This window comes from Secundilactobacillus oryzae JCM 18671, from assembly GCF_000740055.1.
In the GTDB taxonomy this organism is placed as follows: Bacteria; Bacillota; Bacilli; order Lactobacillales; family Lactobacillaceae; genus Secundilactobacillus; species Secundilactobacillus oryzae.
The window spans coordinates 1-40,643 of the sequence record NZ_BBJM01000019.1 but is presented as its reverse complement, the minus strand read 5'-3'; the positions used below and the strand labels follow the sequence as shown (position 1 = coordinate 40,643).

Genomic DNA, 40,643 nt, shown 5'->3' with positions numbered 1-40,643 from the left:
AGGAGCTAAGCTCCTTAATCTTGACTAAAAAAGTGGAATCTAAATCGAATTATCCGATTTAGATTCCACTTTTTAGAGACTTATGTCACAGCCTCTTTTAATTTGCTTTCAAATGTTTTAGTCATCAAGTCGGTACATCATTTTGCGGTGACGAATCCCCGCTTCCAAAAATGGTTCACTGACAACCTCAAAGCCCATCTTTTCATAGAAGCCAATCGCTGTCTCTTGCGCATCCAGCACGGCCTCATAAAAATCCTCTGCTCTGGCATCTGCTAATACCCGTTTAATGACCTGGGTGTTATAACCATTTCGCCGATGTTGTTTCAACGTCGCTACCCGTTGAATACGAACTCGTTTATTGAACAGCGGTTTCAAGCGGGCAGTTGCGACCGCTTCCCCACCGACATAGGCAACGTAATGCTTCGTATCCTCATCTTGATGATCGAGTTCCAAATCTGCATCGACACCTTGTTCTTCAATAAAAACAGTCTTGCGAATCGCAAGCGCATCTGGGTAAACGGTATTTTCGGTTCCAATTACTTGTTTAATTTCCATTGCCAACACACCCTTAACTAAATTATGACTACTTGAGCGCATCGGCCTCGTTCTGTCATTTTTTATTTTTCATTGTACGAAATAACCTTAATCCCATCATCACTTAATTCGAGACGGGTCAAGCTACCATTTTCTGGCCGCTTGGATAGGTCATATTTGCCTTCACCATAACGCTCCATCAAGCTTAGTAGCGTATTACCGTGACTAATCAATAGGACGTTGGCGTCATCTGCTAATTCTTGATTTTCACGAATCAGTTCAAAGCCCTGATCCACCCGTTGCCAGTACTCATCGTTATTTTCAGCTAAGTGAAACGGATCGGCTTCCTTCAAGAAATCCTTCGCCTTGCCAATTGAATAGGTTGATTGAATGTCTTTAAAGGTTGGGACACCATGAGGCGCTCCGGCTAAATACCACGCCTGATCCATGTCATTGCCCTCGTAGTAACCGTAAAATTCTTCGCGGAAGAACGGACTGGTAACTGGCTCCTTCACCTTAGACGTTTGATTAGCGGCTAATATCAACCGAGCCGTCTCCATGGCCCGTGTGGTGTCACTGCAATAAGCCGCATCAAAGTGGATATTGGCTAATTTAGCCCCGGTCTCCTTCGCGCCATCGATGCCCTTTTGGGTTAAAGGTGAATTACTCCACCCTTGAAGCTTGTTGAAGATGTTGAAATAGGTTTGTCCGTGCCGAACCACGTACAGGTTTAATTTTGCCATGCTAAATCACTCCTTCACTACTCCAAGTATACAGCATAATATTTTCATAAATCACGCAAGATTTGAGATTTAGTACTCGAAAATCTGGTACGATACTCTCAATAAGTGTCAATTATCGAAGTATGTTAAAATTTATAAGTTAAACTTCATTACATAAGTAAAAAGGGGTACCATCTTGAAAGCAATTAAAACTTTTTGGGAACAGCGTAACACGCGCCTCGGATTCTTTAGCTGGCTAGTTTTTCTGTTTTGGCTAAAGACCTTGTTGACGTATTTTGTCGACTTCCGACTTGGCGTCACAAGTATCTTCCAATGGTTCATCTTAGTCATTAATCCGTTTGCGACAACCATCTTACTATTTGGTATCGCACTTTATTTAAAAAAATCGCGACTCTTCTACCCCATTATCATTATTATCGATATTGCCAATACCGTGCTCCTGTACCTGAACGTCATCTACTTTAGGGAATTCACCGACTTCATGACCATTTCAACTATGACCGGTTACTCTAAGGTCAATCAGGGACTGAGCGGTAGTTCACTCGCCCTCACGAACGTCCACGATTTATTTTACTGGTTGGATATCGTCCTCATTGTCGGTTTCTTACTATTCCGGAAAGTCAAAATTGATCACCGCCCACTCAATAAACGAATTGGTTGGGCAGTTACCTCAATTGCGTTTCTCTTATTCAGCGTCAACTTAACACTTGGAGAAATGGATCGTCCACAGTTGTTAACTCGGACCTTTGACCGCACCTATCTGGTTAAATACCTCGGTATTGACGCCTTTACCGTTTATGACGGTGTCAATACGCAACATACGGATTCCATTCGCGCAACGGCCAAGAAATCAGAATTGACCAGTATTAAAAAGTACACACGCGAACATTTTGCAGCACCAAACCAGGTTACCTTTGGTAAGGCCAAAGGTAAAAATGTCATTGTCATTCACTTGGAAAGCTTCCAGCAATTCTTGATTGATCGTAAGGTTAACGGCAAGGAAGTCACGCCATTCTTGAATCAGCTCTACCACAGTAAATCGACTTATGCGTTTGATAACTTCTTCCACCAAGTCGGTCAAGGCAAGACAAGTGATGCTGAGAATTTACTTGAAACCAGTACCTATGGGCTACCTCAAGGATCGTTATTTGCTCAACTCGGTAGTGAAAACACCTTCCAGGCAGCGCCCGCCATCTTGAATCAACGGGCAGGCTACTCGAGTGCCGTCTTCCATGGTAATGTTGCTAGTTTCTGGAATCGAAATAGTACGTACAAAAACATGGGCTATCAATACTTCTTTGACGCTAGCTATTACAACACTTCCGGCGACCGGGCAACCGGTTATGGCCTCAAGGATAAGCTATTGTTCCGCGATTCTGTACCATTCCTAGAGAACCTTCAACAACCGTTTTATGTGAAATACATTACCGTGACGAACCATTTCCCTTACACTCTTGATTCTGAAGATACTAAGTTCAAGGGAACGGATACCGGCTCAAAAACGGTTGATAATTACTTTGTTACCGCCCATTATTTGGATCAATCCATCAAAGAATTCTATGCTTATCTTAACAAAGCCGGCCTCGCCAAAAAGTCACTCATTATGATTTACGGTGACCATTATGGTATTTCCAATTCTGAAAATCGCCAACTTGCTAAGGTGCTAACCAAGAATCCTGACGACTGGGATGATTTTGACAATGCTCAACTGCAACGAGTGCCGCTGATGTTTAACATGCCTGGTACTTCCGGCGGTGGTATTCAGCACCAATATGGTGGTGAGGTGGATGTTTTACCTACCCTCTTACACCTACTAGGGCTCAACTCTAAACGTTACATTCAGTTTGGGACTGACTTACTCTCCAAGCAACACGATCAAATTGTGGCATTCCGAAATCGCGATTGGGTGAGTCCAAAATACACGTCTGTATCTGGTACCCTCTATCTCAACGCAACTGGTAGTGAAATCAAAAATCCTTCCAAGGCGCTGCAGAAGAAAGTCGACAAGATTAATGATCATGTTCGTAAGGAACTGGATTTATCCGATTCGTTAAATGAAAAGAACCTACTCCGTTTCTACACGCCTAAAGGCTTCACCGCTGTTAAAGCTAAAGCCTTTGACTACTCTGATGGTCTTGACAAAGAAAAGGCGATCGAAGAAAAATTAGGGCTCAAATCAACCAGTGTCTTTAGTAAGCATAATGATAAATCAACCTTATCCCTGTACGAAACAAATGCACCTGAAGTGAACCACAAATCAACTGAATCAAACCGAATTAAAATTACCAATCCGGATAACGGTAGGTAAATCAAAGGCGCCGTGCAAGTCTGCACGACGCCTCTTTTACTATTTCAGTTTCAACGAGGTACTGTGAACCGGTCCTCGACGATCTGGATAAATCTCTTGCATCATCGCATTGATGGCTGTGGGGCCTTCGCCGTACCCAGTTGCAATCAACTGTTGCTTACCAGGATACAAGACCCCATCTCCAATCGCATAGATGCCAGGCTCACTGGTCTGCATAAACGAGTTCACCTTAATCATCCGATGATCTTCTTCAAAATCCACATGCCAACCGCTTACAGCCTTATTATCAGACACAAAGCCATAACTGACCAAAATATCATCCACCTGCACGTGCTCGATGTCATCATCCGTTTTAACTCGTTTGAGTGCGATGTCTAGCTTGCCATCTAGCTGTTCTTGAATATCATGAACTAAAAACGGGGTCTTAATATTAACTGATGAATCCTCCAACTTTTGAACCATATATTCTAAAGCTCGGAAAGAATCACGGCGGTGCACAATCGTCACCTGATGTGCAACAGGTTCTAACATTAACGCTTGATCAATCGCGGCATCCCCACCGCCGGCAATCAGGACATCTCGGTTGCGGAAATGGTCCAGGTGAGCCGCGTTGTAAAATAACGACTGACCTTCCAAATGATCAATCCCCTCAACAGCAAGTTTACGAGGGGTAAATGCGCCATTTCCAATGGCTAACAAGATCTTTTTGGTCCGCGTCGTTCGACGATTAGTTGTAACTTGAAACCCATCCGCTTCTCGAACAATATCCGTCACCGTTTCGTTTTTAAAAACATCAATAGGAAAGTCATTGAATTGTTCAGTCTGTTGGGCGATTAAGTCGCTCCCCTTGATTGCCGGAAATCCAGCAATATCAAGAATCACTTTTTCAGGGTATAGGGCTTGCACTTGTCCTCCCAACTCAGATAGGCTCTCAATAAGTTGGGTTCTAGCCGTTCGCAATCCGGCATAAAATCCAGCGAACATGCCAACCGGACCACCACCAATAATCGTAATATCGTAAATTTCATCTGTTACCGTCATTTTGTCACCCTCGCTTAAAGTAGATATGTTGATTCAATATGTTGCCCTTGCAACGTTCTGACTTCTCGTAATCCCGCATTGATTAAGACGAAAATTGCAATCCACCCCACAACAATCAACAAGATTTGTTGTAGATCAAACATTTCGAGCCAATTTCCAGGGAAATTCCAATCCCAGGCAGCATGAAGCAGCACTGCTAGAACATAAAATCGCAAAAACTTCATATCTCGCAAGTTAACACTCTTGATAGGAACATGGCGTTCCTTTGCAATCACAATCGCCGCTCCAATAATGGCGGACCAAATTGTATGTGTCCCCAGAGCCTGCCAACTGCGGATAAAAACCGTAATCAGACCATATTCGCCAGTATAACCAGCCGTCTCAAACACTGCAAATCCAGCGCCTACTGCCGCCCCAATCAACAGACCATTAAAGATATAGTTTAATTTAAACCGATTGATGAAATAGAAAATAATCAGCATTTTTGCTGTTTCTTCAACGAAGCCAATCGCCAAAGCTGACTGAAGACCGACGCCATCACCAGTCGGGATAATGGTGTAAAGCACCATCGTCATCACTAGCGACGCAATACCGCCAATCAAAAACACCAGTGTCGTCTGAAACACGGATAGATTTTTAAATACATTAATTTCAAAGAACATAATAAGGAGCGAGAACGGCACCATCAATGATCCGATGAAGATGAGGCCTGGTACCGCCTTTATGCTGTGAAAGACCAGAAAGAGCATTGTCAATAACGCAAAACTAGAGGCTAACAGCGCAAATACCCGTGAAAAGAGCCAGGGCTTAACCGGTGCCGAAGAAACGGTGCATAAGGCTGGTGTCGTTGATTTTGTCCCCACGATGAACAAGGCATCTCCCTCATCTTTACCGTGACGTTTAAAAATTTCCGAGAACATCTGAAACAAATGAATTTCAACGGCTTCATCATCGCCCGTCCAATCATTTAGTTCCTTCGTTGCCTCATTTAGTAGATAATTATACCGTTGTCTGGCTTTCGCCGCCTTTTCAGCATCCCCGTGATTAGGCTGCTTTGTCTCTTCTGGCACGCTTAGTCGCCTCCCTTGCGTTCGAATTCGTTAATTTCATTATAAAGCAAAATTCAGGATAATCGCCTAAAATTCATTTGTTTTTGTCGGAGGACTCCCTTATCATTAAATTAGAGAAGTAATTCTCAAAAAAAGCGTTGGAGGTTTTCACTCATGGCTATAAAAAAGCTCATTTTGGACTTAGATACTGGTATTGACGATGCGATGGCGATTGCTTATGCAGTTGGTGCACCTGATGTCGATTTGATTGGCATCATTGGCTCCTATGGTAACGTGGTTGTTGAAGAAGGTGGCAAAAACAGCCTCAAGATTCTGGAACTTTTAGGCGCAACTGACGTGCCGGTTTACTTAGGTGAATCACACGCCTCACATGCGGATCACTTCGACCGCCTCCCTATCAGTGCCTCGATTCATGGTGAAAACGGAATTGGTGGCGTTACACTACCTGAAGCTAAACGCCCACTAGAAACCACTTCTGGAGTCGACTTTCTGATTGATGCCGTCAACCAATATGGTAAGGATTTAATTTTAGTCCCAACTGGCCCAATGACTAACCTGGCTGCAGCTATTGAAAAAGACCCTGAATTGCCAAACAAAATTGGAAACGTGACCTTCATGGGCGGTGCATTAACCGTACCAGGAAACGTCACACCTTATGCAGAAGCCAACATTCACCAAGATGCTGAAGCTGCCAACGCGGTTTTGACGAGTTCACTGCGTTCAACCATGATTGGGTTGGATGTGACGCTCAGAAACATCCTGACTAAGAAGGAAACGCAACAGTGGCGTGATCTTGGTACCAAAGCCGGAACAGCATTCGCGGACATCGTAGATTACTACATTGACGCCTACGCCGATTTCGATGCCACCCTTCATGGTTGTGTTCTCCATGATCCACTGGCCGTTGGTGTGGCACTCGATCCAAGCTTAATCACCTCGTTTGACTTGAACATGATCGTCTCTACCGATGCCGAGAGCTACGGCCGAACGATTGGGGATACGACTCGTATCAACGAACCTAATCCTAACGTGACGGTTGGCTTAACCTCCGACAGTGCGCGGTACTTGAAACTCTTCATGACCTACCTCACTGACCTTTTCAAACAACACTAATTCAACAAATAAAGCTCATGAACTAACCAATTGGTTGGCTCATGAGCTTTTTAATTAGGCAAAATAATTTTCAGTGAACGCCGCCACACCATCTTCTTCATTAGACAGTGTAACTTCATTCGCCACCGCTTTAACGGCATCTGTCCCATTAGCCATCGAAACACCCACTTGGGCGGCCTTCAGCATCCCCAGGTCATTTTCAGCATCCCCGAACGTCATCAAATTTTCAAACGTCCAGCCAAAATGGCCCAATAACGTTTTCAAGCCAACCGCTTTATCCATGTCGTGATCTAGGAACTCGAGAATATGTGGTTGTGACCGAACAATATGGTAGTGGTCCAGTAGTGACTGATCAACGACTGATTGGACCTTATCCACAACTTCTCGTGGTTGCGCAATGACCGCCTTACTGTAAAGCTGATCCGCTAAGCCGGCAAATGGTGTTGCAGTGTACTTAAGTGTGTTACCCAGTTTATCTGCATAAATTGACGGTGCTAAATCGCTAATTTGGTAATCTTGCTCAAAGTCTAAAACGTCGAGTGAATAGCCATGACTTTTGGAGAAGTCGTACAAAGGCGCCAAACCATCGCGTTTCATGCCCTGTTTTGCCAGAACCGCTTTGTCATTATTATGGACAACCAACGCACCGTTAAACGTAATGGTGTAATCATCAGCCCCGGTTAGCCCAAGTTGATCAATATAGTTCCAAATCGCATTAATCGGGCGGCCGGTACAGAGGACAACTCGCATCCCTTCATCGTGCAATTTTTTGAGTGCTAATTCGTTTCGTTGACTAATCCGCTTATCATTAGTCAAAAGTGTATTATCTAAATCTAGCGCAATCATGTTAATCAAATGACTCGTCCCCTATCTTTTTAGAAAGGCCGCCATCGTATTCAAGACGCCCTCTTCATTGTTGTTCCATTCGGTGACAAACGGTGCGGCTTTGAGTACTTCAGGTGCCGCATTCTTCATCGCGTATCCATACTTGGCAAACTGTAGCATTTCAATATCATTGCCATTATCGCCAAACGCCAAGGTTTCCTCGGGCGTAATTTGCCATTGCTTTTGCAAAAATTCAAGGCCATAAGCCTTGTGTACATGGGGCATGATCACATCCATACCACCCAAGCCACTAGAAGTTGCCCGGAGCTGACCATCGAAATGATTATTAAAATAATCCGCCTTTTCATAGATGTTTACGTGTTCCCATGAAAGGTCCATCTTAAAAATGGTGTCTTGGACGTCAAGTAAATCAGGCACTAACTGAAAATGACTATAAAAATAATTAGACGCCGCAAACCGAGATGAATCTGCACTCATCTCCGTATAGGCACCATTTTGACCAGAAATGATGACATGAACGCCATCAAACATTGGCTGTTCACGAACAAGTTTGATGACCTCATGCCACAATACTGATGGGATTTCGTCGGCATGCAGCGTTTGACCATTCGCCACAATAACCGCACCATTTTCAGCTACGTAGGTAATTTCCCCTTCTAAACCGGAAAAGACCTCCTGAAGGTGCCAGAGTTGGTTCCCACTAGCAGCCACAAAGTGAACTCCCTGGCGTTCCATCTCCGTTAGCATCGTTTGAAAACGGGGGCGATTAAACTTCTTCTCGTCCGATAAAAAAGTCCCATCCATATCCGTTGCAATCATCTTGATCATTGTCAGTGTCCTCCTAGTTAAGCGTCTTTAGTTGATAAATGAGCTTCGTTGATAAGGCATGTTCGTTATCTTGGTTCTGCTTGGCTAAGTTAATCACCGTCGTTGGCACATTCACCTTGCTGGCGGCTTTCATCAGCTTGGTCGTATCATCAAAAACCTTTTTGTCTTTAATAATAACGGTAATAATCCGATTGTTATTCGGCGTTCCAGTTCCCACAAAAGAAGTGCCTGCTCGTGGCGTGTACCCGATTTTTAAGCCATCGACTTTTAATTTTTGATCGTAAGATTCAGCTCCCTTTAACAAGGGCGTGTAGTTATACAGTGTTTCACCTGCCACTTTTTTCACTCGTTGGCGACTAACTGACAGGATCTCTGGATACTTGGTAATAAGTTTTCGCGCAATAGTCGCTAGATTAGCCGCCGACAGCTGATTAGCCGCCTTTGCCGAGGTTCCAGGGACCGTTAAGTCAAACGATTTTAAATCATCATTTTCTAAACCAGATGACGAAACGAAATGCGTTTGACGTAGCCCCCACGCCTTGGCGGTTTGGTTCATTAAGCGAATGAATTTGGTGTTAGATCCAGCAACCCACTCTCCTAGTGCGATGGCGGCGTTATTAGACGACTGAATCATCGCTGCATCCACTAAATCATGGACAGTGTAGGTTCGATTCTTTTTGAATTCAAAACCACCATGAGCCGGATCCTGGCTCATCTTTACCAGTTGTTTGTCCTTCATGACATCGACTTTTTGATGCCAACCCGCTTTCGTTTTCTGAACTTTTTGCATTGCCAGATAAATGGTCATAAGCTTCGCTGTTGAGGCAACCAATTGCGGGCTATTCGCATTTTGCTGTGTTAAAACTTGTCCAGTAGTTGCGTTAATGGCGATAGCCGCCTTTGCTTTTTTGAGCTTGTAGTTGAGTGGCAGCACCTTTTTCAAATGATTGGCTGCAATCCAGCCTTGGTGTGCGTTATCCAGGTAAACATATTTAAACGTTTCATGACGATTCCCCTCAGTCAACTTGGCTGACTTCAGCACATACCAAGTTTGCTTAGACTGATTACTTACCCTTAGCTTTTGGTGCGTCTGGGGATTATAAATCTGTACCCGAGAATCGCTAATTGTGTAAGCGCGGGGCTGCTTACTGGTGGTAATGGCAGACGGAATAGCTTCACGGCTATTAATGGTTACCGCAAACCAGGTTGCCAACAAAATCCCGACCGGTACGCCTATCCAGAGTTTCTTATACCTCACACTTTCGTCCCCTTTCTCAATTAACTATCCCAATTTTATCAAAGATTGGACAAAATAAAAGCTGGGATTGGGCCTTAACTTGCAACCCCTTTCAAAATCTGGTACGCTACTTGTGTAATTTAGTTAAATATATCTGGGGTGCCATTTGGCTGAGATAACACCCATTGAACCTGCTCTGGTTAAGACCAGCGAAGGGAGATAATGACCGGTTTACCATTATTTGACGCATGGAGACCCTCGACTCAGCTGAGTCGGGGGTTTTTTCTTTCCCTAATCCATTTAACTAAATGCAAACTTTCAAGGGGGCGTTTTTATGAACTTTTTCAAAGCATGGCATTTACGCGATATCATCACGTTAGCCTTAATTTCAATCTTTTTCGGGGTTATCTACTGGGTCATTATTCCACTTTATAACATTTTGACTGTTGCACTGACCCCAATCGGATTGGGACCGGCAGCCAACGATATTCTAATGGGCGTTTGGGTTATGGCGGGACCACTAGCCGGTTACCTGTTTAAAATCGCCGGTTCTGCAACTTTGGGCGAACTGCTTGGCTCGGTTGTCGAAATGTTCCTGGGTGGTCAATGGGGCGCTAGCACGCTCATTTCTGGCATCGTTCAAGGCATTGGATCTGAACTCGGTTATACAGTCACTGGCTACAAGGTCTACAACTGGTTTAGCTTGTCTTTAAGCGTTATCACTACCACTATTGTCACATTTGGCTGGGACATGATTCGTAATGGCTATAACCAGTACCACTTAAGTCTATTGCTTTCACTATTTATCATCCGACTCGTGTCCACCTTCTTCTTTGGGGGCGTACTCGTTAAACTCATTATGAACTTACTTGAGAAAAGCCGGGTGCTGTCTGCACGTTAAAATGGAGGGATTTCAGTGGCCAACGTTTCGGTCAATCATTTAACATTTTCATATTCCACTGCGCAAGAAAAACTGCCACCCGTCCTGAACGATGTGACACTGACTTTTTCAGACCGCCACTTTTCCTTACTCATCGGACCATCAGGGACCGGAAAGTCAACTTTATTGAAACTGTTGGCACGACTCTACCCTAGTTTTCGTGGAACATTACAGTCCGGCACAATCGCATACGACGACCAATCGCTTACCGACATGCCAGCAGACACCGTCAGTAAACGGGTTGCTCTCCTATTTCAGGATCCAGATCAGCAATTTACAATGGATACGGTCACCAATGAATTAATTTTTGTGCTAGAAAACCTGCAAGTCGATCCTGCAAAAATGGATGCCATTATCGCTAATGCACTAGCGTTTGTTGGCATCACTCAATTACGGGACCGCACCCTCGCCACACTTTCCGGCGGTGAAAAACAAAAGGTTGCCCTCGCCACCATCGTTGCGATGGATAGTGATGTGATTCTGCTGGACGAACCGTTTGCGAGCATCGATACCTCATCCCGTCAGCACCTAATTGAGCGTTTAGTGGCATTGCGCGACGAAGCGGGAAAAACCATTATTCTTGCGGACCACGATTTAAGTGACTATCAAAATGTGGTGAATGACGTCTTCGAACTTAATCCGAAAACCAAACAAATTTCGCGGTTATCCGAATCGGAAGCTAGCAAGCAATTTAGTCGTTTTGCTAGCGCCAAAACCAGCTTTAACGTGCCACTTCCCAAAACGACAACACCTAGCATTTTAAATCTGCAAAAAGTTCAGTTAACCACTGGTGATCGCACCCTTATGACTGTGGACAAACTGAACATTCCAGCTGGTAAAATCACCCTCCTAACTGGTGAAAATGGCGCGGGTAAATCAACACTCTTCAAAGCGTTAACTCGCTTAAAAACGTACCAGGGACAGATTATCTACGAAACTCATGACATTCAAAAATTAAAAGCTCGCCGTTACGCCTTGCAAGTGGGGCTCATGTTCCAGGAAGCACAAGCACAATTTCTGGGCATTACCGTCGCCGAAGAGCTCGCAATTTCAAAGAAGGCTAGTCACCATCCAGAATTCTACTCTGATCAAAAAATCGCCGAAATGTTAGCTGCCATTAACCTTTCCAATCGTGGTGATCAGGTGGTTTACACGCTGAGTGAAGGCCAAAAAAAGAAGTTACAACTCTTGGGCATGTTGATTACAGCTCCCCCCGTTTTGCTACTGGACGAGCCATTGAAGGGGTTAGATTTAGATTCGGTCGCTACAGTTGCTCAATTCTTGCGTGAGGCCAGTCGACAATTGGACGAAACATTGATTGTTATCAGCCATCAGCTGACTGGTTTAACCCAAGTTGCCGATTACCATCTGCAATTGGCCAATCAAACGTTGACGTATCAGGAGGGCTTATCATGAATCCTAGTTTGAAATTACTCCTATCACTACTTATCGCGGTTGAAATCTCTTTTACCAGATCCTGGACGGTCAATTTGATCTTAGTCATTGCAAGTATCATCTGGCTACTGATTAACCGCGTGGCCTACCGTAAAATCGGACTCCTATTCATCGTTCCTTTACTGCCCGCTCTGGCCATTGGAATTTCGATGGCGCTTTGGACCGACGAGGGATTGGACTTCATCTTGGTTCTGATTACTCGGATTTATGCCTACGTTTTTGTCGGCTCAATTGTCACGCTAACCACTTCACTCCCTCAATTAGTTGCCTCACTTGAGCAAAACGCTAAGTTGCCTTCAAAATTTGCCTATGGATTCCTCGGCGCTTTCAACCTAATTCCCAAAATTACGGCTGAAGTCAGCATTATTCGTGCAGCAGGAAAAATGCGAAATCAGCCAATGCACTTTTGGTCACCAACACTTTATTTCAAGGCAATTTTAGCTTCACTAAATTGGTCAGAAAACTTAGCGGAAGCGATGACTTCTCACGGATTTGTTGAGGACCAACCACGGACACACTACCAGGTTATTAAAATTCCAGTCAAAGATTTTTACTTATTTGGTAGCTTACTGTTAATCTTGCAAATTCTACTGTTTATGATCCATTTACCTTAGTTTGAAAATATACCCATGCTCCAGACTTTGTTCTATAATAAGCGTAGAGAGGGGTGGTCGTATGAAACGGTCAAACTTAACTAACTTCACAGGAGTCTTCGGTGTGGTCGCCATTGTCGTCGGCCTCCTAATTGAGATTATTGCAACAATTGCTGAATTCAACACACCATCTAGTGCAGAGGGCGTTGTTGCGGGCGCAACCCTTTTGGCAATTGGAATGGCATTTCTGCAAAGTCGCTCAACAATTTTAAACATTATCTTACTCGCGCTGAGCGCATTGGGATTTGGCTACTTCGTACTAGTTCAAACGCAGGGCAACTGGCTTTGGACCGTTTTGACGGTCATCTTAGTGGCCATCCTGTTAGGCTACTTCTTTGAAGTACGAATGCGAATTCGCCGAAATCATAGTAACTGGTACTAAAAAAGACCAAAGCAAATTTAAGATTGCTTTGGTCTTTTGGTTTGTTTATTGATGATTAGCTACTAAATAAAAGTTGGCACCACCGTCATCCGAACGATACAGGGCACCCTTTGTCGTCACCTCAAACCAGGCGATAGTTGGGGCCGTATTAGGATCAACACCCTTAGCCTTCATATTAGGCGAATTGTGGTTTTCAACAATTTGAATAATCGTTGCTCCGTTATCGGCCTTGTAAGACGTCATACTGATATCCTGTCGTGCATATTGTCGACTCACTTGTGAGTACGCCCAATTATACATATCCGACAAACTCATACTGGTAGTCGTGGCCTGAGTATCTGTCGTGCTGGTCTTAGAAGGACTAGCACTCGAAGCATTACTGCTACTTGAAGTCGTTGAAGACGCTGAAGATGAACGACTGCTGGTTTCCTTGCTGCTGCTTGAAGATACCGCCTTCGACTGACTTGATTTTGAAGACGACGCTTCATTACTACTCGATTGGCTAGCTTGATTGCTTCCGCATCCCGCTAAGATCAAACTTAGTGCCACTAATGAAGCTGTAATCAATCGACTCTTTTTCATAATTTTGGTCCTCCAATTGATGGAGGCCCTCCCTCCCCTAAACGTTTGATTTCGCCTATATTATACCATTTCAGGCGCTATCAAAATATTACAAATACCTCGGAAAACATAAAAAAGCCCACCATCACTGGTGGACTTCCTGCTTGATAAACTACAGTATCGTAGTTGTAATCAAAATGATTACCGAAGATTAATTAACGATTAACTGTTCCAGCAAAGCTAGGCATGAACGCGCTGTTGATTGTTTGTACGCTGACGTTCTGGCCTGGTTGTGGCGCTGCCACATACTGGTTGTTGCCAATGTAGATGGCAACGTGGTAACTCGCGCCTTGCGCTCCCCAGAAAAGTAAATCACCTGGTTGAGCGTTTGCCACTGCCTTCTTGGTAACCTTGCTTTCTTGTGTCACCGTGTAGTGCCCTAATTGAATGCCGGCCGCTTCACGATAAACGTAGTCGGTTAATCCAGAACAGTCCATTCCTTGGAGGGATTCGCCACCCCATACATACGGAATGCTTTGAGAAGCTAGCTTTTTGGCTAAGTTAACAACAGCCGTGCTAGTTGAATCAGTTGCTGTATCTGAGCCGTAACTCGTGGCCTGCACTGTGCTCGTATAAACTTGTGCTGACGTTGAAACTGATTGCGATGTGTGTCCTGCAGCATTGGCGCTGGCGCTGATCATTGGCGTCAATGTAAAAGCTGCCGCCGATGTAATTGCTAAGATTGATTTATTAAACTTCATTAAGTTCACCTCATTGTTATTTTAAAACAGTCTCCACTATACCTGGCCCACATCACAGACCGGTATCACGAAAGTTGAATTCTGATAACAATGAATCACTAGCAGATTACACCAGCTTTAAGTTAGTTTACCGCACCACTACGGCAACAGCAACGTTTATGTTTGAAAATAATTCCCTTTTCTGAAATCAGTTTGTCACCATTTTAACCAAAGTTGGCTATAATAAAATTGAACAACCATATTTAGCTTGGAGGGAGTGTATGTCACGCGAAATTAACAGTATAGCAGAAGATATCATCACTTTCCAGAGAAAACACAATTTGACCGACAACGAACTTGCTTTCAATATTCATATGACGGTGGAAAGGTTGCACGACATTAAGTCGATGGAATCAGATCCTACACCAGAAGAGCATAAGCTTATCGAGCAATATTTTACCCGACATGCCTAATAAAAAACGAACCGATAGTTTTATCTCGGTTCGTTTTTTTGTCTCTTCAAGTTTTGTTGAACGTTCTGATTTCGCTTGATGTTGGCCTCATGCTGCGTTTTGCTTTCCGCCAAGCGTCGTTGCTCTCGGAGTTCCGCTTCTTTTTTCGCCTTCTCCGACGCAATCCGTTGACTTTCCTTCCAGTATCGATAGGCACCCACCGCAATCAATGCCACAAAGATTTGCACGGGGTAATAGAGCCAGGTCTGAGCACTGACTGGCTTACCACCTAAAAATGGTCCTGCCAGAATGTAGGCTGCATATAGAATGGCAATCAAGATGACAATTTGGAGCGTCTCAATTAACCACTTAGGAAAAGGTGTTTTCTTCATGTTACGGAATCCTCCTGCTTATAACTCACCAGAATTTTTTAGTTGTTGCTCAATTAAATGGGCTTCCAAATAGTCAAAACCAATCTGGAAGATTTCATCAATTCGGATGGATTGGCCAACCGAATCAACGATTTGGGTGTCTTCGATTTCATGGAAAATGACATGATCTTGCGTCACGTGGCTCGGATACCCCACCATTGATTGACCATCTTGTAACCGAATTTGCAAAACGCGCTTGAAGGCGGCTGCCTGACCAAGCACAGAAACGAATAGGTCGGTTGTGGCGTCAAAAAGTCGCTCATCATTCAAAACGGGCTGCAGCTCTGTTCCAATGCGCTCGTTCGTTTGAACCAATAAGTTGACCGTTTGGAGATAGTCTGAAGCTGTAATGACTTCTCGAATCTCGGCATGGCGTAAAAGCACGTAACCACCGAATTGTCCCGACATGTCCACCAAATTCATGACCATGCCGCTTTCGTTAATCGAATTAACCTTACCAACAAAAAACATCTGCCGGTTACCATCTGGAATCAGGGCAATGTAAGTTTGCTGTGCAAGTGCTCTAGCAAGCTGTTGCTCTTTTTCTAACGTACTTAGTACTTTAACTGATGGTTGGTGTGCTTGCTTAAGCATCTCAGGCATAATCAGAGCTTGAAGCGTCAGTTCACGCCCCTGGAATTCCACCAACTTAACCGCCGAAAACGGTAAAGTCACGGCTTTGTTTTCCGAATAGTTGAACTTATTAAAGGTCTCCAATTCAATACCAGTGGCCGTCAACTTGGAAATCTGGCCTTCGTAAAAAGTCCCTTCTTGCTGATCCATAATCATTAAGACCCACTCGTGGTTAAGTGCCTGCGTCAAAACTTGATTGAGCAGCGGTTGATCAGCCGTAAATTGCTCCGTAATACCGTGAATATCAATCAAGCTCTCCTCGGCGGCGTTCGCAATTCGAAAAAGCATGTTATCTAGATCATCACTATCAAACTCAACTTCCTCAATGACTTCCAAGTCAAGGTAGACTGCGCCATCTGGCAATCCGGTGTCGCTGAAAGTTTCAATGACTAATCCAGTTTGATCGATTGCACTAACGTAGCCCGTGTAGACGACTTCCTGGTTCTTTTGAAAAATGTTGACTAAAAATTGCTTGCTTTGGGCATACTTCAAATCCGTTAAGATTGAGTCCATTGGCGACACCTCCCTGTCCTTGTTTAGATTCCCAATTTTATCACAGTTTCCTCATTCGAAACAGGGGTTCGCCTATGAGATTGCGTTGTTCACAAACTGGGTCAATGACTCACCAGCAAGACCACCACTTAGGCCGACTAAAAGCTTAATCCTAGCTTTTTGACCGTTCAACCCCTGGCAAAGAATAACGCCCATCTTTTTGAGTCCAACGCCACCGCCCTCGTAATCGTAAATATCTTGAGCAACGCCGTTGTAACAGCGCGAAACCAATACGATTGGCACATTACGGTCTAATAGACGCTGAATGGCTGCCAACGTTTGTGGTGGTAAGTTGCCGGCTCCTAGGCCTTCAATGACTACACCGTTCGTTTCAGCCGGTAGAAAGTCGAACAATTCACCCGTCATCCCCGCATACGCTTTAATGAGATAAACATGGTCCACCACGTGGTCAACTTGACAGGTGGTTTGGCGAATTAATTCTTGGAAGTAACGGGCTTCTTGGTTTGACACAATGCCAATTGGACCAAACGTTGGGGTTCTGAAGGTCGCAACATTCGTCGTGTGCGTCTTTGTGACGTAGCGGGCGGTATGAATTTCATCGTTCATCACCACGAGTACACCTTTGTCACGGGACTCATCATCTGCTGCCGTTGCAATGGCACTTCTAAAGTTGTACAAACCATCTGATCCGATTTCGTTTGAAGAGCGCATTGCCCCTGTGATCACGATTGGAATCGTGTTGGGCAACGTTAAGTCCAAAAAGTAGGCTGTTTCTTCCAATGTATCCGTTCCGTGAGTAATAACTACGCCGTCAATGCCGTCCCGCTCAGCTTGCTCAATTCGATTCTTCAGCTGTAACATGATTTCCGGTGTGATATGTGGTGAAGGCAAATTAAAGAGTTCATCGGTGATTAAATCAACCTGCCCGTTCAAAATAGTTTGGTTTTGGGCAATCGGATTATCCGAATTCGGGACAACTTCACCACTTTCATTTTGCGACATCGAAATGGTGCCTCCGGTATGAATTGCTAAAATCTTTTTCATGCGTGTCATTTCCTCTCTCAAATGATTAATAAGTCCATCATACGGTTTTTTAATAAAAATGGCGTGAAAATTCTCACCAAATTTATCCTTGTAATTCTAATTTAGTGGTGCTAAGATGAATCCAATTTAAAAAAACGTGATGCCTATATATAGCCATAATAAGGTTGGCTGTTTCTACCCAGTACCGTAAATACTGGACTATAAGCAAAAGTGCAAACCGATGACGTCTGGTTATCGGTGGCTCCTTTGCCTATAACGGCAAGGGAGCTTTTTTCTTTGCCAATAGGATCTTCACAATAGGAGGAAAATTTTGGACTATCAAAACGGTGTTAGCATCAAGGAAGACATTGAATCAATTTCAAACGGTAAAGCAGCAATTCTTGGTTTTCAACATCTGCTGACCATGTATTCCGGTGATATGCTGGTCGCCCTCTTAATCGGAGCCGCATTGCATTTCAGCGCCTTACAAATTGCTTACCTTGTCAGTGTTGATATTTTCATGTGTGGGATTGCAACGCTTTTACAACTAAAGCGAACGCCTCTTACGGGTATCGGCTTGCCAGTTGTATTGGGTTGTGCGATTCAAGTTGTGACACCGTTAAGTTCCATCGGTCAAAACATGGGGATTGGCGTCATGTATGGCTCAATTATCGGCGCTGGTATCTTCGTTTTCCTTATTAGTGGTCTATTCTCGAAAATTCGCAACTTCTTCCCACCAGTCGTAACGGGGTCCTTAATTACTGTTATCGGATTTAGTTTAGTTCCCGTTGGTTTCCAAGACTTGGGTGGTGGTGATGCCACTTCATCTCACTTTGGCGATCCTAAGTTCCTCCTCATTGGTTTTACAACAATGGTCGTCATTCTACTCATGAACAGCTATGCTAAGGGCTTCATGAAATCACTGGCCATCCTATTGGGTCTGATTGCTGGAACAGCAATCGCCGGAATGCTCGGTATGATTTCCCTTGAACCCGTTATGCAAGCCACTTGGTTCCATTTACCAACGCCATTTGCTTTTGCGACCCCTAAGTTCGAATGGTCATCCATTTTAACCATGATTGTTGTTTCACTGACCACCATGATTGAATCAACTGGGGTTTTCTTCGCTTTAGCCGATATCACCGGACGCAAATTAGATAGCGCCGATTTGAAGCGTGGGTACCGAGCTGAAGGAATTGCCGCCATTCTTGGTGGAATTTTCAACACTTTCCCATACTCCACCTTCTCCGAAAACGTTGGGGTCCTTCAACTATCTGGTGTTAAGTCACGTAAGCCAATTTACTTCTCTGGCTTCTTCCTCTTAATTTTAGGCTTACTACCAAAAGTTGGCGCCCTTGCTACCATCATCCCGACTTCCGTTCTTGGTGGTGCCATGATTGTGATGTTCGGAATGGTCGGCGTTCAAGGTATTCGGATGCTCCAAGACGTTAACTTCAAGGATAACCACAACTTACTCATCGTCGCTATTTCAATCGGTTTGGGCTTAGGCGTGACGGTCTACCCTCAAATTTTCCAATCATTACCAGAATTTGCTCGTTTAATCTTAACAAATGGCATTGTGATTAGTAGCTTCTCAGCCGTATTATTGAACGCAATGTTCAATATTTCCCTCTCGCCACAACGAGTTGCTGCCGAAGTTCACACGGATGCCGTTGAAAAAAACGAAACTAAATAATTATGTTTACAGAGCCCAAAGCAAAGATGCCTCGGGCTTTTTTATTTTCCGCTGAATAGCTTTTGTCGCAACGGTTTTTGGGCTATAATGAAGGTCGATATTTTAATCAGAGGAGGCCCGGTCATGACGGAAGAGAATCGCTTTTATCAACCACAAAATTCCAAGGACGCGCTTCGTTACATCGAAAAACTATTCAATTCATACAAAGACGCACCATTAACCCAAGAACTACTCGATTACCATTTAAAACTCGTGAACCAGGTCCAAACCGATATTTTATCAACCGCTAAATCTGAAAACATCCCGTCACGGGTGACCGCCGCCACAGACCTTGCAGAAGCCTTGCAACAATGGCAGCGGATTCGAATGAATGGTAAACCTTATAATGGTCGGATTCGTCATTTCCATTATGAACCAGAAAACAGCTTGCCTAAATTTAAACGCAAAGTGATCAAATCAAATTCAACCAATAGCCATCGATCAAGTCGGCACGGATAGGAGGAACATCATTGGCACAACCCATTGTTAAACTAAATCACGTCAGTAAAAGCTACGGTGACAGCACCGTTTTAAAAGATATTAATCTCGAACTGGAAGCCGGTAAGTTTTATACATTACTTGGCCCATCTGGTTCTGGCAAAACCACCATACTTCAGACCATCTCTGGCTTCACTTCCGTGGATGCAGGCGATGTTTATTTTGATGGCCAACGCATTAACGAGTTACCACCTAACCGTCGCAAGGTTAATACAGTTTTTCAAGACTATGCCCTTTTCCCCAATATGAACGTTTTTGACAACGTGGCGTTTGGACTAACCCTTCAGAACGTCAAGAAGGCAGAAATCACTCGTCGCGTCACTTCTGCTTTGAAATCTGTCCACTTGAATGGCTATGGCAACCGAGAGATTTCCGAACTTTCTGGTGGTCAAAAGCAACGGGTGGCAATTGCCCGCGCCATCATCATGGAGCCCAAAATGCTTCTCCTTGATGAACCTCTCTCTGCCTTGGACGCCAAATTGCGTCGTGATATGCAATACGAATTACGTGAACTGCAACAACGACTTGGCATCACCTTCTTATTCATCACCCATGATCAGGAAGAAGCGCTAGCGATGAGTGATGAAATTTTCGTGATGAACGATGGCGTAATTCTCCAAAGTGGGACCCCTGTCGACATTTACGATGAGCCCATCAACCACTTTGTTGCTAACTTTATTGGTGAAAGTAATATCCTAAACGGCGTGATGCGTGAAGACTACGTGGTCGAATTTGTCGGCAAACGCTTCGAATGTGAAGATGCTGGTATGCGACCCAACGAACCCGTAGAAGTCGTCATGCGTCCTGAAGATCTGACCATTACAACTGTTGAAAACGGTAAGTTAGTGGTCACTATCGATACACAACTGTTCCGCGGTGACTACTACGAAATCGCCGCAACCGATGATGACGGCAACGAATGGCTCATTCACTCCACCAATTCAGTTCCTGATAATAGTCGTGTCGGAGTCACTTTTGCGCCTAATGACATTCACGTGATGCGTTTCAACGAAAGCGAAGAAGACTTCGATGCCCGACTTGAAACCTATGAAACTGATGATTAAGGAGACGCGTGATGAAATCTAAAACAGCTAACTTATTTTATTTCATACCCTATAGTCTCTGGCTCTTCCTGTTCGTAGTTGCCCCAGTGGCCCTTATTCTATACAACTCATTCTTAGATATTAATCACCACTTTACCCTGGCCAACTACACCACCTTCTTTAAATCAGGAACCTACTTGATGATGACCCTTAACTCACTGTGGTATGCCCTGCTGATTACGCTCGTGACGCTGCTAATCAGTTATCCCACGGCCTATTTGTTGAGCCATTTGAAGCACAAACAACTCTGGCTGCTGCTCATTATTTTACCAACCTGGATTAATTTGCTGTTAAAGGCCTACGCATTTATCGGAATTTTTAACCAAACGGGGGTTGCAAACCAATTTCTGAGTTTCATTGGCGTTGGACCACAGCAACTGTTATTTACTAACTTTAGTTTTATTTTTGTCGCTACTTACATTCAAATTCCATTCATGATTATGCCTATTTTTAACGCTATGGAGGATCTCAACCAGTCTTACATTAACGCCAGCCATGACCTTGGTGCCACGAACTGGCAGACTTTCCGACGTGTAATCTGGCCAATGACCCTTCCTGGTGTTAAAGCCGGGGTTCAAACCGTCTTTATTCCTTCACTATCCCTCTTCATGCTAACCCGTCTAATCGGTGGTAATAAGGTTATCACCTTGGGTACCGCAATTGAGGAACACTTCCTGATTACCATGAACTGGGGCATGGGTTCTACGATTGGTGTTGTTTTGATTGTGGCAATGGTTATCATCATGGTATTGACCGGTGACGCAAAATCGAGGGGAGGCTTTCAAAAATGACAAAGCGCTTTAAGTTCAGCAATCTTTACCTATTAGTCGTTTTTATCATTTTGTATGCGCCAATCCTTTTTTTGATTGCGTTCTCATTCAGTGAGGGCGACTCAATGAGCCATTTTCAAGGCTTTACACTCTCTCACTACTCCGCCTTATTGCGGGACAGTCGCTTAATTATTATTGTGCTCCAGACCTTGTTGATTGCACTCCTGTCCTCATTGTTTGCTACCATTATTGGAACGCTTGGTGCATTAGGTATTAACCAAACCAGCCGGACCATCACCCGTAACACGATTCTGTCTTTTAATAACATTCTAATCGTGTCACCCGACGTCATCATTGGTGCCAGCTTTTTGATTTTCTTTACTGCCCTCCAATTACCATTAGGATTTAGCACGGTTTTGCTTAGCCACATTGCTTTTTCAATTCCGATTGTGGTTTTGATGGTACTGCCCAAGTTACGCGAATTAGGAACCAGCATGGTTTCCGCAGCGGCTGACTTAGGCGCTACTAACTGGCAAATTCTCTCAAAAATCGTTTTTCCATTTATCACGCCTGGTATCTTATCAGGCTTCTTCATGGCCCTCACCTATTCACTGGATGACTTTGCTGTGACGTTCTTCGTAACCGGGAACGGTTTCTCGACGTTATCCGTTGAAATTTACTCACGAGCACGTCAGGGAATTAGTTTGGAAATCAATGCGCTATCCGGTGTTCTTTTCGTCTTCTCGCTCTTGCTGGTTGTGGGCTACTACTTCCTCAACCAATACCAACAAAGTCGAAAACTTAAACGCACCACTCGAGAGGAGGATATCTTATGAAACGACTCTTCTCACTCCTAGTCGGTATTTTGGCAGTATGTGCGCTACTCGCCTTTTCCGCCAACCGGCTTCAAACTAAATCAGGTGACTCCGGTACGAAGGTTTTGAATCTTTATAACTGGGGCGATTACATTGATCCCGCTCTAATCACCAAATTTGAAAAGGAAAGTGGCTATCATGTCAACGTCGAAACTTTCGATAGCAATGAAGCCATGTTTACCAAGATCAAACAGGGTGGTACCAGCTATGATCTAACCGTCCCAAGTGAGTACATGATTGAAAAAATGAAGGCGGCCCATTTGCTCCAGCCACTCGATAAAAGTCGGCTAACCGGGATGTCCAATCTGGACGCTCGCTTCACCAATCAATCTTTCGACCGTAACAACAAATACTCTGTACCTTATTTCTGGGGAACGCTGGGAATTGTCTACAATGACAAGTTCATCAAACCCGGTGAAATCAGTCACTGGAACGATCTCTGGAAATCAAAGTACCGAAATGACATCATGCTTGTTGATTCCACTCGTGATATCATGGGCTTCTCACTCGTTTCAATGGGGAAATCTGTGAACACTACCAATCCAGCAACGTTACGCGCCGCCCAACATAAATTGGACCAACTCTCGCCTAATGTGAAGGCAATTGTGGCTGATGAAATCAAAATGTACATGGCAGACAACGAAGCGCCAATCGCCGTTGACTGGTCGGGCGAGGCGTCCGAAATGATTAGCAATAACGCCCATCTACACTACGTTGTGCCGTCCGAGGGAAGTAACTTATGGTTCGACAACCTGGTAATCCCCAAGACCGCCAAGCATTACGATGCGATTTACGCCTTTTTAAACTTCATGCTCAAACCAGAAAACGCCGCACAAAACGCAGAATATGTTGGCTATGCAACGCCTAACAAGAAAGCGAAAGTACTACTACCAGCATCCATTCGTAACGATAAACAATTCTATCCACCAAGTAGTACCATCCAAAATCTGGAAGTCTATTCTGATCTCAGTCCTAAAACCATTGGCCTCTATAACGATCTTTACCTCGAGTTCAAGATGCATACCCATTGAAAAATTGCGTTGAAGCGCTAGAATGGAATTAGAGGTGTTGCGATTATGACAAAAGCAGAAAAGATTGAACGCAAAAAAGTTTTGACGGACATGAATGATTTTCTTTTGGAATACGCTAGCAAGAAATTAGACAACTCCGAAACCCTCGCCAAACAGGTATACGAAGCCGGCAAGGACGATCTCACTGGTCTCGATAAACTCTTCGATGACGATGGCTTTGGTCGTAAGGAACAGTTCATTGCGGTTGGAATGGGAATTCTTCGGGATACCACCCATGATGATCCTGACCAGGCTGAATTGGACGGCGAAAAGCTCGCCAAGGAAGCCATGGCTTATCTTGGCCGTCACATTGATGAACTTCAGTATTGGAAAGATAACTAAAAATAAGAGGATGTGCCAAATTTAAATTTGGCACATCCTTTTTCTATTTAATCGAACTATTTAGATTTAATCGAGCTCCAGAAGTCAGCCTTCTGTCATAACTTTTTACCAAAGCACATTATACAAGTAGTTCTGAACACTTGCTGAATGCGTTTGGTTCGCGTGAGAGGCGTAGCGACCGGTAAATTGTTTTTGCCGGTAACTCGCTACCCGTCCTGATACGAGATACTTCAATGCGACTGAGGATTGGTTGCTAACGATACCGTCTGAATCACTGCCATTTTTCAAATCGCCGTAAATATTGACGACTTTGGCGGTTTTGGGCAATTTGCTGCGATTATTCAGATAATATTGGTAATAAGGATAGGCATTTGTCGGCTTACCACTCTTTAGAAGCTTAATCTGATTTGGCCGCTCACCCTGCCAGCCTAGTACGCCGTTAAACGGCCCGCCAACAGCCACAAAAGTCTTCAGGCGGCCACTCGGATTACCATAGCGAATCAGATAATTTAAAAAGTCATTGTTTCCTTTTGAATGGGCAACAAAGTTATACGATTTGAAATTATGCTTCTGATCCACCTTTTTCAATACGGTTGCCAACCATTTAGCGGTCACCTTAACGTCACCTTGGCGGTTGTTCTTGAAAACGATATGCACCATTGGATTCTTACTTGTCCATTTACCGCTGATTTTCACAGCACCGTTTGCGCTAACCGTTGCAGTGTAGGCTTTTTTGGCTGCACCACGTTGCTGCGCACGGCTAATGGTGTCACCAAACGTTTTACTTGTTTCACCCGCCCCATTCAGGAAAAACGTTGGTGTACTCGACTTTATGTAGCTGGCTTGCGCACGCTCTGGCAGCATTGCCATTCCCACGGTCATCGCCATTACCCCAGCAAAAAGAAGCATCCCCTTGAGACTCGCTTTCATCGGTAATTCCCCCTATTTAAATTTGTATAGTTACCTGAAATTGAGGTCATTATAGCGAGGCCGTATGGGATTGACGACTTTTGTGCTTGTGGGTAATCTCACGAATAAAGACGCCAATCAGATTCATTCTGACTGGCGTCTTTATTTTCTATTCACTTTAATAACAGGCCTTATAGCCAATTAGTTCATCGTGTACAACGCTCAACAGTTTCTGCTCATCATGACTACCATCCGCCATAATTTCTAGCTGTTCGCCAGGATAATTAGCTAATTGCGCTAAATCAGTTTCGGATGTGACATCCAGAAATTGTCGATGCACCCGAATTTGAATACTTGCCTGGTATCCTCGTGTGAGGTCCTGCATGCGATTTGCTGCATCTTCGGGAATTTTTGTTGTTGGTAGTATCTTTACGCCAATAACTCTCATTAATTATCACCTCAGAAGAATTGTAACCGTTTTCACAATTGGTTTCAAGTCCTTTACCCATCCCCTCACAACAAAGGCAATTTAGTGTATAATTGTCCCGAACTAGGAGGCAGAATAAGATGGGCACACCCAAGATCGGCATCCGCGAGCTCGTCGAATTCGTCCTTCGAGCCGGCAACCTGAATGCCAGTATGAATAGTCAAAATACCGCTGCGGAAGGTGCTCGGATTCATCGAATGCTCCAAAAACAGCGAGCTAGTCATTACGAAAAAGAATACACGCTAGAAAAAACCATTGAAATGGCGGATCGAACTTTTATCGTTCACGGTCGCGCTGATGGTGTTATTCGCGATACTGACCATCCGTTAATTGAGGAGATTAAAACTTCTGATGCCCTCTTTGAGGATTTAAGCGAAAATACGCTTACCCTTTATTGGGCGCAGGCTAAAGTATACGCCGCCATTCTCATGGAACAGGAATCGCTAACTGAAATTACGATTCAACTTACCTACTATCAACGACTAACGGAAAAAATTACCCAAACTGAACAACAGATTACCCTGGCAGACGCTCAGGCTTTTTTGAAGTCGCTCACCGATGAGTACGCAGAGTGGCTACGTTTTCGTGAAGAACTGCACCAACAACGAAATGATTCTATCCAAACATTGCCTTTCCCGTTTGACCAATATCGTCAGGGACAACGGGAATTGGCGGCCGTTGTCTATAAAACTATTGCCTTCCACAAGCATCTTTGGGTGGAAGCACCAACTGGAACCGGCAAAACCATTTCGACCCTTTTTCCTAGCATCAAGGCGATGGGAGAAGATAAGTTCAACCGCCTTTTTTATTTAACAGCCAAACAAAGCACTCGCCAGGTTGCAGAAGGAGCCATTTCACTCCTTAAGCAAAAAGGATTACGCATTAAAAGCATTACGCTAACCGCCAAGGATAAAATCACCTTTCCGGATGAGGTGGGTCTGCAACCAGAAGACAATCCCTATATGATTGGTTACTATGATCGTCTAAAACCTGCTATCAAGGATATGGTTGCAAATGAAAATTTGATGACGCGCCAAGCGATTGAAGCTTATGCTAAAAAACACCGACTGGATCCGTTTGAGTTTTCACTGGACGCCAGTCTCTTTTGTGATGTAATTATTTGCGACTACAACTACCTGTTCGATCCTCAGGTTTATTTGCAGCGCTTTTTTGCCATCGACCATGACGACGACAACTTCTTCTTGATTGATGAGGCTCACAACTTAGTTAATCGGTCCCGTGATATGTACTCCGCTGAAGTGAGTTCGGCACCACTACTCAAACTGATTAACCAATTTAAGGGCGATGATGAGCTCAGTGAGGCACCATTACGCCATTTACAAGCTTTGAACCGTGCCTTTCGTAAGTACAGCAAACCACTTCGGGATAGTGGTGATACCAGTACGATTTTTCCCGAAGAAATTACGAGCCTGAATAAAGCCATTCGAAAACTGACCGATTACTTGCACGATTGGATGATCACACAGCCTAAATCGGATTTGCTCGACGAAACACTCGACTATTACTTCAGTTGTTCAAGTTACCTGAAAATTGCCGACTATTATGACGAAACCTACCGTACCAAAATTGCATTAAACGAGCGCGACGATCACCTCATTAGCTTTAAGCAGATTTGCTTAGACCCCAGCGCTTTCCTTAAAGAATCGTTGGATAAGGGATGCGGTGCCGTTCTATTTTCAGCGACCTTGTCACCACTTGACTACTATCAACGGGTACTAGGTGGCGACGATGACAGTCTGCGTTACCAGTTAACTTCGCCATTTCCACCGGAAAACCAAGAAATCTTAATCACCCAGTACATTCAAACAACTTATCAACATCGCCAAAGTAGTATGGCTAATATCTTAATGAGCATTCATACTTTAGTGACTGGTAAGACCGGTAATTACCTTATTTTTCTGCCTTCCTACAAATTTTTAGAAACGGTTAGCGAGGCGTTTCAATCGCAATACCCAGATATCGATGTGGTCGTCCAAACTGGACAAATGGCCGAACCACAACGTGAAGCCTTTGTCCGCCACTTCCAGCCCAATCCAACCCAAACACTGGTGGGTTTCGCCATCCTAGGCGGCATCTTCTCTGAGGGGATTGATTTACGAGCGGATCGCTTGATTGGTGTGGGTATTGTCAGTGTTGGACTCCCCGGAATTAGTGACGAAAATAACCTTTTACGCGATTACTTTGATGAGCAGAATCAGCACGGATTTGCCTTTTCCTACCAAATTCCCGGCCTCAACAACGTCTTTCAGGCAGCCGGCCGCTTAGTTCGGGGCAGCCACGATACCGGAATCGTTTTGTTAATGGATCAGCGCTTTGGAGCCAACCGCTATACCAACCTCTTCCCACCACATTGGCAAAACTACCAACGCGTTTTCAATCCCGATCAGTTAACACAACGGGTTAAACAATTTTGGCAAAATAAATAGACCACTAGTGCGAGCTCAATGCCCATTCTAGCGGTCTTTTATTTTAATTGTTATTATTCAAATGCGACACAAACGCCTTCCGGAACGAAGACATCCTTTTGGCACAGACTCAACTTACCTGTCGTTGCGTTACGTTCGAACAAGGTGGCATTATCAGTGTTTTGATTGACCACTACCAGGAACTCTTCGGTAGCACTTAAATTAAAGTCCCGTGGAAAGTCCCCTTCAGTTGGGACATTATCGATTAAGGTCAAATGACCGTCAGCACTCGTTTCAAATACCGCAATCGAGTTGAAGCCACGGTTGGAAACATAAAGGAACTGGCCATCACGAGTTAACCGAATGGCAGCAGCCCCGTTATGTGCCGTCCAATCGTTTGGAATCGTCGACAGCGTTTCAACTAAGGTGAATGCACCAGTGCTTTCGTCGTAAGTCAAAACGGAAACGTTGCTGCTCAGTTCACCTACTAGGTAGGCGACTCTTTTTTTAGCATCAAAAACAATGTGCCGAGGACCAAATCCAGGTTCGCAAGTGAAGACAGCGGCTTCAGATAAATGGTTATCGTGCAAATCATAAGTTGTCACTGTATCGTTGCCTAAATCAGCGACCACAATCCGGCCATCGGGAGTTTGTTCGGCGATGTGAGGATGCGGGCCATCAGCTTGCTCAGGGCGAGGACCATTACCGGTGTGTTGAACTTCATCACAGAGCGTGAGTTGGCCGTCAGCAGCAATTTCATAAACGGAGATAATTCCGGTATGGTAGTTAGCCGTGTAAACTAATTGACGGGCTTCATCTACCGTTACGTAGGCTGGTGAAGAACCAGGCTTCAATACTTTCTGAAGCAACTTAGCTGGCTTTTCCTTAGTATCATAGACCATAAGGCCCCCAACCGTTTGATCATTTTCACTTTCTTTATCAATCGCATATAAAATACCACGCTTGGAGACTGCAACATAAGTTGGACTCCCCGCCTTGGCAACTAGATTGAGATTGAGTAACTCTTTTTTGCTGGTATCTAGCGTCATTTCGTAGACACCTTCGCTGGTTTTTTTAGTATAGGTTCCAATGAGAAACTTTTCTAACATTTGAACGCCTCCTAATTCTTTACTGATTAAGTATATCACAAGGTTACCTCAGTGGGATGATCAGCTAAAACCCCAGCAAACTCGTTTTAAGCAGAATATGCTATCCTATAAGCAACGAAAAAGGAGACTTGAATTTTGATACTTTTTGAAAAATTACATCCACTGATGACGGCTCGCTACCGTCTCGACTGGCTTACCCAATTTAAACTTACTGATATTATGGCTATTTGGCATCTTTCCACCGAAAAAAACGAGGCGCTCATCGCTGCTAAGGCCGTCAATCAAAAAATGAGCGATGTGATGCAAAATCGGACCATCACATGGGGAATCTTAGACCAACAAACAAAAATATTGGTAGCCATTATCTCCATTAGTGGCCTAGCCACGCAAGAAGCTACCATTAATCTCGATATTAAAGAAAGCGCTCTTTCCAGCTTTGATTTTGCTGATTTGCTTGATTATCTCCTTCAACTTCTAAACCATCACTTTGATGTGACGCAGTTTTCAATGACCCAAGATCACTTGACCGCCACAACTATTTCTCAGTTGTCACAGCTAGAAACACAACACATTGAAGCCCATTTGCAGAACAATAAACTTTCTTTCATATATAGGTAAATTTTTTTGACATTGCCATAGTAATCACAAACAAAAGGTGCTTTAATTAATAAGGATTTTAAAATCGTTATTTGAAATAATAGAAAGGAGTTTTTCGATGGCTGATGCCGTACTTACCCAGGCGATTGAGACACTTAGGAATAACCACGTTCGCGTCACACCTCAGCGAAAAATGATTATTCAATACTTAGTGACTCACACCACCCATCCCACCGTCGAAATTCTGTTCAAGGAGCTTTATCAGCAAGAGCCGAATCTCAGCATGGCAACTGTATACAACACATTACACTTACTGGTTTCACTAGGCATCGTAGTTGAACTATCCAACGAGTCTGGCGCAGTTCGTTATGACTACTATGGTCACTCAAAGTTTTACGCCATTTGTGCCAACTGCGGTAAGATTATCGATATCTTCTACAAAGATTATGGTGAAATTGAAGCGAATTTCACGCAGGCTGCAAAAAGTCAGGCTGATTTTCAAGCAACTACCGTCCATGTTGAAGTCCATGGTCTCTGTGCCGAATGCCAAAAAATGATGTTAACGCAATAATGTAAGGGCTTAAAATGCCCTTTTTTTGTGTGCTTGTTGATAAACCGGCTTTTTTGCACACAATCCTGTTATTTCTGTTACTTAGTTTTAATACGAATGAAAAAATGCTTCAAAACCCTTTATGGCGCTGTTTTAATGCGTGTAATATTACAAAGTAACCGAGTAAAGAAAGTTGTAAGATTGCCTTAAACTCTCTATATTAGAAGCTGGATAAGCAATCCAGGTACATATAACCTAAAAATCAAAATAATTGAAGGATGAATTTCTATGAAGAAAAGCAAAATCTTGTTGTCTGCCTTAGTGGCGGTTGCTTCCGTAAGTATTTTCGGAACGGCTAACGCTAGCGCAAGCAAGTTGAATGACTATATTGCAGACAATAACATCAAACCCGTTGGTGTTACAAAGAGCATCTGGAGTGGTTTTCCAAAGAACGCCTACCGTAAGGGTACTGGCAAGCCTGAAGGGGTTGTCGTTCACGAAACTGCTAATCCTAGCTCAACCATTTACAACGAAATTTCATATATGAAGGCTAACTACAACAACGCCTTTGTCCACACGTTCGTTGACGCAACTCACGTCATCAACATCGCCAACACCAACTACCTTTCATGGGGTGTTGGTTACCCTGGTAACGCTCGTTTCGTTCAATTCGAACAAGTTGAAGTCCACAGCAAGTCCGCTTTCGCCAAGGAAATTGCCAACGCAGCTAACTACACGGCTAGCATGTTGAAACAATACGGTTTGAAGCCTAACAATGCCTCATATGATGGTAAGGGTACCGTTTGGTCACACAATGCCGTTTCTAAATACTTAAGTGGCTCAAGCCATACCGATCCAGTTGGCTACTACTCCAGTAACGGTAAGAAGTACTTCGGTGAAGCTTACACAATGGCACAATTCTACACACTGGTGAAGGATTACTACAATGGTACAACTAGTTCAAGTAGCGACTCATCATCAAATACCTCAGACACATCATCAAACACGTCTGACACCACTGATACTGCTGCAACTGCCTTAGATAAGGTAAACTACTATGGTGCCGATGGTAACGAATACGCAACCCTTTCTAGCAAGTACAGCTCATATCGTCTTTATAACCACGTAAAAAACGCTAATGCTAACATGAAGAAGTACAGCTGGTCATCAGCCTCTGCCTACGTTGGTAAGAAGGCCTACATCGACATGCGTGGTGTAAAAGCTAAGTCCAACACGACTTGGTACCGAGTTCGCTTCTCCAAGTCAGCTAGCGCCAAGAAGTACTGGATCTTCAAAGATGCCCTTAAGTTCCTCAATGTTTCATATAAGGACGTTAGCTTAACCAAAAAAGTAAAGGCTAACAGCACTTACGCAACTCATAACCACGTTTATAACTCGTCATACCTTTCAAAGGTCAACGGTTCAACTAAGGATCTTCAAGGCCAAACTTTGACGATTAACAACGAAGCTTCAAAAACAACGCCAGATGGCTCAATTTCAACTTACTACCGAGCTGTTGTAAATGGCAAGAACGTCTGGATTTACGCAGGCGCATTTGAATAACCACATAGAACTCAAAAAGGATTCGGCAATTAGTTGCCGAATCCCTTTTTATTACAAATCTGAAAGTGGTTGGTCATGTTTTCGCCGATACGTTACTTCATGTTTCATCACTAATGCAGTCAATGGCACCGTGATAATGACGCCAATCATCGAAAATAGAATCATCAAGATTTCGGAGACAAAAACTTTATCATTCAAAATTTCACCGAAACTGTAACCTACGCTAGCAAACCAAATGAATAGTGCAAGGAATCCCCCAAAGAAACCAAAAAACAGCGTGTTAAAGGTAGTTCCAATGATATGGCGGCCAATGACTAAACCATCATGATAAAGCTGACTAGCCTCAATTTTAGGGCGTTGTGTGACAATCTCAACCAAGCCAGCGGAAATAGCCATCGCAGCTTCTGCAATTGCCCCCAACGTGCTGATGATGGCGGTCACCATGGCGATTTTTAGTAGGTTGATGCCAATCAATAGCGACATCCCCTCCAGATCTTCGCTGTTTTCCTGTCCAAATCCTTGTATCTGGGCCCAATTCACAACTGGAATAATCATGACGATTAGGACCAATAATACAATTACAGAGGCGAAAAACGCCGTTTGACTGGTTAAATCATCGCCACCACCCATAAAAATGGTGAGCGCTAAAACTATAATTCCCGTTACCAAAGCTACAATAATGGGCGAAAAATGGAAGGCAATCAGTACAATTGCGAAGAACAGGACGCCAAAATTAAACAGTAAACTCAGAAATGATGAAATCCCCTGCTTACCACCAATCCAGGTCATCAAACCTAGCAAAACCAAGCCAAGTACAGTAATCGTACTCATTGCGCTCGCCTCCTTAACGCGAAACTGGCAAACCAACTGGCTAGTGGAATAGCCAAGACAATGCCAATTCCGCTAATTAAACTTTGAATCATCCCCAGTGACATATTCATCGAAAATGTATAGCCCCAGGTATTTCCGTTTTTCAGGTATAGAAGTGCCATTGGAATGGTCTCGGCCATAAAAATGAAAAATAGCACGTTAATGAGTGGTCCCATGATGGTTCGACCAATCTGTCGTCCCGATCGATAAACTTGCTTAGAAGACAGCTCAGGCTGCTCCTGCTTCAAGGTGAAGAGTGAGGCCACGATATCCGTCGACTCGTCCATAACCGCCCCCAAGGACCCAAGAATCGTTTCCGCCAAAAATAATGGCTTCGGTAGTTGGGTCACGTACTCCATCGATTCGTAGTACATCCCTTTTTCTTTGGTGAGTGCAAACACTCCCAGTGCAACCAAGACTGACAAGAAGGTGCCACCCAAAGTTGCCAAAAGCGTCACCAACATTTGGTGGCTAATCCCCATCACAATCCATAGCGTGACTACCGCAAAGACGATGGTTAGAAGGCCAAAGATTAGCAAAACTTTGCCCCCGTTGGAATCCCCATTTAAACGGACCGCCCAATAGAACAGAATTGAATTAATCGCTACACTCGTAAACGCCATCAAACCACTAAACATCATGGTTGCCAATAATAGGATAATGGTCAACCAGGCCGTAAATGCGAGTGGAACATCGCGTTTGGTCTCACGAATGGTCACCTTTTCTCCCTTTTGACGTATCATGACAAAAGCATCGTCGCCTTTGTGATAACGCTGATCTGATGCGCCTGATAGCGAAAAGGTATTCTCAAACCGGACCTGTTTTCCTTTATAATCGCCATTACGCACGGTACCAACCAACTGCTGATTAGTTATGGTATCGGCATTTTGAAACTCATCCTTCTGCTTGACGGGTTTCCCGTTTTTCACCTGCGAAATGGTGACAATTGGATCGTGGTATAGCACGTAATCAAACTTTACCCCAATGACACCTAGTAATCCGATGAGGGCAATCACAATGATGACCCACGTCGGCCAACGGTGCACCACCCATTTTTCTCGTTGCAAACTATTCATCTCGTTTCATTTCACATTTAAAATAATTCTACCATTAATCAGCGTCCTTAAAGCACTTCGGGGAAAAGCTTTAGGAAATAACTTGATTTTTGCCGGGGGGATGCTGTAAAATGTGTTGTTGGTTACTATTCACAATTTAAAGCGAGGGTTAATAATCATGAGAAAAGCACATCCAAATGGCGTTCAAGGCCGTCGTCCGATCTCAAGCAAGAATTCAGACAAACGTCAAAAAGAAATTTCTGACTTACAACGATGGTTAAAGAACAAAAAGTAATCTAAAAAAGAGCTGACATTTATCAGCTCTTTTTTCTTATTCATTTATTCTTATTCTAAGTTAGGCTCATTCACAACCATCACATTAGTCTTAGACTTATTCACGACATAGGAAGTGGTCGATCCCATGATTGCACGGTTAAGACCATGCACACCGGACTTACCGATTACCGTTAACGTGGTGCCATATGTTTCAGGAAGTGAGTCCGCAATGGCCTGCTTAGGAATGCCCACAACGAAATGCTTTTCTACCGCTACGCCAGCGCCCTTTACCTTAGTCTCTGCGGCTGAAAGGATCTTATCTGCGTCCTCACGCATATGTTCAATAATATCTTGTCCGAAAATCGCACCATATTGGGTATAGCTTTGATCATTTGCAACCGACACTAATACTAAAGTTGACGAAAAATGCTTAGCTAAATCAATCGCTTCTGAAAGTGCTGCGGATGCATTCTCACTTCCATCAAGTGGTACTAACAATTTTTCATACATAAAAATCCCTCCAGTCAGAACTAATTTTATTCTCACCTCTATTTTACAACGAATGAAGCGTTTTTACTAACGAGACGCTTCATGAACTAATCAGTTAATCATCAGTTTGCAATGGTTGCGTAACATCGCCCGAAGTTGCGTCGATTCCAATTTCACGCACCGTTTCACCATCGTCAAATTTCAGTTCATACACCAGCTTACCATTATCCTCACGACTCAAAGAATACTCACGGAGATTGCCTTTGGCACCTTCCTGACGAGCAGTCTTAACCGTTTTTTGCACTGAACGCACGTTGTTTAGCGTAAATCGTTCAGCATCACTTTCTGATCGATCATCTGCTTCCAAACGCTCATTCTTCGTTTCGTCGAGTTTACCGGATTCAGCATCCACCGTATACTTAAACTCTCGGTTAGTTGTCACTGTTTCAATTTCATACACGTACCCGCCAGCATCATTGCTCAGCTCAACACTCGTTAACCGTGCATTTTCTTGTTCTGCATTCACCTTATCTACCGCTTGAATTAGGCTAATAGAGACGTCCTGCGCATCTTGAAGCTTCGTCTTCGTGGATGAACTCGCTGTACTTGTTTCTGAGGACTGACTACTGCTGTCCTGGGGGTGCTGATTGTTAGAACTACAGCCTGCCAACAGTAAGCCTACTGCGGTCACCATCATGATTAGGGGTTTCTTCATTTCCTCGACCTCCTTATTTTCTTTACAATTTAATTAAAACATATTAGAAGATGGAAACACCACAACTTAAAACTTTCACTTTTAAAAATTTCTTTTCAGCGTCACTTTAGGTCCTTCAGCAATTCTATAAAAGTCAAGATTGAATGTAACTTTTTGCCCCCTATAATGAATTACAGCAGATAAAAAGGGGGATATCGAGATGGATAATTTTCTCAAGCGGGTGGCACAAACCGCCATTGAAGCCTATCAAAAGAATGAAGTAATCACGGTTGACTACCTAACTGATTCAGCGACTGCTTCATTGACTGGACTGGTGAATTTCGTTTCCAATAACGACTACTTCTACCTCACTCGTCATGGTGAAGTCACTCGAATCGACTTCGAGGATGTCCAAAATATTGATTTCTTGCATCAGCAATGGTGGCAAGTACAACTTCAAAATAATTAATCGTTTCGGCAGGCTTAGACTTCGGTCACAGCCTGCTTTTTCGTGTTTCTTAAAAGATCATGAGGAAGTTAAATTTGACTTTTACCCCAATTTTTTGAGACAATTAGAACTATTATTCTTGAAACTGAGCAATAAAGGAGGAGGATGCAATTGACGACAAAAGTCGAAGTAAAGCAACTTACCAAAATTTTCGGTAAGCGAATCCCTAAAGCGAAAGAACTACTGAAAGAACATAAATCAAAAGCGGAGATTCTTGAAGCTACCGGTGCGACCGTTGGTGTTGACCAGGCTAATTTCAAGGTCAATGCTGGCGAAATTTTTGTCATCATGGGTCTATCTGGAAGCGGGAAATCCACCCTCATCCGGATGATTAACCGATTGATTGAACCAACGGACGGTCAGATTTTGATTGATGATCAAGACCTCATGACCTTAGACAAAAAAGCACTGCTAGAGGTTAGACGAAAGAAAATGAGCATGGTTTTTCAAAACTTTGCCCTATTCCCTAACCGCACGATTTTGGAAAATACCGGATACGGCCTGGAAGTTCAGGGCGTTGAAAAAACGGTTCGCGATAAAAAATCCCATGATGCGTTGGAGCTCGTGGGATTGCATGGCTATGATAATGAATATCCACAACAACTTTCTGGTGGAATGCAGCAACGAGTTGGCCTGGCTAGAGCGCTTGCCAACGACGCTGAAATTCTACTAATGGATGAGGCCTTTTCTGCCTTAGATCCGTTAAACCGGAAAGACATGCAAGATGAACTCTTAGACTTGCAAGAGACCATGCACAAAACCATCATCTTCATCAGCCATGATTTGAACGAAGCACTCCGAATTGGTGATCGCATCATGATTATGCGCGATGGCGAAGTCGTTCAGACAGGAACACCAGAAGAAATTCTGACGCACCCAGCCAACCACTATGTCGAGCGCTTCATTGAAGATGTAGACCGGACGAAACTTCTTACCGCTGCCAACGTTATGATTCGGCCAAACACCGTAAATATCGATAAAGATGGCCCCCGAATCGCCATTAGGCGGATGCGCGATAATGATATTTCATCAATCTACGTCATTGATAGTAACCGGAAATTCGTGGGCTTTGCTGATGCGGATGACGTCATCAAATTGATTCAAGACAACAATCCCGACTTACGTTCGGTGGTTCAGACCAACGTACCCGAAACAACCGCTGATACCCCAGTTCGCGACCTCATTGAAAAAATTTCGACAACCCCAATTCCGTTTGCCGTACTCGATGACCAACATCGCTTAGTGGGAATCATCGTGCGTGGTGCCGTTCTTGGCGCAATTGCCGGAAACGAGGTGAATGCTTAATGTTACCCTTAATTTCACAACTTCCCTTAGCCGATTGGATCAATGAATTTGTTGATTGGCTCACCCAGTTTACTGGTTTCTTCAACGGGATTACGACGGGAATTGGGGCCGTCGTTGATCTATTTCAATGGTTTTTTGATCTCCTACCCCAATGGTTGTTCATCCTTATTATTTTAGGCTTAACCTACTGGGCTACCCGTCCAGCACGAAAATGGACACTTCTGGGCTTCGAATTACTGGGGCTCCTACTCATCTGGAACCTAGGTTTCTGGCGTGACATGACCCAAACGTTAACGTTAGTGCTCACTTCCAGCTTGATCGCCCTTATCATTGGGATTCCACTCGGAATTTTAATGGCTAAGAGCAAAACGTTTGAAGCCATCATGAAACCGATCCTGGACCTCATGCAGACCATGCCAGCATTCGTTTATCTTATTCCTGCGGTTGCGTTCTTCGGTATTGGGATGGTACCTGGCGTTATCGCCTCTGTGATTTTCGCCATGCCACCAACAGTTCGAATGACCAACCTGGGAATTCGTCAAGTGCCGGCTGATTTGATTGAAGCTGCTGACTCTTACGGATCAACTGGCTGGCAAAAGTTGATTAAAGTTCAGTTACCACTCGCAAAGTCGACCTTAATGGCCGGCGTTAACCAAAGTATGATGTTGGCCCTTTCGATGGTCGTCATCGCTTCCATGATTGGTGCAATGGGACTCGGAACTCAAGTCTACTTTGCCGTTGGTCGTAACGATGCTGGTTCGGGATTCACGTCCGGACTCGCAATCGTCATCTTAGCCATTATTTTGGACCGAATGACGCAAGCCTTTAACAAGAAAAAGAATTAGGAGGCCGATATAATGAAATTTAAACGACTCCTCCTTCTGGCTTTTATAACGGTAATGGTCATTCCGCTAACTGCCTGTCAGTCATCTACCGCTGCCTATGATTCTAGTAAAAAACTGGGCCCGCAAATCAACTACACGATCACGGGAATTGACGCGGGTGCCGGAATTATGGGTGGCACACAAAAGGCACTTTCGGCTTATCATTTGACGCAAGGAAAGTGGCAACTACAGACAAGTTCCACCGCTGCAATGACCAGTACGCTTAATAAAGCCATCAAATACAAGCAACCAATCGTGATTACTGGTTGGCAACCCCACTGGATGTTCACGAAGTATCCAATTAAGTTTTTAAAGGATCCGAAGAACGTCTTCGGAAAAGCCGAAAGTATCCATTCGATAGCTCGAGTCGGCCTAAAAAAGGACAATCCTGGTGTCTATCGTTTCTTGCAACAATTCCATTGGAACGCAACGCAAATGTCGAAGATTATGCTGAAGGTTAATAATGGCGTAAAGCCAGCAACCGCAGCCAAGACCTACATCAAGGATAATCCCAAACAAGTCGCACAATGGCTTAAAGGCGTTCCAAACGGCCACGGTAAATCGGTTAAGTTCACTTATGTTGCCTGGGATTCCGAGATTGCATCAACCAACTTGGTTAAGCAATTACTCGAAATGAAGGGTTATAAGGTCACCATTCAACCAATGGAGGCGCAAACTATGTGGGCTTCAGTAGCAACAAACGCAGCCGACGCCTCAGTTTCTGCTTGGCTACCTACGACTTCTGGTCGCTATGCTAAACAGTACAAGGGCCGTTTCGTTGACGTTCGTGCCAACCTTCACGGCGCTAAGACTGGACTAGCGGTACCAAAGTACATGAAGAATATCAATTCGATTTCTGATTTGCTAACTAAATAAGCTTTTTTAATGAGTTCTTGAACGTTCTAATCAAGCACTCATTTTTTATTTTGAAAGTGTATAATATGTAATCAAACAATCATTGGAGGTCAGAGAATGAGCCAAACAAACGAACAACTTAATACCGCCCTATTAAAGGACGATTTCTATGATGCAGTCAACGGCGCCTGGATTGATCAAGCCGAAATTCCAGCAGACCACTCTTCAACTGGTGGCTTCATGGATTTAGTCGATGGCATCGAAAAGACGCTGATGGCCGATTTCGCTAAGCTAAAGGCTGGAGGCGTCGAACCGGAAAATGCCCAAATGGCCGAATTCAAAAAGTTTTATCAACTCACTAGTGATTTCGATCGGCGCGAAAAGGCTGGTGCAACTCCTCTAAAACCTTACCTCGAACGAATTGAATCCCTCAAAAACTACGCTGATTTGAACGACCAACTTGTCGACTGGATTTTAACGGGGCTCCCACTCCCTGTTGACTTGGATGTTGATTCAGATATGAAGCACTCCACCATTTACGCACTATTCGCTGGTGGTCCCCGCCTCTTCCTCCCCGACAAAACCTACTATGAAGAGGGTAACGAAGCGGCTGCAAAGCTCATGCCACTTTTCAGCCAAATGACAGAATCACTCTTACGGATGGCCGACTATACCGAGGCAGACGCTCACGAGGTCGTTGAACAAGCCAAAGACTTCGACCGTCAAATCGCGCCACACGTCAAGTCTGCCGAAGAGGCCGCCGATTACAGCAAGATGTACAATCCTAAAACGATGACCGAATTTGGAAAATACACGGATAAGTTGGACCTGGTCACCGCAGCCAATACATTGGTTGATGGCAAGCCAGAACAAATTATCTTACCTGACCCAGCTTATTTTGAAGCCCTTGATCAATTACTGACCGATGACAACTTTGAAAAACTAAAGAGCTGGATGTTAGTCAAAACGATTAACGGTCTATCCAGCTATCTATCCGAAGATTTCCGCCAAACAGGAAGCCAATATTCACGCGCCCTTTCTGGTCGTAAAGAAGCTCGAAGCCCAGAAAAAGCGGCTTACTACTTAGCCGCTGGCGTTTATGACCAAGTTGTTGGTGACTACTATGGTCGCAAGTACTTCGGTGAAAAAGCGAAACAAGACGTTCATGACATGGTCGTTAAGATGATTAACGTTTACAAGAACCGACTTCAAACTAACGACTGGCTCAGTGAAGCAACTCGTGAAAAAGCCGTACTTAAACTTGATAAATTAGGCATTCAGGTTGGTTATCCTGATCAAATTGACCCGCTCTACAAAAAGTTTATCGTCAAGGAAGCAGCTGATGGCGGCACCTTGCTAAGTAACATTCTGGACTTTGGCCGCATTCAAACCAAAGACAAATTTAGCAAGTGGAATACTGAAGTGGATCGTACTCGTTGGGAAATGAGCGCCAACACTGTTAACGCCTATTACCATCCATTCCACAACATCATCGTCTTCCCGGCAGCTATTTTACAGGCACCATTCTACAGTTTGGACCAAAACTCCAGCCAAAACTATGGTGGTATCGGTGCCGTTATTGCGCATGAAATCTCTCATGCATTTGACAACAACGGTTCCCTCTTCGATGAATACGGGAACATGAACAACTGGTGGACCGATGAGGATCACGCTCATTTTAAAGACCTGGCTGAAAGTATGGTCAAAGAGTTTGATGGTATCCCATTCTCTGGTCAACAAGTAAATGGGCGCTTGACGGTTTCCGAAAACATTGCTGATGCGGGGGGTTTGAGCTGTGCCCTTGAAGCAGCCAAGGCCGAAGCGGATGTTAATCTACACGATTTCTTCGTTAACTGGGCAACAATTTGGCGCATGAAGGCAACTACTGAATACATGCAATTACTGTTATCGATTGACGTTCACGCCCCAGCCAAATTGCGCGCCAACGTTCAGGTTGAAAACCTCGCCGACTTCTTCGATACTTTCAATATTGCTGAAGGCGACAAGATGTTCAAGGCTGAATCTGACCGAGTTAAGATCTGGTAATATTGAAGTACTTTGACACTTTAATATGGCAAATTCTATAATTAATCCGAACAGAAATTAAAAAGCCCAAAGCAATCACTTACAATGGTAGTAGCTAATTCCAACCAATATAGGGAGTGATTAC

The 40,643-nt window shown here is 44.0% G+C and carries 42 protein-coding genes and 2 riboswitches; of the genes, 23 read left to right on the top strand and 19 right to left on the bottom strand.

Going from position 1 to position 40,643, the window contains the following annotated elements:
• Positions 1 to 117: 117 nt before the first annotated feature.
• Complete coding sequence (locus LOSG293_RS06180) at positions 118 to 555, bottom strand: GNAT family N-acetyltransferase (protein ID WP_034528279.1); 438 nt, start codon at positions 553 to 555, stop codon at positions 118 to 120.
• A 62-nt stretch (positions 556 to 617) separates the two neighbouring features.
• A complete protein-coding gene (locus tag LOSG293_RS06175; RefSeq protein WP_034528268.1) occupies positions 618 to 1,277 on the bottom strand; it encodes a histidine phosphatase family protein in 660 nt (219 codons plus the stop codon).
• A 175-nt stretch (positions 1,278 to 1,452) separates the two neighbouring features.
• On the opposite strand from LOSG293_RS06175, the gene LOSG293_RS06170 reads away from it, so the two are divergent.
• Positions 1,453 to 3,585, top strand: a complete 2,133-nt coding sequence (locus LOSG293_RS06170) for an LTA synthase family protein (RefSeq protein WP_034528267.1) — start codon at positions 1,453 to 1,455, stop codon at positions 3,583 to 3,585.
• A gap of 39 nt (positions 3,586 to 3,624) precedes the next feature.
• On the opposite strand, the gene LOSG293_RS06165 is transcribed toward LOSG293_RS06170, so the two are convergent.
• Together LOSG293_RS06165 and LOSG293_RS06160 are read right to left on the bottom strand one after the other, a co-directional pair.
• On the bottom strand, positions 3,625 to 4,626 hold the full coding sequence (locus tag LOSG293_RS06165) for an NAD(P)/FAD-dependent oxidoreductase (RefSeq protein ID WP_034528266.1): 1,002 nt from the start codon (positions 4,624 to 4,626) through the stop codon (positions 3,625 to 3,627).
• Between the two features lie 14 nt (positions 4,627 to 4,640).
• Positions 4,641 to 5,696 carry a PrsW family intramembrane metalloprotease gene (locus tag LOSG293_RS06160; RefSeq protein ID WP_034528265.1) on the bottom strand — a complete coding sequence of 352 codons (1,056 nt, stop codon included), beginning with the start codon at positions 5,694 to 5,696 and terminating at the stop codon, positions 4,641 to 4,643.
• A 153-nt stretch (positions 5,697 to 5,849) separates the two neighbouring features.
• Here LOSG293_RS06160 and LOSG293_RS06155 point away from each other — a divergent pair, with 153 nt between their 5' ends.
• Complete coding sequence (locus tag LOSG293_RS06155; protein ID WP_034528264.1) at positions 5,850 to 6,809, top strand: nucleoside hydrolase; 960 nt, start codon at positions 5,850 to 5,852, stop codon at positions 6,807 to 6,809.
• Positions 6,810 to 6,863: 54 nt separating this feature from the next.
• Here the strand turns inward: LOSG293_RS06155 and LOSG293_RS06150 are convergent, their stop codons facing one another.
• The 3 genes from LOSG293_RS06150 to LOSG293_RS06140 are packed head-to-tail and all read right to left on the bottom strand — an operon-like array spanning position 6,864 to position 9,741.
• The gene (locus tag LOSG293_RS06150; protein WP_034528263.1) at positions 6,864 to 7,664 is read right to left on the bottom strand and encodes a Cof-type HAD-IIB family hydrolase; all 801 of its coding nucleotides are present in this window, start codon (positions 7,662 to 7,664) and stop codon (positions 6,864 to 6,866) included.
• 12 nt (positions 7,665 to 7,676) lie between these two features.
• A complete protein-coding gene (locus tag LOSG293_RS06145) occupies positions 7,677 to 8,483 on the bottom strand; it encodes a Cof-type HAD-IIB family hydrolase (RefSeq protein ID WP_034528262.1) in 807 nt (268 codons plus the stop codon).
• A gap of 13 nt (positions 8,484 to 8,496) precedes the next feature.
• Positions 8,497 to 9,741, bottom strand: a complete 1,245-nt coding sequence (locus tag LOSG293_RS06140; RefSeq protein ID WP_051907240.1) for a D-alanyl-D-alanine carboxypeptidase family protein — start codon at positions 9,739 to 9,741, stop codon at positions 8,497 to 8,499.
• A 124-nt stretch (positions 9,742 to 9,865) separates the two neighbouring features.
• Positions 9,866 to 9,955: riboswitch (TPP riboswitch) on the top strand.
• A 99-nt stretch (positions 9,956 to 10,054) separates the two neighbouring features.
• On the opposite strand from LOSG293_RS06140, the gene LOSG293_RS06135 reads away from it, so the two are divergent.
• From LOSG293_RS06135 to LOSG293_RS06120, 4 genes are all read left to right on the top strand, one after another.
• Positions 10,055 to 10,621 (top strand): ECF transporter S component, encoded by a 567-nt coding sequence (locus LOSG293_RS06135; protein ID WP_034528260.1) that lies wholly within the window; start codon positions 10,055 to 10,057, stop codon positions 10,619 to 10,621.
• Between the two features lie 15 nt (positions 10,622 to 10,636).
• Positions 10,637 to 12,076 carry an ATP-binding cassette domain-containing protein gene (locus LOSG293_RS06130; RefSeq protein ID WP_034528259.1) on the top strand — a complete coding sequence of 480 codons (1,440 nt, stop codon included), beginning with the start codon at positions 10,637 to 10,639 and terminating at the stop codon, positions 12,074 to 12,076.
• On the top strand, positions 12,073 to 12,729 hold the full coding sequence (locus LOSG293_RS06125; RefSeq protein ID WP_034528257.1) for an energy-coupling factor transporter transmembrane component T family protein: 657 nt from the start codon (positions 12,073 to 12,075) through the stop codon (positions 12,727 to 12,729). The genes LOSG293_RS06130 and LOSG293_RS06125 overlap by 4 nt, the downstream gene beginning before the upstream one ends.
• 61 nt (positions 12,730 to 12,790) lie before the next feature.
• Positions 12,791 to 13,150, top strand: a complete 360-nt coding sequence (locus LOSG293_RS06120) for a hypothetical protein (RefSeq protein WP_152551114.1) — start codon at positions 12,791 to 12,793, stop codon at positions 13,148 to 13,150.
• Positions 13,151 to 13,195: 45 nt separating this feature from the next.
• On the opposite strand, the gene LOSG293_RS06115 is transcribed toward LOSG293_RS06120, so the two are convergent.
• Both LOSG293_RS06115 and LOSG293_RS06110 read right to left on the bottom strand, forming a co-directional pair.
• Positions 13,196 to 13,732 carry a hypothetical protein gene (locus LOSG293_RS06115; RefSeq protein ID WP_034528253.1) on the bottom strand — a complete coding sequence of 179 codons (537 nt, stop codon included), beginning with the start codon at positions 13,730 to 13,732 and terminating at the stop codon, positions 13,196 to 13,198.
• A gap of 194 nt (positions 13,733 to 13,926) precedes the next feature.
• Positions 13,927 to 14,472 carry a C40 family peptidase gene (locus tag LOSG293_RS06110; protein WP_034528251.1) on the bottom strand — a complete coding sequence of 182 codons (546 nt, stop codon included), beginning with the start codon at positions 14,470 to 14,472 and terminating at the stop codon, positions 13,927 to 13,929.
• A gap of 260 nt (positions 14,473 to 14,732) precedes the next feature.
• On the opposite strand from LOSG293_RS06110, the gene LOSG293_RS06105 reads away from it, so the two are divergent.
• Positions 14,733 to 14,924 carry an LBP_cg2779 family protein gene (locus LOSG293_RS06105; protein ID WP_034528249.1) on the top strand — a complete coding sequence of 64 codons (192 nt, stop codon included), beginning with the start codon at positions 14,733 to 14,735 and terminating at the stop codon, positions 14,922 to 14,924.
• 20 nt (positions 14,925 to 14,944) lie between these two features.
• Here the strand turns inward: LOSG293_RS06105 and LOSG293_RS06100 are convergent, their stop codons facing one another.
• The 3 genes from LOSG293_RS06100 to LOSG293_RS06090 form a co-directional block, all read right to left on the bottom strand.
• Complete coding sequence (locus LOSG293_RS06100; RefSeq protein WP_034528248.1) at positions 14,945 to 15,295, bottom strand: ABC transporter permease; 351 nt, start codon at positions 15,293 to 15,295, stop codon at positions 14,945 to 14,947.
• Positions 15,296 to 15,313: 18 nt separating this feature from the next.
• Complete coding sequence (locus tag LOSG293_RS06095; protein WP_034528247.1) at positions 15,314 to 16,480, bottom strand: hypothetical protein; 1,167 nt, start codon at positions 16,478 to 16,480, stop codon at positions 15,314 to 15,316.
• A 72-nt stretch (positions 16,481 to 16,552) separates the two neighbouring features.
• The gene (locus LOSG293_RS06090; protein ID WP_034528246.1) at positions 16,553 to 17,524 is read right to left on the bottom strand and encodes an asparaginase; all 972 of its coding nucleotides are present in this window, start codon (positions 17,522 to 17,524) and stop codon (positions 16,553 to 16,555) included.
• Between the two features lie 123 nt (positions 17,525 to 17,647).
• A riboswitch (purine riboswitch) is annotated at positions 17,648 to 17,745 on the top strand.
• A 113-nt stretch (positions 17,746 to 17,858) separates the two neighbouring features.
• Here LOSG293_RS06090 and LOSG293_RS06085 point away from each other — a divergent pair.
• The 7 genes from LOSG293_RS06085 (at position 17,859) to LOSG293_RS06055 (ending at position 23,896) form a co-directional block, all read left to right on the top strand.
• Complete coding sequence (locus tag LOSG293_RS06085) at positions 17,859 to 19,199, top strand: nucleobase:cation symporter-2 family protein (RefSeq protein WP_034528275.1); 1,341 nt, start codon at positions 17,859 to 17,861, stop codon at positions 19,197 to 19,199.
• Positions 19,200 to 19,322: 123 nt separating this feature from the next.
• On the top strand, positions 19,323 to 19,697 hold the full coding sequence (locus tag LOSG293_RS06080; RefSeq protein WP_034528245.1) for a hypothetical protein: 375 nt from the start codon (positions 19,323 to 19,325) through the stop codon (positions 19,695 to 19,697).
• Between the two features lie 11 nt (positions 19,698 to 19,708).
• Positions 19,709 to 20,800, top strand: a complete 1,092-nt coding sequence (locus LOSG293_RS06075; protein ID WP_034528244.1) for an ABC transporter ATP-binding protein — start codon at positions 19,709 to 19,711, stop codon at positions 20,798 to 20,800.
• A gap of 11 nt (positions 20,801 to 20,811) precedes the next feature.
• Positions 20,812 to 21,630, top strand: coding sequence for an ABC transporter permease (locus LOSG293_RS06070; protein ID WP_034528243.1), 819 nt, complete (start codon positions 20,812 to 20,814; stop codon positions 21,628 to 21,630).
• Positions 21,627 to 22,445: an ABC transporter permease gene (locus LOSG293_RS06065; RefSeq protein WP_034528241.1), complete on the top strand. Its 819-nt coding sequence runs from the start codon at positions 21,627 to 21,629 to the stop codon at positions 22,443 to 22,445. The genes LOSG293_RS06070 and LOSG293_RS06065 overlap by 4 nt, the downstream gene beginning before the upstream one ends.
• A complete protein-coding gene (locus LOSG293_RS06060; RefSeq protein ID WP_034528239.1) occupies positions 22,442 to 23,515 on the top strand; it encodes an ABC transporter substrate-binding protein in 1,074 nt (357 codons plus the stop codon). Before LOSG293_RS06065 ends, LOSG293_RS06060 begins: the two co-directional genes overlap by 4 nt.
• A gap of 45 nt (positions 23,516 to 23,560) precedes the next feature.
• Positions 23,561 to 23,896, top strand: a complete 336-nt coding sequence (locus LOSG293_RS06055; protein WP_034528236.1) for a hypothetical protein — start codon at positions 23,561 to 23,563, stop codon at positions 23,894 to 23,896.
• A 105-nt stretch (positions 23,897 to 24,001) separates the two neighbouring features.
• Here the strand turns inward: LOSG293_RS06055 and LOSG293_RS06050 are convergent, their stop codons facing one another.
• Positions 24,002 to 24,826, bottom strand: coding sequence for an alpha/beta hydrolase (locus LOSG293_RS06050; protein ID WP_051907239.1), 825 nt, complete (start codon positions 24,824 to 24,826; stop codon positions 24,002 to 24,004).
• A gap of 157 nt (positions 24,827 to 24,983) precedes the next feature.
• Positions 24,984 to 25,253, bottom strand: coding sequence for a hypothetical protein (locus LOSG293_RS06045; RefSeq protein WP_034528234.1), 270 nt, complete (start codon positions 25,251 to 25,253; stop codon positions 24,984 to 24,986).
• Positions 25,254 to 25,372: 119 nt separating this feature from the next.
• Between LOSG293_RS06045 and LOSG293_RS06040 the strand changes: the two genes are divergently transcribed.
• Positions 25,373 to 27,739, top strand: a complete 2,367-nt coding sequence (locus tag LOSG293_RS06040; RefSeq protein WP_034528232.1) for an ATP-dependent DNA helicase — start codon at positions 25,373 to 25,375, stop codon at positions 27,737 to 27,739.
• A 53-nt stretch (positions 27,740 to 27,792) separates the two neighbouring features.
• Here the strand turns inward: LOSG293_RS06040 and LOSG293_RS06035 are convergent, their stop codons facing one another.
• Complete coding sequence (locus LOSG293_RS06035; RefSeq protein ID WP_034528230.1) at positions 27,793 to 28,827, bottom strand: lactonase family protein; 1,035 nt, start codon at positions 28,825 to 28,827, stop codon at positions 27,793 to 27,795.
• Positions 28,828 to 28,962: 135 nt separating this feature from the next.
• On the opposite strand from LOSG293_RS06035, the gene LOSG293_RS06030 reads away from it, so the two are divergent.
• From LOSG293_RS06030 to LOSG293_RS06020, 3 genes are all read left to right on the top strand, one after another.
• On the top strand, positions 28,963 to 29,445 hold the full coding sequence (locus tag LOSG293_RS06030) for a hypothetical protein (protein WP_034528228.1): 483 nt from the start codon (positions 28,963 to 28,965) through the stop codon (positions 29,443 to 29,445).
• A gap of 97 nt (positions 29,446 to 29,542) precedes the next feature.
• A complete protein-coding gene (locus LOSG293_RS06025) occupies positions 29,543 to 29,995 on the top strand; it encodes a Fur family transcriptional regulator (RefSeq protein WP_034528226.1) in 453 nt (150 codons plus the stop codon).
• 267 nt (positions 29,996 to 30,262) lie between these two features.
• Entirely contained in the window at positions 30,263 to 31,537 is a 1,275-nt protein-coding gene (locus tag LOSG293_RS06020) for a peptidoglycan recognition protein family protein (RefSeq protein ID WP_034528224.1), read from the top strand.
• Positions 31,538 to 31,588: 51 nt separating this feature from the next.
• Here LOSG293_RS06020 and LOSG293_RS06015 read toward each other — a convergent pair whose 3' ends face one another.
• From LOSG293_RS06015 to LOSG293_RS06000, 4 genes are all read right to left on the bottom strand, one after another.
• Positions 31,589 to 32,368, bottom strand: a complete 780-nt coding sequence (locus LOSG293_RS06015; protein WP_034528222.1) for a YibE/F family protein — start codon at positions 32,366 to 32,368, stop codon at positions 31,589 to 31,591.
• A complete protein-coding gene (locus LOSG293_RS06010) occupies positions 32,365 to 33,483 on the bottom strand; it encodes a YibE/F family protein (protein ID WP_051907238.1) in 1,119 nt (372 codons plus the stop codon). Before LOSG293_RS06010 ends, LOSG293_RS06015 begins: the two co-directional genes overlap by 4 nt.
• A gap of 324 nt (positions 33,484 to 33,807) precedes the next feature.
• Positions 33,808 to 34,248 carry a universal stress protein gene (locus tag LOSG293_RS06005; RefSeq protein WP_034528220.1) on the bottom strand — a complete coding sequence of 147 codons (441 nt, stop codon included), beginning with the start codon at positions 34,246 to 34,248 and terminating at the stop codon, positions 33,808 to 33,810.
• Between the two features lie 94 nt (positions 34,249 to 34,342).
• Entirely contained in the window at positions 34,343 to 34,942 is a 600-nt protein-coding gene (locus LOSG293_RS06000; RefSeq protein WP_034528217.1) for a PepSY domain-containing protein, read from the bottom strand.
• Between the two features lie 199 nt (positions 34,943 to 35,141).
• Here LOSG293_RS06000 and LOSG293_RS05995 point away from each other — a divergent pair, with 199 nt between their 5' ends.
• The 5 genes from LOSG293_RS05995 to LOSG293_RS05975 all read left to right on the top strand — a co-directional run bounded on the left by LOSG293_RS05995 (position 35,142) and on the right by LOSG293_RS05975 (position 40,519).
• Positions 35,142 to 35,390: a hypothetical protein gene (locus LOSG293_RS05995; RefSeq protein WP_034528215.1), complete on the top strand. Its 249-nt coding sequence runs from the start codon at positions 35,142 to 35,144 to the stop codon at positions 35,388 to 35,390.
• 150 nt (positions 35,391 to 35,540) lie between these two features.
• Entirely contained in the window at positions 35,541 to 36,734 is a 1,194-nt protein-coding gene (locus tag LOSG293_RS05990; protein ID WP_034528269.1) for a quaternary amine ABC transporter ATP-binding protein, read from the top strand.
• Positions 36,734 to 37,579: an ABC transporter permease gene (locus LOSG293_RS05985; protein WP_034528213.1), complete on the top strand. Its 846-nt coding sequence runs from the start codon at positions 36,734 to 36,736 to the stop codon at positions 37,577 to 37,579. Before LOSG293_RS05990 ends, LOSG293_RS05985 begins: the two co-directional genes overlap by 1 nt.
• 12 nt (positions 37,580 to 37,591) lie before the next feature.
• Positions 37,592 to 38,494 (top strand): glycine betaine ABC transporter substrate-binding protein, encoded by a 903-nt coding sequence (locus LOSG293_RS05980; protein WP_034528211.1) that lies wholly within the window; start codon positions 37,592 to 37,594, stop codon positions 38,492 to 38,494.
• A 96-nt stretch (positions 38,495 to 38,590) separates the two neighbouring features.
• Positions 38,591 to 40,519: a M13 family metallopeptidase gene (locus tag LOSG293_RS05975; RefSeq protein ID WP_034528209.1), complete on the top strand. Its 1,929-nt coding sequence runs from the start codon at positions 38,591 to 38,593 to the stop codon at positions 40,517 to 40,519.
• The last annotated feature ends 124 nt before the right edge of the window (positions 40,520 to 40,643 follow it).

Coding starts and splice junctions, on each gene's coding strand:
- LOSG293_RS06135 (WP_034528260.1), top strand. CDS start 10,055: ATGAACTTTTTCAAAGCATGGCATTTACGCGATATCATCACGTTAGCC.
- LOSG293_RS06165 (WP_034528266.1), bottom strand. CDS start 4,626: ATGACGGTAACAGATGAAATTTACGATATTACGATTATTGGTGGTGGT.
- LOSG293_RS06040 (WP_034528232.1), top strand. CDS start 25,373: ATGGGCACACCCAAGATCGGCATCCGCGAGCTCGTCGAATTCGTCCTT.
- LOSG293_RS06175 (WP_034528268.1), bottom strand. CDS start 1,277: ATGGCAAAATTAAACCTGTACGTGGTTCGGCACGGACAAACCTATTTC.
- LOSG293_RS06125 (WP_034528257.1), top strand. CDS start 12,073: ATGAATCCTAGTTTGAAATTACTCCTATCACTACTTATCGCGGTTGAA.
- LOSG293_RS06060 (WP_034528239.1), top strand. CDS start 22,442: ATGAAACGACTCTTCTCACTCCTAGTCGGTATTTTGGCAGTATGTGCG.
- LOSG293_RS06080 (WP_034528245.1), top strand. CDS start 19,323: ATGACGGAAGAGAATCGCTTTTATCAACCACAAAATTCCAAGGACGCG.
- LOSG293_RS05985 (WP_034528213.1), top strand. CDS start 36,734: ATGTTACCCTTAATTTCACAACTTCCCTTAGCCGATTGGATCAATGAA.
- LOSG293_RS06115 (WP_034528253.1), bottom strand. CDS start 13,732: ATGAAAAAGAGTCGATTGATTACAGCTTCATTAGTGGCACTAAGTTTG.
- LOSG293_RS05975 (WP_034528209.1), top strand. CDS start 38,591: ATGAGCCAAACAAACGAACAACTTAATACCGCCCTATTAAAGGACGAT.
- LOSG293_RS06025 (WP_034528226.1), top strand. CDS start 29,543: ATGGCTGATGCCGTACTTACCCAGGCGATTGAGACACTTAGGAATAAC.
- LOSG293_RS06095 (WP_034528247.1), bottom strand. CDS start 16,480: ATGGACTCAATCTTAACGGATTTGAAGTATGCCCAAAGCAAGCAATTT.
- LOSG293_RS06050 (WP_051907239.1), bottom strand. CDS start 24,826: ATGAAAGCGAGTCTCAAGGGGATGCTTCTTTTTGCTGGGGTAATGGCG.
- LOSG293_RS06110 (WP_034528251.1), bottom strand. CDS start 14,472: ATGAAGTTTAATAAATCAATCTTAGCAATTACATCGGCGGCAGCTTTT.
- LOSG293_RS06070 (WP_034528243.1), top strand. CDS start 20,812: ATGAAATCTAAAACAGCTAACTTATTTTATTTCATACCCTATAGTCTC.
- LOSG293_RS05980 (WP_034528211.1), top strand. CDS start 37,592: ATGAAATTTAAACGACTCCTCCTTCTGGCTTTTATAACGGTAATGGTC.
- LOSG293_RS06090 (WP_034528246.1), bottom strand. CDS start 17,524: ATGAAAAAGATTTTAGCAATTCATACCGGAGGCACCATTTCGATGTCG.
- LOSG293_RS06020 (WP_034528224.1), top strand. CDS start 30,263: ATGAAGAAAAGCAAAATCTTGTTGTCTGCCTTAGTGGCGGTTGCTTCC.
- LOSG293_RS06100 (WP_034528248.1), bottom strand. CDS start 15,295: ATGAAGAAAACACCTTTTCCTAAGTGGTTAATTGAGACGCTCCAAATT.
- LOSG293_RS06155 (WP_034528264.1), top strand. CDS start 5,850: ATGGCTATAAAAAAGCTCATTTTGGACTTAGATACTGGTATTGACGAT.
- LOSG293_RS06105 (WP_034528249.1), top strand. CDS start 14,733: ATGTCACGCGAAATTAACAGTATAGCAGAAGATATCATCACTTTCCAG.
- LOSG293_RS06015 (WP_034528222.1), bottom strand. CDS start 32,368: ATGAGTACGATTACTGTACTTGGCTTGGTTTTGCTAGGTTTGATGACC.
- LOSG293_RS05995 (WP_034528215.1), top strand. CDS start 35,142: ATGGATAATTTTCTCAAGCGGGTGGCACAAACCGCCATTGAAGCCTAT.
- LOSG293_RS06120 (WP_152551114.1), top strand. CDS start 12,791: ATGAAACGGTCAAACTTAACTAACTTCACAGGAGTCTTCGGTGTGGTC.
- LOSG293_RS06045 (WP_034528234.1), bottom strand. CDS start 25,253: ATGAGAGTTATTGGCGTAAAGATACTACCAACAACAAAAATTCCCGAA.
- LOSG293_RS06180 (WP_034528279.1), bottom strand. CDS start 555: ATGGAAATTAAACAAGTAATTGGAACCGAAAATACCGTTTACCCAGAT.
- LOSG293_RS06145 (WP_034528262.1), bottom strand. CDS start 8,483: ATGATCAAGATGATTGCAACGGATATGGATGGGACTTTTTTATCGGAC.
- LOSG293_RS06010 (WP_051907238.1), bottom strand. CDS start 33,483: ATGAATAGTTTGCAACGAGAAAAATGGGTGGTGCACCGTTGGCCGACG.
- LOSG293_RS06035 (WP_034528230.1), bottom strand. CDS start 28,827: ATGTTAGAAAAGTTTCTCATTGGAACCTATACTAAAAAAACCAGCGAA.
- LOSG293_RS06000 (WP_034528217.1), bottom strand. CDS start 34,942: ATGAAGAAACCCCTAATCATGATGGTGACCGCAGTAGGCTTACTGTTG.
- LOSG293_RS06055 (WP_034528236.1), top strand. CDS start 23,561: ATGACAAAAGCAGAAAAGATTGAACGCAAAAAAGTTTTGACGGACATG.
- LOSG293_RS06005 (WP_034528220.1), bottom strand. CDS start 34,248: ATGTATGAAAAATTGTTAGTACCACTTGATGGAAGTGAGAATGCATCC.
- LOSG293_RS06065 (WP_034528241.1), top strand. CDS start 21,627: ATGACAAAGCGCTTTAAGTTCAGCAATCTTTACCTATTAGTCGTTTTT.